Source organism: Cohnella phaseoli (assembly GCF_003386235.1).
GTDB lineage: Bacteria > Bacillota > Bacilli > Paenibacillales > Paenibacillaceae > Cohnella > Cohnella phaseoli.
Genome location: NZ_QRDZ01000006.1, coordinates 115,344 through 173,014 on the forward strand (window position 1 = coordinate 115,344; position 57,671 = coordinate 173,014).

Consider the following 57,671-nt stretch of genomic DNA (forward strand, 5'->3'; position numbering starts at 1 on the left):
CGTCCGGGCTGATGCTGCTTCACAAGCAATCGCTGGAATCCGCCTTGTTCTGGATGATCGGATCCGTCGCAGACAGGAAGCTGGAGCATCTGGCGGACGTTGTCCCCTACATGTTGGCAGGATTGGCTTTGGCAATGCTGCTGTCGGGATCGCTGAACGTCATGGCGCTCGGCGACGACAACGCCAAGAGCCTCGGCCAGAGGCTCTTGCTCTCCCGCGCGGCGGCGGCGGTCGCCGTCGTGCTGCTCGCGGGCAGCTCCGTCGCCATCGCCGGTCCGATCGCGTTCGTGGGTCTCGTAGTTCCGCACCTGTGCAGGGCGCTCGTCGGCAACGACCACCGCTGGCTGCTTCCCTATTGCGCGATAACGGGCGCCATTCTTCTGGTTGCGGCCGATCTGGCTTCGCGGTTCGTCCTGATGCCGAAGGAAGTTCCCGTAGGAGTCGCGACGGCGCTAATCGGCGTTCCGTTTCTGATCCGCGTCGCGAGAAGGAGGAAACATGAGTAGGCGGAATTCGCGCAGGCCGTTGTACCTGCTGCTGTCGTTAACCGTGTTGACGGTGTTCATTGCGCTAATTTGTTTGTCGATAGGAGGAGCGAACGTTCCGCTCAAGGAGGTCGTTCTGTCTTTGCTCGGAAGGAACGACCAAGGCAGCGATCTGATCGTCATGAAGCTGCGGATGCCCAGAATCTTGGCGGCGCTGCTGGTCGGAGCGGCTTTGGCCGTGTCCGGCGCGCTGCTGCAAGGCGTCGTTCGCAATCCGCTCGCTTCCCCCGATCTGATGGGAGTGACGGGAGGCGCTTCGGTTGCCGCCGTCGCCTTCATGACATTGTTCCAGGGATACAGCGTTCACTGGATTCCGGTCGTAGCGATCGGCGGAGCTTTCGTTGCGGCCGCGATCAACTACGTGCTGGCCTGGAGCAAGGGCGTGTCGCCGATGAGGCTTGTGCTGATCGGAATCGGCATCTCGACGGCCGCCGGCGCGCTCACGATGTTCCTGCTGATCAGCGGTCCGGCGTATCTCGCCGCTCAAGTGCTGAACTGGATGACGGGAAGCGTCTATGGAACCAATTGGACGTACATTCAGGCGTTGTGGCCTTGGGTCGCTCTATTCGTGCCGCTCGCGCTGCTTTACGCCAAGGAATTGAACGTGCAGTCGCTGGGAGACGCCGCAGCCATTGGACTGGGCAGCCGCCTTCAGCTTCATCGCATTATCGTTATCGGCATCAGCGTCGCGTTGGCGGGAGCGGCGGTCGGCGTAGCCGGCACGCTGTCCTTTATCGGACTGTTGGCGCCCCATATGGCTAGAAGGCTTGCCGGCCGCTCGCATGCGAGAATCATTCCGATCTCTGCGCTGCTCGGCGCCAACCTGCTGATGCTGTCCGATCTGGCGGGCAGAACGCTGTTTCAGCCTCTCGATATTCCCGCCGGCGTATTTACGGCAGGAATCGGAGCGCCGTTCTTCCTGTATTTGCTCATGCGAAGAGGGAAGGCGAGGACGTAAACCGGGCGGTTGTCCGGAACGCGACGATTGTCCGGCTGCCGTCAGGCGTGTACACTGAAAGTATATCGTTAATAAATAGCCGGAGGACGGATACTCGACCTATGGATGAACTATATACGTGTACGGGCGCATGGCGGACCGTGCTGCAAGCTGCGGACGGAGCGGACAGGCGCTGGATGGACGGCCACTGTCTGTTCGCCGTCCTTGGGGGCAAAGGTCGGCTTTCGATCGACGAGGAGCAATGGCTTTTGCATCCGGGGACGGTGGTCTTCTGCAACCCGAACCGGCTGGTAGATATGCAGGCGGCCGATCGGCGCCATCTCGAAGTCGCTTGCGTCCGCTTCAGGATCGTTCGCCGCAGCGAAGCGGCGGACGAAGCGGGCGTCTATCGGGAATGGACGAACGGCTGGCTGACGGACGGGGCGATAGAGACCGGAGCGTCCTATAGGGCGGCGGAGCTGATTCGGGACATCCTGGCCGCTTCCGCTTCGGCGGATGCCGGCGACGTTCAGCTTATGCGCAGGGACATCCTGCTGTACGAGCTGCTGCTGCAGCTTAGGGAGATCGGTTCGACGGCTATGAGCCAAGCTGCGGCTCCGGACCACCGGACGGCGATCCGTACGGTGATCTCGCATTTGCAGCAGCATTACCAGGAGGAGATCACGAGAGAAGCGATGGCGGCGTTGGCCGGCTTTCATCCGCGCGTCTTCTCCGGGCTGTTCAAGCAGGAGACCGGAATCGGCTTCGCCGACTATTTGGCCGACATCCGCATTCGCAAGGCGAAGGAGCAGCTATTGCTCACCCGCGACAATCTGGACGAGATCGCGCGCAATGTCGGCTACTCTAACGGGCTGTATTTAAGCCGCAAGTTCAAGCAGGCGACGGGGTTCTCGCCGAAGGCTTATTTGCGCGAGCCGAAGCGGGTCGTCATCTACGATTTGATCGGCAGCCTGCTGGCGCTCGGCGTAAAGCCTGTCGGAGCCTCTTACTTCTACGGGCTGGCGAAACATCCACTGCTGCGAGAGGAATTGCAGGGGATCGCGGACGTCGGCCGGACATCGGTACAACCGGTTATCGATCTGGAGCCCGAGTTGATCGTCGTTCCGCTGTGGCTAGGTTCGGAGCTGATCGGCAAGCTGCAGGCGATCGCGCCGACGATGATCGTTCCTTACGGAGATCCGGTCGATCGGATGCGTCGCTTGGCCGATGCGCTAGGCAAGCGCGAAGAAGCCGAAGCTTGCGTGTCCGGCTATATGGAACGGGCGAAGCAAATCCGGGAGGAAATCGTCGAGGCGATCGCCCCCGGCGAGACGGTCGGCCTCTACGAGCTTAGTTCCGACAGCGTCTGGGTATTCAGCGAGTTTCACGGCCGCGGAGGGTACAATCTGTATCGGGCGATGGGGCTTGAGCCCCCGGAGAGCGTTCGACGGCACGTTATGGGCAGAGGCATGATTACCGAGCTGCGGATCGAGCAGCTGCCGGAGTATGCGGCGGACCATATGTTCGTCTGTTATCCGTTTACGGCCGAGAGCGAACAATGGGTTACCCGGATGATGCAGCATCCGGTATGGAGCTCGCTCGATGCGTACCGTTGCAACCGCATCTACTTTATCGACCGGCAGCTTTTTCACTCCGCGGACGTGCTGTCGATGATCAAACAGCTTGAGCTGCAGAGGGAGCTGCTGTTGAAGCATAGGGGAGCAGGCGGAGGTCCCTGCGTTTTTGTGCATGAAAAGAATGACTTTAATCCATAGACGGGCGCGTCCTTCCTGATAAAATAAAACTGTCCGGTGATAATGAGAATCGATCTCAACTTAGTCGGGCAGGTTATATATTCGGGAGGAGTAACGAAGAATGGATTCGAAACGTGGGAACAGATTGTTGTACGTGCTGGTTGTCGCCGCGATGATGAGCATGCTGCTTGCAGGGTGCGGCGGCAATAATGATAAAGCGGGGAATGCAGCCGCGACTGAGCCGGCCGGTACGGAGCAAGCGACACCGTCTCAGGAACAGGAGGCGTCTCCTCAAGCTAGCGAGCCGCAGAAGGAAGAGCAGACGGAACGAACGCTGGTCGATCCGCTCGGACACGAGGTGGTCGTGCCGGCCAAGCCGCAGCGCGTGCTTGCTTCTTATCTGGAAGATTATTTGGTAGCGCTTGGCGTCGTTCCGGTGGCGCAATGGTCGGTCGGCGGCTCGCCGATGGGATATTTGCAAGGAGAACTGGCGAATATCCAGACGGTACCGCACGATCTTCCATTCGAAGCGGTAACCAGCCTGGAGCCGGATTTAATTCTGATCGGGGACGAATCGCTTATTGCGGACGGAAAATACGACACCTATTCGAAGATCGCTCCGACATACGCGCTTGGCCAAGAAGTGAATGCGGACTGGCGCAAGGCGCTGCAGAAGGTGGGCGAGGCGCTGGGCAAGGCCGACGAAGCGCAGGCAGCGTTGGACTCGTATGAGAAAGAGCTGCAGAGCGCACGCGATAAGATCGATGCGAAGTATGGCGACAAGCGTCCTTCCGCAACTGCCATCTGGCTGGTCTCGAAGACGTTCTGGATGGTCAGCGACAATCAGTCGAGCGGCGACGTGCTGTACCGGGATCTCGGACTTGCCGTTCCCGAGCTCGTCCAGCGCATCTCCAAAGGCGAGGGCGGCATCTGGAAATCGGTGTCGCTGGAAGCTTTGTCCGAATTGGACGCCGATCACATTTTCCTGGTCAACAGCGATACCGCAACCGGGTCGGAGGCGCTGAAGGACCCGGTCTGGCAGAGCGTCAAGGCGGTTAAAAACGGCAATGTCCACGAATATCCCGCAGACTCGAGCTGGCTGTACACGGGAATCATCGCCAATCGGCAGATCGTTGAGGACGTGCTGGAGAGTATTGCGCCATAACAATTGACTCTGTTCAGGAAAGCCTTTCGTTTCCGCACTTTGCGGATCGGAAGGCTTTCTTTGTGGCGTCCGATTAGATTCGGATGCTGTTTCGGAAATGTTTATTATTTGTTTATAGGCATTATTGTAGGATGGAGTCGAATAACGTCGATCACGAGAAAGAAGGGATACAGCGGTGAAAACAAAAACAAAGTTCAGCTACCGTCAGTGCTTACAGCAGTCCTTGCGTATTTTCTTGGCATTGCTATTGGTTCTGCCGGCAGCTTTTCCGCATACGGCGGAGGCTGCGCCTGCGAACAAGGTGCTGACGCCGGTATCCAGCAGTCTGAGCTGGATTTCCTCGTCCATTGCCGTCAGCGGCGATTCCATTTCCTTTGATGCAGGCTCCCATTTTCCGCAATTAACCAGCCTGCCCGTGGAAGTATCGGCAGCATCCGACCGTACGAGCGTAGCTTCCGCTGCGGCCGATAACGGACGGATTGATATTCGGGTGAACTCGGCCGGAAGCGCTCGAGTCGCTATCGTTGGGGAAGACGGCTTCGGCTTCCGCCTAACCGACTACATAGGCTTGAACGTAACGCTGCTGGGAGATACGAACGGAGACGGTGCGGTTACTTCGGTTGATGTACTGTATATCTATAAGGTCGTTAACGGACAAGTGACTCCTTCCGAAGAAGAGAAAAATCGTCTTGACGTGAATCGGGACGGGCAAATTACAAGCGCCGACGCTACGATCCTGATGAGCACCTATGTCGGGAAAACTCCCGCGACGGGAGGGGTTGCTTTCCTGGTCTCGCTGCAGGACAGCAACGACGCCCCGGTTGCAGATCAAGGCTCGATCTCGGGAACCGTTCAGTCGGGGATGACGTTAACAGGGACTTATCGATATGCCGACCCGGAGAACGATGCGGAAGGAACTTCGATGTACCAATGGTATCGCGGCTCTCAAGCGGACGGTTCGGACAAAGCTCCGGTTTCCGGCGCCAACGGCATAACGTACGCGGTGCAGGATGCCGATGTAGGCCAATATCTCTTTTTCCAAGTAACGCCGGTCGACAGCAAAGGCAAAGCGGGGGAGCCTTCTTCCGCAGCGACGAGCGGCACGGTTCCGGATACGGCTCCGCCGCTGTTGTCGTTTACCGAGCCGGCTCATCTCGCGGCGAACGCCAGTCGCAATGGCGGCCTGCGCGCGGAATTTAACGAGCCGGTAGCCGCAGTCGACGGAAAATGGCTGCATATCCGCAATGCCGCGACAGATGCCATCGTCGCATCTTATTCCGTTAAAGATGAAACGAAAGTTACGATAAGCGGCGTAACGGTCGCCATCGTCAATCCCGGCTTCGACGACGGCGCCTCCTACTATATCGAGATAGAGCCGGGCGCATTCCAAGACGCGGCGGGCAACGCATTCGCGGGATTTGCCGGAAGCTCCGTCTGGCGCTTTGCGACTGCCGACACGATCGGACCGATCGTCAGCTCGCTTTCTCCTTCAAATGGGGCGGCCGGTGTAGACAAATACACCGTTTTAAAGGCTGTCTTTAACGAGCCTGTCCAAGCGGGCTCCGGCAAGAAGCTCGAAATCCGGCGAGTGTCGGATAACGGCACGGTCGCTTCTTATTCTACTGACGATCCATCGAAGATTTTGATCAGCGGAAATGAGCTCCTCGTTGCCAATCCTGGCTTGGAGGAAGCAATCGGCTATTATCTCTTCATTGAAGATGGGGCAGTCGAGGATATCTCCGGCAATGCTTTCGCCGGTTTCGGAAGCTCGGACTGGGTATTCGTTACCGCGGATACGACGGCACCGACCGTCAGCGTGACGACGCCTTCAGACGGGGCGATCGGAGTCGCACTGGACGCGTCGCTTACGGTATCGTTCAGCGAGCCGATCGTCGCCGTCCCCGGACATTCAATTAAGCTTCGTAGGGCTTCGGACAACAGCGAAGCGTTCAGCTACGATGCGGCGGATACAACTAAAGTGACGATTGCCGGCAATACGATTGAATTGTTGAATCCCGGCCTTGCAAGCGAAACTTCCTATTACGTCGAGATGGAGCCGGGCGCATTCCAAGACGCTGCGGGCAACGCCTTTTCCGGGATGGCGGGCTCCGGCGCATGGAGTTTCACGACGCTGGACGCGACTGCGCCGACAACGGTCGGGTTCTCTCCTGCGCATCAATCGACGGTTGCGAGCAACGATGAAGAGCTGAAGATAACGTTTAACGAGCCAGTCGTTGCGGTGGACGGCAAAACCGTCGCGATTCACAACGTAACGGATGACGCCGATTTTGCCGCCTTTATATTGGGGACGGATATGGAAGTGTCCGTCAACGGCAGCGTCGTGACGATCGAGCATGCCGCGTTCGAGTCGTTGAAGGACTATACGGTCGTGATCGAGTCCGGCGCCTTCGAGGATCAAGCCGGCAACCCTTTCGCCGGCTTGTCCGCCGGAGTCTGGGAATTCGCTTCCTTCGATACTCGCGCGCTGACCGTAGTTCCGGATTCTCCTTTGTCGGAGGGGAATCTTGAAGGGGCGCTGCTCAATGTAACGCTTGTCGGCGATGAATTCGCGGATGACGATCTTACCGCTCACTTTCAGTTAAACGGCGCTCCGTCAGGACTTTCTATTATCGGGGCCGGCCGTATGAGCCCTACGGAAGCGTTTATCATGCTGGATTTCGATAAGACCGATTTCGACGCGGATGTAACCGATCTTACGATAACGGCCCTATCGTCCGCATTGGCAAAAGGTCGTCCGCTCACAAGCGGCAATCTGACGATTACCGCCATCGTGGAACCGAACGTTACCGCTACGATTCCGGCCGCCAATACCGATAATTTCGATAAAGCCGCCCCTCTGGCGATTGTGTTCGACAAGAACGTAACGGCGGTGACGGGGAAAAAAATGACGATTCATAAGAAAGCGGACGGCAGCATAGTCGAAACCATTATCGTCAGCGATACGGCGAAGGTGTCGATCGACGGAAGCACAGTAACCGTACAGCATACGACGTTTGCCGAGGGGACGGAATATTTCGTTCTCTTGGAGGCGGGGGCTTTTGCGGACGTCAACGGCTTCGGCAGCGAAGCGATCGTCGGCTCGTCCATATGGGACTTCCGAACGGCTGCGGCCGCCGTGCCGGAGATGTTCTTCTCGGAAATTGCCCGTGGGGGCGAATACGGTAAATTTGCTTTCGAGCTCTATTATTCACCCGATGCGGCGGGGCCAAACCCGGCTTCGGCCAATACCTACTCAATCTGGGTCTATCAGTACGACGTTGCTACCGCTTCTATTGTGACTAAGGAAATAAAGATTCCGTTACTGCTATTTAAAGCGGCACCGTATATCATCATCGACGGTGGCTTCTACGACTTTTTCGATATCACCGTCAATATTCCGGGCGTATTAGATCTTGGTTGGATCTACTTTGACGAACCTAACAAGCCTTTGAAGGCGCTCGTGCTCAAAAAAGGCAGCGAGGTGCTCGATGTCGTCGGCGATCCGAACGCGGCCGGACCGGTTCCGTTTTTGGCTTCCGGGGATAATTACATTCGAAAACCAGGTATAAAGGGCGGCTCGTCAACGTTTGATGTCAGCCAATGGAACGTCTTAACCAGCCAGAACGTATTCGGCGATTTCTCAAGACATATGCCGTAAAAGGCAACGTGATAAAAAGGTTTGCGACCATTAATGGAGGTAGAGTATGGAGAACCGAAAAGAGACGTCCCTGCTTGTCAGAGGCATGCGTGCGGCACTGGCATTGTTGTTCGTCGTTACAGGAGTACAGGTCGGCGTCTTAAAAGTGCAAGCGGAGCCCCGCCCGGCGGTTCAACTCGTCATCGGCAGCGCATCGGCGACGTCAGGACAAACCGTGGAGGTTCCCGTATCGGTTGTGCAGCCTGCGGGAAGCGCCGGTATCGCTTCCTATGGCATTCAGATTGATTTCGATCCGGCCTCGCTTGAAGTCATCGACGTCGAAATCGGCTACGGAAGTCGGAATGAGGCCGAATGTCCTTCGGCCGCCCAGGGTTGCTTCCAATCTCATTTCGATAACGCGAACGGCTGGATTCGAGCCATCTGGGTCGACACTTCCGGCGGCGACAGGCCGATTACCGCCGACCAGAGGTTGTTCGTGCTGAAGGTCAGGGCGAAGAGCGCTTCGACTGCAGGCGTCAAGCCGTTCACCGTGGACTCTTCCGACCCGGCGAAGCTATCCTTTACCGATGGGGATATGAATTCCTTGGCCGTAGAAATGGTATCCGGAAAAGTGACCGTATCGCGGCCGTCTTCTTCGTCGGGCTCCGCGCCGGGTGCAGGACCGAATTCGCAGACTCCGACGGGCAGCGAAGCGACAATTATAGTCAACGGCAAGGCGGAGAATGCGGGAACGGTCATATCCTCCGGACGCGGCGGACAGTCGGTTACGACGATCTCCGTCGACGAGAACAAGCTGGCCGCTAAGCTCGAATCGGAAGGCAGCGGCGCGGTCGTTACCGTCCCGGTCGGCACAGGGACGGACATCGTCGTTGGCGAGCTGAACGGACGGATGGTCAAGAGGATGGAGGACAAGCAGGCGGTGTTGGAAATCAAGACCGACCGCGCGACCTATACGCTTCCTGCCCTGCAGATGAATATCGGAGCGATCTCCGAGCAGATCGGCAAATCGGTCGCCCTGGAGGACATCAAGGTGCGAATCGAGATTGCGGCGGCTTCGGCGACGGTGGCGAAAGTCGTGGAAAACGCGGCGAACAAGGGCTCTTTCACATTGGTATCGCCTCCGCTGGAATTCAAGGTTCAAGCCGTTTACGGGAATCGGACGATCGAGGTAACGAAGTTTAACGCGTACGTCGAGAGAACGATCGCAATTCCGGGCGGCGTCGATCCGAGTAAGATTACGACAGGTGTCGTAGTCGATCAGGACGGCACGGTGCGCCATGTGCCGACGAAGGTCGTCGTCATCGACGGCAAGCATTACGCCAAGATTAACAGCTTGACGAACAGTACGTATTCGGTCGTCTGGCATCCGCTGGAGTTCGCCGACGTCGCGCAGCACTGGGCGAAGGACGCTGTGAACGATATGGGCTCGCGGATGGTCATCGGCGGCGTAGGCAACCGCCAATTCGATCCGGACAGAGACATTACGCGCGCAGAATTCGCGGCGATCGTCGTTCGCGGGCTGGGGTTGAAGCCGGAAGAGGGAGCGGCCTCCTTCTCTGACGTGAAGGCGTCGGATTGGTACAACGGCGCGGTGAAGACGGCTCATGCTTACGGTCTGGTCGGGGGTATGGGGGATGGCACGTTCCGGCCGAACGATAAGATTACGCGCGAGCAGGCGATGAAGATCGTCGCCGATGCAATGAAGCTGACAGCCCTAAAGAACGAACTGAATTCGATCCAGACTTCTGAGCAAGCGCTGCAGCCGTTCAAAGATCGTTCATCCGCGGCGAGCTGGGCGCGAAGCGGGATTGCCGACAGCGTACGGGCCGGCGTCGTGACGGGGCGCAATGCGACAACCCTTGCTCCGAAGGCGTATATCACAAGGGCAGAGACGGCGGCAATTGTGCAGCGGCTGCTGCAGAAATCAGGACTAATCTAAGCGGCGAGGAAGGAGTCTCCTGTTCCGATTCCGTGTTTTATATTCAAAAGTTGCCGCGGCTTGCAGGAATTTTGCCGCAGGCTGCGAATCGATAATGCGATACCTTATCTACAAGGAAGAAGGCGATCGCGTTGAGCAGGCAAGTTAACATTGGAGTTATCGGATTAGGCGGAATGGCGCGGTTTCATATCGAGCAGCTGGAGAAGGTCGAGGGCGTAAGGATCGTTGCCCTGTGCGATGTTAGCGAGGAAGCGCTGGCCGAAGTCGGCGCCAGGCTGAACGTGTCGGAGGAGCGGCGCTATCGCGAAGCCGGGGCGCTGATCGCCGATGCGGGGGTCGAAGGTGTCGTGGCGGTGACGCCGAACGATTCGCATGCGGCGATTTTGCTGGGCTGCATCGCGGCCGGCAAGCCGCTGTTCGCGGAGAAGCCGCTGACGCGGACGCTGGACGAAGCGCGCGAGGTGCTGGAGGCGTATCGGAGCAGTCCGATTCCGCTGCTGATCAATTTCTCGTATCGCAACGGACCGGCCTTCCAAGCTGCGCGAAAGTTCGTCGCCGAAGGCAAGCTTGGCCGCATCAATCATCTGTTCGTGCAATATTTGCAGGACTGGGGCTCGACAGTGAAGAATACGCCGTTCCTATGGCGCTTCGACGAGGCGGTAACAGGGACGGGCACGCTCGGAGACCTCGGCTCGCATATGATCGATGTTGCCGAATATTTGACCGGCGGCCGCATGGCCGAGCTTCAGGCGATGCTTACGACGATCGTGCCGGAGCGTGCGGATTTGAGGAGTGGCGAGCCCGTCCCCGTTCGCGTCGACGACTTCGCCTGCTTTAACGCGCGCTTCGCGGACGGAGCCGTCGGCGTGTTCCAGACGTCGCGCAACGCGCTCGGCTCGGGCAATCAGCACGAGGTTGCGCTATACGGGGAGAAGGGAACGCTGCGCGTTAGCACCCTGAACGACCGTGAGCTCGTCTGGACGTATCCGACGGAGGACGGCAGGGAGACGGTAACGGAGACGATCGACGTTGCCGGGAACGAGGGGCTGAATCCGTGGGCGGAGTTTGCGGCGAGAATCCGCGGCGATCGCCCGGCCAACCCGCTGTTTGCCGGGTTGGAGGACGGCTATCGCAACCAACTGCTGTTGGAGACGGTCGTGCGGGCGAACGCAGCCCGGGCCGCGGTTGCTGTCGAGGCAGAATAAGAGACTGGCTCCCTACAAAAGGTGTCGAGCATTCCGATTGCGATCGGAACGTTCGACACCTTTTTGCTATGCGCGCGATCGAAGCTTTGATGAAGTACGGAACGGAATCCCCCTTAAGCGTAATGTAAGCGGTTTCCGATGACCTTGGATTTCCCGCATACTGAACGGGCAACGACATCCAAATCACGTTGACGGGGGAGAACAATCGATGAAAAAAAGCTTATCGGCATTGCTGGCGTTCGCATTGATTATCGTTTTGGCCGCATGCGGCGGAGGCAACAACGGGGCGGCACCGAGCGGAAGCGCAAGCGAAAGCGCCAAGCCGAGCTCGCCGTCCGCAAGCGCCGCGAGTCCGGAAGCCAAAGTTACCATCGAGTACTGGCACACGTACTCGGATTCCGAGGAGAAGGTGCTCCTTGAGAAAATCAAGCCAAAGTTCGAGTCCGAGTACCCGAACATCGAGCTTAAGCTGACACGTATGCCGTACGAGGGGCTGAAGGATCAGGTCATTGCGGCGGTGGCGGGAGATGCGGCTCCGGATTTGATGCGGATGGACATCATCTGGGTGCCCGAGCTTGCCTCGAAGGGCGCATTGAAGAAGCTGAGCGACCTGCCCGGCTTCGACGATGTGAAGAGCAGCGTGTTCGACAGTCCGATGCAGACGAATATTTTCAAAGACGAATATTACGGCGTGCCGCTGAACACGAATACGAAAATTGCGATCTACAACGCGGCAACGTTAAAGGAAGCCGGTCTGGATCAGGCGCCCGCGACGATGGATGAGCTTGTGCAGGCGGCTCGCAATCTCCAGGAGCAAGGAAAGCAGGGCATCGGCATATCGAGCATCGGAGCCTGGGGCGTGCTGCCGTACTTCTGGAGTCTCGGGGGCAAGGTGACCAGCGACGACTATAAGCAGGTGGACGGCTACTTGAATAGCCCGGCAAGCGTCGAGGCGCTGGAGAAGATCGTGAGCTGGAACAACGAGGGGCTTGTCATTCCGGCGCTGCTCGGCGGGGAGCCGGGCTCGTGGGACGGCCTGAAATCGGGCCAATATATGATGATCGACGACGGGCCGTGGTTTTTCAGCATCATGCTTGGCGATGCGGAGAGCGCGTTTAACCCGCTCGAACAGACGGTAAGGGCGCAGATGCCGGCCGGACCCGGAGGCAGCATCTCGGTCGTCGGCGGCGAGAATCTCGTTACGTTCGCCAATTCCAAGCACCCGGAGGAAGCGTGGACGTTCATGAAGTGGATGCTTGGCAAGGAGCCGCAGCAAATTATGGTCGAGGCCGGCATGGTGCCGACGAATCGCGAGGCGGCGCAGGCGATCGATGCGAGCCAAAATCCGTATATCGCTCCGTTTATCGAGCAGCTTAACACGGCGCTGCCGCGCACGCCGATCCCGCAATGGGGCGAAATGGAAACGATCTTTAACCTGAGTCTGGAGAAGGCGATTCGCGGCGAGCAGACGGCGGCGGAGGCGCTGAACGACGCAGTGAAGCAGATTAACGCCATTTTGGGCGAATAGTTGCCGCTTCGTCCAACCGACGACGGCTGCGCAAGCGAACCGGGCTTAAACCGTTCGCGGCGCAGCCGTCGCTATCTCTTAGAAGGAGGCCATAGCCGTGTCGCAAGCGACGTTATCCCGCAAATCCCGGTTCCGAACCGGTCTGGCGCAATGGCTGAACGCGCTTCCGTTTATCGCGGTCGGCATCGTCGGCGTACTCGTCTTCGTCGTCTACCCGATGATCCAGAACGTCAAGGTGAGCTTTCAGGAGTTCAACATTTTGCCCGGCCAGGACAGCCCGTGGGTCGGGTGGGACAATTATCGGGCCGTGTTCGACGATCCGAACCGGAAGTTTATGATCGCGCTGAAGAATACGTTCCTCAACGTCGCGGTCACCGTGCCGATCAACTGGTTTCTGGCCGTTTTTTTCGCCGTCGTCATCAATACCCGATTCGTGAAAATGAAGGTCGCGTTCCGCACCTTATACTATTTGCCGATCGTAACGTCGTGGATCGTCGTCGCGCTGCTGTTCAAATATTTGTTCGCCGACGGCTCGGGCGGCTTCGTCAACTACGTGCTGCTGCACATCGGCATCCTGTCCGAGCCGATCGCCTGGAAGAGCCACTACTGGTCGGCGATGATCATGATCTGGCTGTTCCATATCTGGAAAACGGTCGGCTGGGGCGTCGTCATCTATTTGGCCGCCCTCCAAGGCATCCCGCGCGATCTGTACGAGGCTGCGGATATGGACGGGGCTTCGGCGACAGGAAAATTTTTATGCGTGACGCTGCCGATGCTGCGCCCGATTACGGTGTTCGTGCTGATCAACCTCGTTAACGGCGCATTCGGCTTTTTCCCGCAGGTGTACTTCATTACGGCCGGCGGGCCGATGAACCAGACGCAGGTCATTCCGAGCTTGATCTATATGGAGGCGTTTAAGCACTTCCACTTCGGGGAAGCGGCGGCGATGGGCGTTATGATGGGGCTGCTCGTATTCGCCGTGACGTATTACCAGATGACCAAGATCGGCAAGCAACGCTTGTTCTGACGACGATGGGAGGAATCGCGCCATGCGAACGCCATGGATGACGAAGCTCGCCGTATACGCCATACTCGTGGCCGGAGCGCTGCTGTTCGTCTTTCCGTTTATTTATATGATTCTCACTTCCTTCTTCACGGCGACGTTCTCGCTGCCGCGGCCGGAGGAGGTATTCAGCGTCACGCCCAACTTTATCAACTATCAGGTGGTCTGGGGCAAAAACCACTTCGCGCAGTATTTCGGCAACAGCATGCTGCTCACATCGGTCGCGATGCTTGGGGCGCTGCTCGTCAGCTCGTTGACGGCATACGGCTTTGCGCGGTTTTCTTTTCCCGGCAAGGAGGGCGTATTCCGCCTGTTCCTGCTCACGATGATGATCCCGTCCGTCATCAACATCATTCCGCAATTCATCATCATCAAAAATATGGGACTGGTGAACACCTACGCGGGTTTGTGGCTCATCTACATCGCAGCCGGGGTGGTGGGCAATATGTTTTTCCTGCGGGGGTTTTTCGAGAGCATTCCGCGGGAGCTGGAAGAGTCGGTGCTGATCGACGGTGGAGGAAGCTGGCGAATCTACTGGAACATCTATCTCCCCTTGTCGCTGCCTGCAATGGGAACGCTGGCGATCTTCGTATTTCAGGCGACATGGGAGGAATACTTCCTGGCGCTGACGATTATCAAAAGCGAGGCGCTGCGCACGCTGCCGATCGCGATTCTGATGTTCAACGACAAGTACGCCACGAATTACGGACAAATTTTCGCCGCATCGCTTATCGCGCTGCTCCCGGTTATTCTCATCTATGTCGCTTTCCAGAAGAAGTTCGTGCAATCGGGATTTAACGAAGGGGCGGTAAAAGGGTGAAAACTTGCGGACTTGCGAGCTTGACGGTCTGAGAGGCTGAGCTGCTGAGGTGCTAAGGTGCGAAGACGGACGGGGGACGGAATTCCGGAAAATGATACACCCTGCTGAAAGTGCTTTCAACGCGTCCTCCGGACGGTGTACAATAGTCGTACGGGGAGGGGAGGCGGATGAATCAGCTCGTTTGGGGCGCGGGTCAGCGGCTTCGCGGAAGCAGGCGGTTCGCAACGAAAATGATTTTGACCCTGCTCGTCGTCATCCTTATTCCGACGCTGACAAGCGTGCTGTTTTACAATGCCTCGTCGAAGCTCGTAAAGAAAAACGTGCGCGTCTCCTCGCTGCAGCTCGTCCGTCAGGCCGCGGACGCGCTGTCCGCGATTATGCTGGCGGGAACGGACGCCTCCAATATTTTGTACAGCGACGTCAAGCTGCAGCAAGCTGCGCGCAATACGAGACCGACTCCAGAAGAGGAAGAGGCCTACAAAACGTACGTGTCCAATCTGCTGAACAACTACGTGGGCTCCAACTCCTTCGTCAAAACGCTGTACGTGCTGAGGGAGGAAGGCACAAGCTGGGGCAGCGGCTCCTTTAAGCTGTCGAAAATTTACGTCCAATCGCTGCACGATCTGGAATGGGCGAAGCTGGCCCGAATGAAGGACGGGGAGCCGGCGTGGGGCAAGCTGGCTTACGATCCGTACAGCGGCATCGGGGACATCAACGATCTGGTGCTGCCCGTAATTCGCGTGATCAAGGATTTCGAGTCCCTTGCCGACATCGGCTACTTGCTGGTGAACTTGGACGGCAATAAAATATTGGATCGCATCGGACAAATCCGTCTCGGCAATAGCGGCGGATTTTTCGTCGTGGACGAGTCGGGCACGATCGTGATCGATCGTCGGCTGGATCGACTCGGACAGCCGCTGTCCGATCCCGAGCTGAGGGAATGGGCGGCCACCGGCAGCGCCGCCGAGTTCGAGCATGAGGAGGACGGCGTCCGCTTCTACCACATCAAGCAGCCGCTGGCCAACGGATGGAGCGTCGTCGGCTCGGTGCCGATTCACGAGATTACCGATCAACTGACGAGCATGCGCCGCATGATCTGGACGTCGGCGCTCGGCTTCGCGCTGCTTGCCGTGGCGATCGGTCTTATTCTGGCGCGTCAGGTGACGAAGCCGATCCAGCAGCTGACCTCGCAGATGAAGGTGGCGGAGGGAGGCGACTTCACGGCGCGCACGGAGGTCAGAACCAAGGACGAGATCGGGCTGCTGAGCCAGCAATTCAACAAGATGATTAGACGGATCAACGAGCTTGTCCGCGAGGTGCGCGAGGTGAACGAAAGCAAGCGCCAGGCGGAGCTTAAAGCGGTGATGCATCGGATCAATCCGCATTTTCTGTTCAATACGCTTAGTACGATCAAGTGGCTCGTCCGCTACAATCAGAGCGCCAAAGCGTACGACGCGCTGTCGTCTCTCGTGCTGTTGCTGGAGGCGAACATGGGCAAAAAGGGCAGCTTCGTCACGCTGGCGGAGGAGCTGGACATCGTCGCCAAATATTTGTCCATTCTGCAAATTCGGTACGATAAAGAATTTCGGCTGCATGCGGATATCGCTCAGGAGGCGGAGACGTTTCCGGTGCCGCGTATGCTCGTTCAGCCGATCGTGGAGAACGCCGTATTCCACGGGCTTGTGCCGCTTGGCGGTGGCGGCGATATCTGGATCGAAGCCCGGGCGACGGAGCAGGCGATCGCCATCGTGATCCGCGACAACGGCCGCGGGATTTCGCCGGACGACTTGCAAAAGCTGGACGATTCGCGGCAGGACGCGGAGCCTTCCGGAATGACGGGCATCGGGCTGACGCACGTTCGCGAATGGATTCGACTTTATTATCCGCCCGGCTCGGAAATGCGGATCGGAAACGACCCGGAGGGCGGCGCGATCGTACGCATGAAGCTGATCAAGCCGGTCGACGCGCAGGTCAAGCGGGAGGGGGAATAACGATGTATCGGGCAGCGATCGTAGACGACGAACCGGTCATCCGGTTCGGAATTAAAGCGTCGGTCGATTGGGGATCGGAGAACGTCGGACTCGTCGGCGACTTCGCCAATGGGGACGAAGCCTGGCAGTCGCTGGAGAGCGAGCCGGTCGACATTCTGATCACGGACATCAAAATGCCCGTGATGGACGGTCTCGAACTGACGAGACGGACGCTGGAGCGGCATCCGCGTACAAAGGTGATTCTCGTCAGCAGCTACAACGATTTCGAATATGTTCGCCAGGGCTTAAAGCTTGGCGTTGTCGATTATTTGCTGAAGCCGACATTGGAGCCGGAAGGGCTGCTGGAGCTTGTTCGCAAATGCTTGCGGCAGATCGAGGAGGAGCGTCGCCAGGAGGAAGACCGGCAGTTGGTCCGGAGGACGAAGCTGGTCTCGGATCGCAAGCGGCTCGAATCGGACGTCAAACGGGCGCTGGCCCACGACGACGAAGGACTGGAGGCGGATGCGGTTCCCGAATGGATGCGGCGCGGCTATGCGATCTGTACCGTGCTCATCGACGGGCTGAGGGAGACGGAGGAGCGTTTCGGCCAGCTGCATGGGGGCATTTTGCTGGAGGAAATGCAGGAGCTGTTCTATGAGACGGCAAAGGAAGGCGTCGCTTTCCTAATCGGCTCGAGGACGCTGGGGATGATCGTGCCCTCCGGAGAAGACGAGGGCTTGCCGATGCAGCTTGACGCCGTTGCCGAAGTCTGGGCGACCCGACTTGGGGTCAAGGTAACGATCGGCGTCGCGCTCGGAGAGGATGCGGGGGAACTGAGGGACGTGTTCCGGAGGAGCGGAGCGACGGCTGAACGTCGGTTTTTCGAGGGCGGCGGGCACTACGGCCCGCTTTCGTCCGAGCAGGCGGAGCGGCGGGCGTCCGATTATCCAAGTGTAGGCCAGCTGCTTCAGGAGCTGAAGACATGCGCGCATTCCCGCGACGCGGAAGCCGCCGACAAGCTGGTGCGCGCCTGGATCGGGCGGTGGGAGGCGCTGCGACCGAGCCCGGATGCGGTCCGCCGCGAGGCCTTCGAGATCGTAACGACGCTGTTCCTTAACGAGCAGGAGATGATCGTGCTGCTCGAAGGCTTCGAGGAGCTGAAGCGCAGCGAAACGCTTGACGAACTGACCGTGCTGTTGCAGGCGCAAATCCGGGGCTATCGGAAGTCGTTCGCCGCCGGTTCGCACACTTATAAGGGCAACAAACAGCTGATCGACAAAGCGATCTCTTACATCGCGCAGCATTACACGGGAGAGATTACATTGCAGCAGCTGGCCGATTACGTTCATATGAGCAAAAATTATTTTTGCTTGCAATTCAAGCATCATACAGGCTTCAATTTCATCGATTATTTGATTCGGCTGCGTATCGGCAAGGCGAAGGAGCTGCTTGCGGACCCGCGACTCAAAATATACGAGGTGGCGGAGAGGGCCGGCTTCAACGACGTCAAATATTTCAGCAAGCTGTTTAAGAAAACGACCGGCGCGTCGCCGGTCGAATACCGTGAGCGCCAGCTGCTGCGCTAACGAGGAGGGAGGACGGTGGAGAAACCTACAGGCGTAACGTTCAGGGGGCTTGGCTTTCGCTGGCTTGCCGCTCTATGGCTGACGCTCGCCGCCGTTCTGCTGCCGGGCTGCGGCGCTGAGAGCATTATCGACGGAGACGAGGTTGAACGGGTTATGCAGCCGGAAGCCAGAAACGTGATCACCGTCTGGCATACGTATAGCGAAGTAGAGATGAAAATTTTCGAAGAGGAAGTCATTCCGGCCTTCGAGGCGAAGTATCCCGATATTCGCATTGTGTCGGTTAAGCATCTGTACGAATATTTCAAGGGCTCGCTGATCGCCGAGACGACTTCGGGCGCTGGACCGGACGTCGTGCGCATGGATATCGCTTGGCTGCCGGAATTCGCCAGACTGGGGCTAATCGACCCGATCGAAGCGTACCCCGAGCTGCCGCGCGTGACGGAGCTGCTTCTAAAGTCGGCGCTTGAATCCGGCAAATATGAAGGACGCTACTACGGCTTGCCGCTCAACATCAATACGAAGGCGGCGATCTACAGCCGCGAGCTGCTGCGCAAGGCCGGACTGCAGAAGCCTCCGGAGACGATGGACGAACTGGTTGCGCTTAGCGAGCGCACCGGCTACCAGCTTGGCGTCAACGGCATTAATACTTGGGCGGTGCTGCCGTATTTCATTGGGCTTGGCGGGCAGCTCACGAATAAGGACTATACGAGGGCGAGCGGTTATTTGGATAGTCCGGCGAGTGTCCGGGCCGTGGATACGTTAAAGCGGCTGGTCGGGTCGAACCTCGTCAGCGCGGACGTGCTGTCCGGCAAAACGGAGCGCTGGCAGGCGGTGCTGAACGGCGAACTGCTTATGATGGACGAGGGGCCTTGGTATTACACGATACTGTCGAATGTGGAGGGCTACGATATCGAGAAGCTGCAGCGGGATACGCTGTTGGCTCCGTTTCCGCACAACCCGGGGGCGAAGGGCTCGATTATTGGCGGCGAAAATTTAGTGCTGATGAAAAATTCCCGCCACAAGCCGGCAGCCTGGACGTTCATGAGATGGATGGCGGGAGCGGAAGCGCAGCGGCTTATGTTCAAGGCCGGACTGCTGCCGACGAACGCCGAGGCTAGCGAATCGGAGGAAACGTATAGTCCGACAATTCGGCCCTATGTAGAAAGTCTGGACGCCTCGTTCCTCCGCCCGCCGGTGGCGAACTGGGCCAAAATCGACGCAGCGTTTAACGAAATGTTCGAACGGATGCTGCGCGGCCGCGTTCCCGTCGAGCTCGGCCTCGAGCAATTGGCGAAGCAGATTGACGCGTGGCTGCAGGAGTGAGTTAGAGGCCGGCTCGACGGTCTGGGAGACCGTAAGAAGAGGGCAAATGTCTGAACTATCGCGCGTATCGGCCGGATTATTCGCTTTTTTCAAAGAGACGGCAGTAAATTGAATCGGACATGTCGAAAATAGAGAGAACACGCAAGTACGACGAATGAGTAAGGAGGCCGCCATGGTTACTAACGATGAACTGCGCCAGTTGGCGCTGGAGCTGCCGGAAGCGGAAGAGCATCCCCATTGGGATAAGCCTTCATACCGGGTGAGAGGCAAAATTTTCGCCGTCGAGCAGCCGGATGGCGCGACTGCTTTGCTGAAGATGTCGTTGGAGGAGCGGGAAGCCCAGGTGACGCTCGCTCCCGATATTTTCAGCGTTCCGGAGAAGTACGCCACGCTTGCTTATGTCTTCGTAAGACTCGACCGGATCGATCGGGACGAGCTTCGCTCGCTGCTCGCCGCCGCATGGCGGGAGGTCGCCCCGAAAACGCTCGTCAAGCGCTACTCGAACGAACTTCTTCGCTAACTGCAACCTCCTCGCTCCTCACAGATTTATTTTTTCCGCCAATGTCCCTCCACACATCCACCACACTAGAGCTTCGTACAAGCTTCCGGTGATGGCCTATTTTTTTGATATCGCTTGCACTACAATAAGCAAAGAAGGAACGGCATGGACAGCAAGGGGGGACTTCGGTCATGCAGTGGAACGATTGGCGGCTGCGGACGAAGATGGCGGTAACGTTTACGAGCTTGTTTGTCGTGACCGCCGCCGTCTTGGGCGGCCTGACTTATTTTCATATGAAAAGGGACTATACGGAACGGACGCTCGATCTCGTAGACGCGTCGCTGGCGCAGATGACGATTACGCTGGACTTGTACGCCAAAGATATGGAGCGGCTTTCCCTTGCCATCTTCGGAGATCCGATCATTCAGCGCATTATGCGTCAGCCGACCTCGGATTACGGGGTCCAATACGACAATAACGAAATTACGCACAGGCTCGTCCAGTTAACGGCTCCCTGGCCGCATATCCAGGGCGTCTACTTGTTCGCCGAAGACGGAAGGCTGTTTAATCTGTCCAAGGGGGGAGCGCCGTCCAACGAATACTCGGTTAAGCAGGAGCCGTGGTTCGCGAAGCTGGGAGACGAGGTCGAGCCTTCGATGTTTTTCTGGCCGACGGGGCCGGAGACGATGGCGCTGAGAGATCCGCAGCTCGTCTTCTCGCTGATCCGTCCGATCAACGACTTTCAGTACTCGCTTCCCGGGCAGCGGCTCGGATATTTAAAGATCGATATGAGCGTGCTGGCGCTGAAGTCGATCCTGCTCGGCTCCGAGAGGGGCGACGATGCGCTGCCTCTGCGCTACATGCTGGTGGACGAAGGGAAAAACGTTCTGTACGATAGCGGAGACGAATGGACGGGGCGGACGATGCCGGACGAGCTGGCCGAGGCGGCGACGGTGCCGGAGGGAAGCGCGAACTGGGCCGGCACGCGATATCTGTTCTCAAGCAATCGTTCCGATTATAGCGGCTGGACGATCGTAGCGATTGCGCCGCATGCGGACGTCGTGAAGCAGTCGGACAAAATCCGCAGCCTGATCGTGGTCGCGATCGCGCTGGCGATCGCAGTCGTCGGAGCGGCGTCGTATGTGCTTGCCTCAGGCATCAGCCGTCCGCTTGCCGCTCTTGCGAAGAACATGAAGCGGGTGGAGACGGGCGACTTCAAGGTGCGGGCGAACGACCGCGGTTACCGGGACGAAGCCGGACGGTTGTCGAGAGGGTTTAACCTGATGCTCGAAAGCGTGGACCGGCTGATCCATCAGGTGTTTCTGCTGGAGTTGCGGGAGAAGGACGCCAAGCTGATGGCGCTTCAGGCCCAGATCAATCCCCATATGCTGTTCAATACGCTGAATATCATGAAGGCGCTCAGCCGCAAGCAAGGGGTACATGACGTGGCGGATATGGCGGAAAATTTGGCTGATTTGTTCCGCTACAGCATGAAGGGCTGGAACGAGCCGACAACCCTGGAAAAGGAATTGGAGAATGTGCGGCACTATGTCCGGATTCAGGAGATGCGGTATAAGGATCGGTTCAAATTCGAAGCGGACGTGCCGGATTCGCTGCTGCGGCTGCAGATGGCTAAGCTGTCTTTGCAGCCCCTGGTCGAGAATGCGATTTTTCATGGAATCGAGAAAAAAATCGAGGGCGGCTCGGTACGATTGGAAGCGCGCATGATCGCCGAATCCTCGGAGGCGAATGGGGTCTTGGATGTGGAGATTTCGGTCGCGGATACGGGGCCGGGTATGCCTGAGGAGCTTGTCGACCGCTTCAACAGGGCGTTCCGACAGGACGACAGCGTGGCGGAGCTGGAACAGGAGCTGGCGATGGAAGGAAAGTCGGGCATCGGATTAATGAACATTCATAAACGGATCCGGCTGTTGTTCGGATCGCCTTACGGCTTGCGGATCGAGAGCGCGCTGGGAGCCGGCGCCAAGATAACGATTAGGCTGCCGAACGAGGCGGAAACCGGTCGGGAGAAGGGGTAGCATCATGAACATCTTGGTTCTCGAAGACGAGCCGATCGCGCTGGAGGAACTGGAGCTGCTGTTAAAGGAGTTCGAGCCGGAGCACGCGGTATTCGCGGCGCCGAACGGGGTGGAAGGGCTGGCGTTGGCCGGGCGCTTTCGCCCCGACCTCGTCGTGACGGACATTCGCATGCCGGGGATGGACGGGCTGGATTTCATTCGCAGGCTTAAGCTCGACTATCCCGACGCGGAGGCGATCCTCGTCAGCGGGTATGACGATTTTGCCTACGCGCGCACCGGACTGCAGCTCGGCGTGAAGGATTTTCTCGTCAAGCCGGTGAAGAGGCAGGAGCTTATACATGCGGTAAGCGCGGTTCTGGAAAGCTTAAAGGAGAAAAGACGCCTCGACCGGGAAGAGGAGCGGTGGCGGCTTGTGCGCGCCTTGGAAGGGCGGACGTCGAACGAGCCGGAGGAGCTGGCCGGCCCGGTGCTGCTTGCGATCTCCTTGCTCGGCAATTGGAAGTCGGGGCATGTCTGGCAGCGGCAAGAGGAGGCGGTTCGCCCTGCGCTGGCCGAATGCGCCCCCGATTCGTACATTCTATATCCGGAGGCCAATCTCCAATGCCTGCTGTTTCCGTGCGGCAGCTCCCGCGAAGAACGGGCCGCACACGAGGCAATCGGGGCGCTGCACGAGGCATTCAAACGGACTAAGCTGCCCGTGCACACGACTGTATTCTTCAAGAAAGGGGGCGAGCGGCCGGAAGAGGCTTATCGTCGGGCGCTTGGACTTCTGGAGCGGCAGGTGCGATTGGAGACGAGCACGTTGTCCTCTTCGGGCGTCGACGGGGATCGAGCGATGGATATGACAAGTGTGTGGAATTCGATCCGGCTGTTGGAGGCGCATCTGGCCAAGCGGGATTTCAAGCAAATTAGGCCGTCCGTCGACAAAATCGTCACGCAGGCGAAACTGCTGCAGTTGCCGGCCAAAACCATCGCGCAAATGCTGGCCGATATGTTTACGGCGCTGCAATTTAAGCTTCATCCAGGGAGGAATGCGGCGATCGCCGAAGCCGAAGCGATAGCGGACATTACCGAGCAGGCTGTCGAATATGCCCAACTGGCCGATTGGCTGACGGAGCGGCTGATCGACTGGCTGGAGGAGCTTGGGGGCGGGGGCAAGGAGCCAAGAGAGCTTGTTCGCAAGCTCATGGGCGACATTCGGCGCTCCTATGATCGAATCGACTCGCTGCATAGCTTTGCCAAGGAGCATCATATTAGCATTAGCCATCTGTCCCGTCTGTTTAAGAAGGAGGCCGGAGTCAATTTCTCGGATTACTTGATCGGCGTTCGCATGGAGCAGGCGAAGGCGCTGCTGGCGTCCGAGGCGCTTAGCGTCATCGAGGTCAGCGGGCGGGTCGGCTACGAGGACAGCAAATATTTCAGCCAGCTTTTCAAGAAGCATACCGGCATGACGCCGTCCGAATATCAAAAATCGCGCAAAATTGTCCCCCCGAAATGAGCAAAACAACCGGAAGTCGTCCGCGCCCCCGTTCCCTATAATGAGACACAGGCAAGCAAAAACAAATGGGAGGTCATCAAGAGATGCGTAAACAGAAGAAGGCGGGCTTCGTCGCGCTGTGTCTGGCTCTGTCGCTGCTGGCGGGCTGCGGGGGCGGGGGGCAGAACGCCGCCGAAGCGGGAACGGGCGGCTCGGCTTCGCAGCCGAAGGAAGAGAACGTGACGCTAAAGCTGTACCTGGTCAACAACGCGAACATGAATTTGGAGGAGATCAACCGGAGGTTCGAGGAGAAATATCCGAACATCCGCATCGATTACGAGGGAGCGCCGGTCGATCAATTTGAAACCGTTATCAAGACGAAGCTTGCCTCCGGGGACGCTCCGGACATTTTCACCGTATTCGCCGGAACGAAGAAGGACCCGTTCGTCAACGCCGGATACTTAATGGATTTGAGCGGCGAGCCGTGGGTGCAGCGGCTGACTCCGGGGGCGCTTCGCTCGGCCAGCGCGGACGGCAAAGTATACGGACTTCCGCGCAGCCAGAACGTGATCGGCGTAATTTACAACAAGAAAATTTTCAAGGATCTTGGTCTCGCCATTCCGACCGATTGGCAGTCGTTCCTGGATGCCGCGCACAAGATCAAGGATTCCGGCGTGACGCCGATCGGCCTCGGACTGAAGGACCAGTTCGTCACCCAGTTGATTCCGTACGCGATGGCGGCGTCGGCGATTTATCGCGACAACCCCGATTTTGACGCGCAGATGGCGGAAGGCAAGGCGACATTCGCCGGCTCCGTCTGGGAGAAGATGATGGCGGACTACGTCGATCTGGAGAAGCAGGGCTTGACGAACAAAGGCGTTCTCGGAACGGCGAACGATCAGGTGCTGCAGCTGATGAGCTCGGGCAAGGTCGCGATGACGGTCAGTCTGAACGCGGTCGTGCCGGCGCTGAAGGCGGCGAATCCAGAGCTGGAGTGGGGGATGTTCCCGCTGCCGTACGTGGAGGCAGGCGAGCCGATCTGGGTATCGACCGGTCCGGCGCTGTTCGCCGGAGCGTATGCCAAGACGAAGCATCCCGACGCGGTCAAAAAGTATCTCGATTTCGTCGCTGAGCCGGAAAGCATGAAGACGATTCTCGATGCGACCCAATCTTTCTCCATCGTCGACGACGTGACGCCGAGCCTGGACGCGGCGTTGATGGAGATCGAGCCCAGCCTGAAGGTCGGAACGTATGCTTTCCTCGATCAGAACTGGCCCGCAGCCGTGCAGCCGCAAATGTTCGTCGGCATTCAAGGCGTGTTCGCCGGAGGAAGCATAAACGAAATGCTTGCGAAAATGGACGAGGCGTACAAGGAAGGCGGTAAATAAACGAGTTGATCGCGGGTGCGGATCCGAGAAGATCTGCACCCCGGTTAAATCAACGGTTCGTATAAGAATAAATCCTACTTTTAATATGCGAATGATAGGATAAAAGAGGGCGCTCTCGCCTTATTTCAAGGACGTTTAAAATGCGCAATCGCGAAAAACACAAGGAGGACACTATGAAACGGACTGGCATCGACGGAGTCTTCCTGCTGCCCGCATTTCTCGTTTTTACGATTTTTCTGGCTTATCCGGTACTCAGCAGCTTCTATTACAGCATGACGGATTGGAACGGGCTAAGCCCGACGATCGATTTTATCGGCTTGGACAATTTTCGCAAGCTGCTGCATGACAAGGACGTCTGGAAGGGGCTGCAAAACACACTGCTGATCGCGCTGTTCGTCACCGTGCTGCAGAACGTCATCGGCCTGCTGCTCGCCCTCGGCTTGCAAAAAACCGGCTTCGTCCAGCGTCTTCTGCGCGCGTGGTACCTGCTGCCGGCGCTGCTCAGCCCGCTTGCGATCGGATATATTTGGAGCTATATGTACAATCCGCAATTCGGGGTTATCAATACGATTTTGGAGTTTGTCGGTCTGTCGGACTGGACGCAGGATTGGTTGGGCGACCGCAGGCTGGCGATCTACAGCGTCATCGGCGCGAATTTGTGGCAGTGGGTGGCGTTCAGCATGATCATTTACGTCGCGGGGCTGCAATCGATTCCGCGCGACATGTACGAGGCGGCCGACATCGACGGCGCCGGAGCGTTCAGCAGGTTCAAAAACATTACGTTCCCGCTCGTCGCTCCCGCTTTTACAGTGAATATCGTCGTGACGATGATCGTGGGACTCAAGCTTTTCGACCTTATCTTTATTATGACCAACGGCGGTCCTGGCGGATCGACGGAAAATCTCGCGGTCATGCTGTACCGTCAGGCGTTTGCCCTGAATCGGATGGGTTACGCGAACGCGATCGCGCTGCTGATGTTCGCGATGATCCTCGTCTTCTCCCTCGTTCAGATCGCCCTGCTGCGCAGAAGAGAGGTGGAATACTGAGATGAATCTACGCCGATTGCTGATGCCGCTTACGCTCGCTTTTTGGGCCGCGATCGTATTTATTCCTTTTTATCTCGTCGTAACCATGTCGCTCAAATCGCCCACGGATTTGCAGTACGGTCCGCTGAAGTGGCCGGAGACGTTGAAGTTCTCCAACTATTTGACCGCCTGGCAGCAGGCGAATATGGGGCAAGCGTTCCTGAACAGCATTCTGATTACGGGCGTTTCCCTCGTTCTCATCGTCGTTTTCAGCTCGATGGCGGCCTATCCGCTGGCGCGGCGAACGGACAGATGGTCGGACGCTCTCTACGTTTATTTTCTGGCTGGCATTATGGTACCGTTCCAGCTCGCGATGATTCCGCTGTACAAGCTGCTTAACGGTTTAAATTTGATCGGAAAATATCCAGGGGCGATCGCGGTATATATCGCAACGGGAATCCCGTTTGCGGTGTTCCTGTACGTCTCGTTCTTCAAAACGGTCCCCCGGGAGCTGGAGGAGTCGGCGCAGATCGATGGCAGCGGTTCGTTTCGAACGTTCTGGCAAATTTTATTCCCGCTCGTCAAGCCGATTACGTCGACCGTGATTATTATTAAAAGCTTGTTTATTTGGAACGATTTCTTCATTCCGCTGTTGTTCCTGCAAAGCAAGGCGATGCGCAATATTCCGCTGTCGCTCTACTCGTTCACGAGCGAGTACACAAATAACTGGGTGCTCATTTTCGCCGCCGTTGTGATCGGGTCGCTTCCGCTGATCGGACTGTTCCTGGCGTTGCAGAAGCATTTTATCCAGGGGATCGCCAGCGGCGCAGTCAAAGGATAGGGGGAATCGGACATGACGGAAAAAGTTCGCGTCGGAGCTTTAAGATGCGAGTATATGGCGGAACCGCTGGGCCTCGGCATTGTCGCTCCGAGATTAAGCTGGGAGCTGCGCGCCGCAAGAAGGGGAGTGCGCCAGACCGCGTACCGGATTCGGGTGACGGACGGCGAGACGGTCGTATGGGATACGGGGAAGGTGGCGTCCGGCAGCTCTTCCGGCATAGCTTACGAAGGATCGGAGCTGCGCTCGAGACGCCGGTACGAGTGGCAGGTTATGGTGTGGGACGAACGCGGCGAATCGTCCGAATGGAGCGAGGCGGCGCGGTGGGAGATGGGCCTGCTGGACCCGGAGGACTGGTCGGCGAAGTGGATCGAGCCGGAGCAGACGACTGTACCCGAAGAGCCGCCGCTCGATTTCTACGACCGGACGAAGAAGCTGCCGCCGACCGATTACGGCCGACTGCTGCCCTGCCCGCTGCTGCGCAAACGGTTCGAGGCGAAGGGGAAGGCGAGACGAGCGCGTATTTATGCGACCGCCCACGGCATCTATGAGCTGGAGCTGAACGGCCGGAAGGTCGGCGATCAGGAGCTGGCTCCGGAGATGACATCCTACGACCGCTGCTTGCAGGTGCATGCTTATGATGTAACGGAGCTGGTGGCGGAAGGCGCGAACGCGCTCGGCGCGACGCTTGCGGATGGGTGGTATGCGGGACGCGTCGGCCTGATGGGCGACAACTGCCAATACGGCAATCGGCTGGCGCTGCTGCTTCAGCTGGAGATGGAATACGAGGACGGCTCGCGGCAGACGATCGTCTCGGACGACGGCTTCAGAAGCTCGTTCGGCCCCTACGTCTATTCCGATCTGTTCATCGGAGAGCGGTACGACGCCCGATTGGAGAAGCTGGGCTGGAGCACGGGCGATTACGAAGACCGGGAATGGAGCCCCGCCCGCGAGGTCGAACGGGATCGCGGCGTTCTGGTCGCGGCATACGGCGAACCGGTGCGGGCTGTCCTTACGATAGCAGCGGAACGCATCATCCGTACGCCGTTGGGCGAGACGGTAATCGATTTCGGCCAGGTCATCGCCGGAAGAGTTCGCATGCGCGTGCGGGGCGAGGCCGGTGCGGAGATCGTGCTGGAGCACAGCGAGGTGCTGGACGAGCAGGGCAATTATTTGAACAACATTCGCGGTAGGTTTAAGGACCAGAAGGATGTCTACGTGCTGCGAGGAGACGAGGCGGGCGAGACGTATGAGCCGAAGTTTACGTACCACGGGTTCCGCTACGTCAAAGTAACGGGGTATCCGCCGGGAGAGCTGCGGGTCGGTGACTTCGAGGCGGTCGTGCTGTCCTCCGACTTGCGCGCCACTGGGAACTTCAGTTGCTCGGACGAGCGGATCAACCGGCTGCAGGAAAATATCGTCTGGAGCCAGCGGGGCAATTTGCTGGCGATTCCGACAGACTGTCCGCAGCGGGAGCGGGCGGGATGGACCGGCGACATTCAGGTGTTCGCCCCGACGGCCTGTTTTAATATGGACGTAAACCCGTTCCTCTCCCGCTGGCTGCGCAACATGTCGGCGGAGCAGCGGGACGACGGGCAAATTCCGATCGTCGTGCCGTATATGAAAGGGTACGAGAACATTATTTTTCCGCCGATGGGGACGCATTCCTCCGCCGGCTGGGGCGACGCCTGCATTCTCGTGCCATGGGCGCTGTACGAGAGCTACGGAGACGTGAGAGTGCTGGCCGAGCATTACGACATGATGGTTCGCTGGGTCAATTATATCGAGAAATCCGCTGCCGAGGGCTCGGATGCAGAACCTTCTTCGGTCGCCGAGCGGCAAAAATATTTGTGGAATACCGGCTTTCACTTCGGCGACTGGCTGATTCCGAGCATGAGCGTCGGCAAGGACGGGCAGACGGTCGATATGATGCAAAGCGCCTTCGCCACGAAGGAGCTGGTCTCGACCTGCTTCTTCGCCTATTCCGCCGAGCTGCTCTCGCGGATTGCCCGACTGGTGGGCAAGGAGGAGGACGCCAACCGGTACGCGGAGCTTAACCGCAACGTTCGCAGTGCGTTCGCCGGGGAGTATTTGGACGAGGACGGCCGATTGAAGGCTCACTTCCAGGGCATATATGTGTTGGCGCTGCAAATGAGGATGGTTCCCGACGAGGCTCGGGGCAAGGTGCTGAACCAACTGGTCGGCTTGATCGAGGAAAACGGATATCGGCTCGATACCGGTTTCCTGTCGGTGCCCTATCTTCTGGATGTGCTGTGCGACAACGGACGCAGCGACATCGCTTACCGGCTGCTGTATCAGACGGACTGTCCGTCCTGGCTGTACGAGGTTGAGAAAGGCGCGACGACGATCTGGGAAGCGTGGCAGGCGATTATGCCAAGCGGCAAAGTGACGAACGTCTCGTACAATCATTACGCCTTCGGCTGCATAGGCGACTGGCTGTACCGGCGCATTGCCGGACTGGACAAGGGGGAGGACGGATACCGCCGGATTGTCGTCAAGCCGGCCTTCGACTGCGGTCTGACCAGGGCCGGTGCGCGTTACGAGTCCGTGCTCGGAACGATCGTGTCCGAGTGGCGGCTTGACGGCGCGACGGCGACGCAGATTGTGACGGTGCCGCCGAACGCGACGGCGGTCGTGCACCTGCCGGGAGCGAATCTGTCCGAAGCCCGCGAGGGAGGCAAGGCGCTTCTTACGACGGATGGGCTGATCTCCGCTCGCCAGACGGAGCAGGGAGTCGTCGCTGAGATCGGCAGCGGCAATTATATGTTTGAGTATACGCATTAAACAACGTAAGCCCGGCCATTTGGCCGGGCTTACGTCTAACGCTGCCTGTCGCAACGCCGCAAAATGTCGATCGCCTTAAACATCAGTCTCAGCCCTTTTCGATTGTAACGGAATTGATTCAAGCCACCGATGAGATAGGCGTCGGTCTCCGGATGATAGAACAGCCACGAGCCGGACGTTCCCATATTGCCCCAGGAGCTGTACTTGCCGGGCATAAGCAGGAACATCGGCTTAATGATCATCAAACCGTAGCCGTAATCGATGCCGGGAAAAAACCTCCCCCGTTCGCTTTTCATTTTAGCCAATGTCGTCTCCCCGACGATGCGATGTTCGACCAGCGCCTTCATCAGCTTAAGCTGATCAGCGGTTGTGGACACGACGCCGCCTCCCGCATACATGAAGCTCAAGCTTTCGAGCTCGGTCACATCGCGGTTGCGATTATATAACCGGGCGAGCGGAGGGGAGCCGTTCGACTGCTCGATGGGTTCGGAGTAGCGGGAAAACCAGGTTTGCTTCATATCCAACGGCTCGAAAAGATGTCGGCGCAGCAGCTCATGGTAAGGCTTGCCCGTTGCCTGCACCAGCGTCATGCCAAGCAGATGGTAGCCCGTATCCGAATAGTGGAAGCCCGTTCCCGGCGGAAAATGATTTTTCAACCTCGTTTTTGTCCACTCGACCATCTCCCTAGGCGTCCACCCGCGCTGCGCATTCCCGAAAATGAGCTCAAGCATCGATGCCTCGCCCTTCGGCTTATCCTCAAAAAAATCGTTCAAGCCCGACGAGTGGTTCAGCAAATGCTTGACTCGAATGGCGTTTCCGAAATCTTGTCCCTTGTACAGATGCAGGCCGCGCAGCAGCTCGGGATCGAGATAATCCGAGATCGGGTCGTCAAAGCCGAGCAGACCCTCTTCGACAAGCCGGGCGCAGAGGACCGCGGCGAACAGCTTGCTGACGCTGGCAATGTAATAGGGCTGGTCTTCATGGACGGGGGCAGCGAGGTCGGTGCCTTCCGCGAGCTTCAGATGAACGCCTAACCGTTCGGAATGTACCAAAAAATAAGCGTTGCGGATTAGCGGATCGCGATTCACCGTACGCTGGAACAGCGCTTCGATTCGCGATTGCGCTTCGATTGCATTCATCGCCGTTTCCCCTTTACTTTTGCGGATCGTTAGGTACAGCTTGTTTTCGCGCCAGTTCGGCGGCGATCAGATCTTCTCCCGTTTGCCGGAGCAGCTCGACGAGCGTCTCTTCGCTTACTCCCGGGAGCGAGCCATTGATGTCCATCACGGACAGCCCTAGCTGAAAAATGCGCATTTTGAATAAAATCCCCATCAATTCCTCCTCCGAGAACGGCGCAAGCTTCGGCGCGCCCTTCATCTGCGAGAGGAGGTCTGTAACGGGTGTTTGGACATCCTTCAGGCGGGGATGATTATTAACCGCGAGTTCCCGAAACAGCGCAGGATGCTCTCGTGCGAACTTCAGGCTGGCGATGCCGATGCTTAAAAAAGGGTCGGGGCTGTACGGCGTTCGCGCCATCTCCGCCGACAGGTCGAAGATTCGGACCAACACCGCGTCCTTCAGCTCCTCAACATCTTTGAAATTGACGTAGATCGGCGCGATCGAGCTGCCAAGCTCGTCGGCGATTTTGCGGATCGTAATCGCGTCCAGCCCTTCGCGGTCGGCGATGGCAAGCGCGGCGTCGACGATCGCTTCCTTGGTAAATTTAGCTTTTGGCGGCATAGCGAACTCCTTGCATATCTATTGATACATATCATTTGATATGTATCATGCCATAGCGAAACGGCATTGTAAAGAAGGAAAAGAGGCTGAGGCTGAAAAGACGGATGAGTTTATGGCATGCGAAGAGACTTCCGCGAGGGAAGTCCGGTGGATAATCGTACAAAGTTAGGGGGGGGGGACCGATCGGGCTTAAGCAGCGGGTGTTTGTAGGAGAAATCGTACAAAGTAGCTCGGATCGGGCTTAAACGGCGGGTGTTTGTAGGAGAAATCGTACAAAGTGACTCGGATCGGGCTTAAGCGGCGGGTGTTTGTAGGAGAAATCGTACAAAGTAGCTCGGATCGGGCTTAAGTGGCGGGCTGCGGAGGTTTGTAGGAGAAATCGTACAAAGTAGCTCGGATCGGGCTTAAGTGGCGGGCTGTGGAGGTTTGTAGGAGAAATCGTACAAAGTAGCTTGGATCGGGCTTAAACGGCGGGTGTTTGTAGGAGAAATCGTACAAAGTAGCTCGGATCGGGCTTAAGCGGCGGGCGTTTGTAGGAAAGATCGTACAAAGCGACCAAAATCAAAGGGATGTCACTAAAACGTATTCGATGATTATGCGGATAACTGCTGTTGATTTATCTGGAAAGTGTTAAGGGTCAATCATAGCCTGGAGACTGCCACATACGCTCCTGAAATTAACCTTGTCACCGGTTTATCCATTCAGTATTTTCGGGAGCGTATAGCAGCGGAAGGAGGTGCATACCCTTGCAACTTGTTCATCGACTATCTTTTACAGCAACTTGTAGTGCTTATGGGGCTGCGCCTTCTCGGCTGATGTTATTTGACCGAGGTTATTCGACTGAGCGGAGGGAGTCTACGGATTCGCCCTGAATCAGGGAGACGTAGATTCTTTCGGCTTCGACGGGCTGTCCGGCAATCATTTTGAGCAGCTGCTCGGAGGCGATTGCCCCCCATTTGCGCATCGAATAATCGATAGTGGCCAGGCGAGGCCTGGCGAACTGGGCCAATTCGATATTGTCGAACCCGATTAAATGAATGTGCTTCCCGATTTTCAGATCGGTGTGAGTCGTAAAATAGCGGTAAGCTCCGACAGCCATTTCGTCGTTCAAGCAAAATACGGCCGCGGGCCGATCGTAGTCTTCCGAGATCGCGCGGGCCGCGGCTTCGCCGGACGCTCTGCTGAAATTGCCCGGCAGCTCAACGACTCTGGCGTGCGGGGCCCGTTCAGCGACTTGGCGGACAGCGCGCAGGCGTTGTTTGGCGTCGTAGGAGCCAACGGGACCGGTTACCGCATAAATTTTGTCGTGTCCCTGCTCCAGCAAATATTCCATCGCCAGCGTCGCGCCGGCTTTATTGTCCAACAACACCTGGTTGACGTTCGGATGCGCCAGCTCGCGATCAAGCACGACCGTTTTGTGACCCTTGCCGGCGTATTGTAGCAGCTCTTTGTCGGAGAAAGTGACGTCAAGCACGATTGCGCCATCGATCATCCGCTCGGGAATGAGCCGTCGCGATTTCTCTCCGCTGCAGACGAGCAGATCGTATCCTTTGCCGCTCAAATATTCCTTAACTCCTTGCAGCAAGTCGCCGTAAAAATTGCCGCTGAAATCGGTCAGGAAGATACCGATTAAGTTGGACTGACGCTTTTTGAGCAGACGGGCGGCGGCGTGGGGAACGTAATGAAGCTCTTCGGCGATTTGCAATATTTTGGCGGCAGTCTCCTTTGTGACCTTGTCGCTGCCATTGAGGGCGTACGAGACGGTCGAGATGGAGACGCCGGCTTGTTTCGCGATGTCCTTGATGCTGGCCAAAAAGATTCTCTCCTTCGAATTCGGGTGAAACGTTTCGATTTTAACTATACCGGATATGGAAACCGTATTCAATAGTGTGATTTGAACGTTTGACAGCAGTGAGGAGCGGTTTTATAATCGAATTGAAACTGAAATCGAAACGTTTCGATTACATCTGAGAGGTTGCGAAAACATGGCGGATTGGAACGATAAACAGCCCGATTTACAGCAAATTTTGCGGGAAATGACGTTGGACGAGAAAATCGCGCAGCTGATCCAGCTTGCGGTGCCTTTCTACGAAGGGGCAAAGGACGGTGGGTTGATTACGGGACCGATGGCGTCGCTCGGAATTGACGAGACGACTGTCCATAATTCCGGCTCGGTGCTCGGCATGGCCGGAGCGCAAGAGGTCATCAACGTGCAGCAAACGCATTTGGAGAAAAACCGCCACGGCATTCCGCTGCTGATGATGGCGGATATTGTCCATGGGTTTAAGACGATTTTTCCGGTTCCGTTGGCGATCGGATGTTCGTGGGATATGGAGCTGGCGGAGCGAAGCGCGGAGATCGCGGCGAAGGAGGCGTCCGTATCGGGCGTTCACGTTACCTATGCTCCGATGGTCGATCTCGTGCGGGATCCGAGATGGGGCCGGGTGATGGAGTCGATGGGCGAAGACCCTTATTTGAATTCGGAATTCGCTCGGGCGTTCGTGCGCGGCTTCCAGGGAGAAGATCTGTCCGCCGATACGGACAGGGTTGCGGCCTGCGTCAAGCATTTCGCGGCGTACGGAGCAGCCGAGGCCGGACGCGATTACAACACGGTCGATCTGTCGGACCGGCAGATGCGCGAGTTTTATTTGCCGGCGTATAAGGCTGCGCTGGACGAGGGCTGCGAGATGGTCATGACCTCGTTCAACACGGTCGACGGCGTTCCGGCAACGGGCAACGCGAAGCTGATGCGCAAGCTGCTGCGGGAAGAGTGGGGCTTCGACGGCATACTTATTTCGGATTGGGGCGCGGTGAAGGAGCTGATTGCTCACGGAATCGCTGCGGACGAGCGGGAAGCGGCGTTGAAAGCGATGAAAGCGGGAGTGGACATCGAGATGATGACCTCCTGCTACGTAAAGCATCTGTCCGAGCTCATTGAGAGCAAGGAGATCGACGAGGCGCTGATCGACGAAGCGGTGCTGCGGATTTTGACGCTGAAGAAAAAGCTGGGCTTGTTCGACAATCCGTACAGGGCGGCCGATCCGCAGCGAGAGAGCGAGATCGTGTTCTGCGACGAGCATCGTCGCGCTGCACGGGAGTTAGCGGTGAAATCGTGTGTGTTGTTGAAGAATGAGGGCGTGCTGCCGCTGGACAAAAAACAAAAGATCGCCCTGATCGGTCCATTCGCGACCAGCGAGGACGTGCTCGGACCGTGGTCGTGGACGGGCTCGAAGGATGATGCGATCAAGCTTGCCGACGGCATGAGGAGCAAGCTGGCCGGCTCGGCTGAACTGCTGGTGGCGGAAGGCTGCGGCATCGAAACGGCCGAGGCGCAGCAGTGGCAGGCGGCTTTGGCTGCGGCTCAGGAAGCCGATATGGTCGTACTGGCGCTTGGCGAGCATTCGGACATGAGCGGGGAAGCGGGCTGCCGGGCCGATATCCGCCTGCCGCAAGTACAGCTGGAGCTCGTTCGCAGCATCCGGTCGCTTGGCAAGCCGACCGTCGTCGTGCTGTTCAATGGGCGTCCGCTGGATCTGCATGGCGTGTATGACGAGGCAGACGCGATTTTGGAGGCGTGGTTCCCGGGGTCTGAAGCGGGCGACGCAGTGGCGGACCTGCTGTTCGGGGATGCCAATCCGTCGGGGCGCCTGACGATGTCGTTCCCTTACAGCGTCGGCCAAGTGCCGGTGTATTACAACGCCTACAACACGGGCCGTCCGCAGGGCGCGCCGGACGCGCAGGTCCGGTACGTGTCGCAGTATTTGGATATTCCGAATGAGCCCCTGCTGCCTTTCGGCTTCGGGCTAAGCTATGCGGACTTCGAGTACAGCGACGCGCGGCTGTCGTCCGACGAGATGACTTCCAGCAGCACGTTAAGCGTCTCAGTCAAGGTGGCGAACAAAGGCGCGGTAGCCGGGGTAGAAACGGTGCAGTTGTACGTTCGCGATTTATCCGGCGAGGTTGTTCGTCCGGTGAAGGAGCTAAAGGCGTTCCGCAAAGTCTCGCTTCAACCCGGAGAAAGTTGCGTAGTCGAGTTTACGCTGGAAGAGCCGCAGCTTCGCTACTACCATTCCGATCTTACGCACAGCAGCGACGCCGGCGCATTCATCGCCTACGTGGGACCGAACAGCCAAACAAACACCGCTCTACCTTTCCGGCTCATTAAGTAATCTGACGAGAAGTCTGCGAGACCGTAAGAGCAAGTTGAGGATAAGGCCGATAATGGCAAACAGAGGAGATAGGGCTGTTCCATATGCAGTATGGGGCAGCCCCTCTTTCGCGGCGATTTTGTGCATTCGTTGAAGGCAAAAGACGCAAAAAGCGCCCCCTAAGAGGCGCTTAACTTTGCAACGCAGATGCAGTCATCGGGTGTTTGCTTGCGACTATTCCTTAACCGCGCCAATGACGACGCCCTTAACGAAGAAACGCTGCAGGAACGGGTAGACGAGCAGGATCGGGAGCGCGCCGATGAAGATTTGCGCCGCTTTGATCGTCCGCTGCGCTTTGTTGACGACGACCGAGACGTCGAAGCCGGTCATGTCCTCGGCGACGATAATGGTTTGCATGAAGCTGGCGAGCGGAAGCTTTTCGGCCGTTTTCATGTAAATCAAGCCGTCGAAGTAGGCGTTCCAGTGGCCAACCATCGTGAACAGGGCGATCGTGGCGATGGAAGGCAGCGAGATCGGCAGGTATACGGAGAAAAATGTCCGCAGATGGCCCGCTCCGTCAATGAATGCCGCTTCCTCCAGCTCCTTAGGCACGTTGCGGAAGAAGTTCAGCATCAGAATAAGGTTGTAGACCGCGACCAACCCTGGAAGAACGAGCGCCATCAGATTGTTCATCAGGCCGAGCTTCAGGATCAAGATGTAGCTTGGAATCAAGCCCCCGCTGAACAGCATCGTGACGACGAAGTACCACATGTAGATGGTGCGTCCTCGGAACATGCGGTTGTCCTTCGACAGCGCATAGGCGGCGGTGGCGTTGACGACTAACGCAAGCGCCGTTCCCAGCAGCGTTCTCTGTACCGAGACGTTGAGGGAGGTTAAGAAGTTTTTGTTCTCGAACGTCCTTGCGTAAGCATCAAACGAGAAGTCGACGGGCCAGAGCGAGACGAGACCGGCGTTGGCCGGGGCCGAGGAACTGAGCGACACCATCAGCAAATGATACATCGGAAGCAAGCAAAGAATAGAGATTACGCCGAGCAGCACGTAGTTGAAGACGCTGAATATGCGATAAGGTACTGTTTTATGGTACATGCGATGTCATCATCCTTCCTAGAAAATTCGATATCCGGCAAGCTTGTAGGCCAATCGGTACGAGATCGCGATCAGGATCAGGCTGATCACCGATTTGAACAGGCTGACGGCCGTCGCGAAGCTGAATTGGCCGCTCAGCAAGCCTTCCCGATATACGAACGTGTCGATGATATCGCCTTGCTGGTAAATCATCGGGCTGTACAGGTTAAACACTTGGTCGAAGTTGGCGTTCAGCACGTTGCCCAGCGCCAGCGTCGCGACGACGATCAGGATCGGAATGAGCGACGGAATCGTTACATACATCGTTTGCTTAAAGCGACCTGCGCCGTCCACTTCGGCTGCCTCGTACAGAGAAGGATTGATGCCGGCAAGGGCGGCCAGGAAGATGATCGTGTTAAAGCCGAATTCCTTCCACACGTCGCTGACGACAATCGTTACCCGGAACCACGTGCCGTCTCCGAGGAAGAAGATCGGTTTGTTCAGGCCGAATACGTTCATCAGAAACTGGTTGACGATCCCGGTCTGGGACAGCAGGTCGATCAGAATTCCGGAGAGAATAACCCACGACAGAAAATGGGGCAAGTACACGAGCGTCTGGATCGCCCGCTTGTAGCCCATATTCCGCACCTCGTTGAGCAGCAGCGCGAAAGTAAACGGAATGATCAGATTCAGGATCACTTTGGAGCAGGCGAATAGGAGCGTGTTGCCGATAATTTTGACGAAATAATCGTTCTCGAACATGTAATTGAAATGCTTCAGGCCGACCCACGGGGAGCCGGTAAAGCCGAGCGCCGCTTTATAGTCCTGAAAGGCGATAATAATACCGGACATCGGCAAGTAAGCAAATACGAATACGAGCACAACGGCCGGAAGCACCATCAGGTGCAGCGTCCACGGAATTCGATAGCCTTTTCTTTTCCGCGTTCCGGGGGCTTTAGTCAGTTTCGCATTCGGCAAAGTCGTATCGTTCATAGCTCTCTCCCGTTCCATGAAATTCCCATTATCGTTCAGGCCAAGGCCTGCTATATCATAGTAACAACGTGTGTGAGCATCGAACTATAGGACATTGTTAGGATCGATAGGGTTTTGTTAGGGTCATGAGCTGGGGGGACCGGATATGAAGCTAGGCAAGAGCATGAATTACGTCACGAAAAAATCAAGCCTGTTTGCGAAAATGAACGGACTGATCGCGCTGCTGTTCATCCCGATCTTGGCGCTGTACACGTACTCGAACCAGGTGGCGACCGATGTCGTCGACAAGGAGCTGAAGGCGTCTAATATTCGGCAGCTGTCCTTCCTGTCCGGCCAGATCGATTCTCGAATCAACCAGACGATGGACTTCGTCGTCACGTTCTCGCGCGACCCGAACGTGCGGAAGTTCAACGGCCTCAACATCTGGGACGATCGCTACGACAAGATGCAAACCCGCTACATCATCCAGGAGAAAATGGCGCTGCAATCCGGGATTATGAACATTTGGCCGGTGAGGTTTACCGTGTACTCGCAGTTAAACAAAGAAGCGATCTCCAACGCGACCGAGGATCAGCAGCCGGCTTACGACGAGGAATACCTGAGGCGCAACGTTACCGGCAGATGGTCCTACGGAGACGGAACCGAGCCCGCTCCCGGCCAGCAGCCGGCCTTTCATTGGTTTTTCACCGATTCGTTCGGCCAGCAGAACGTGCTGAGAGGAAGCAACCTGGTTGTGGAAGCCAGATTCAAGCACGACAACATTCAGAACATGCTCGATTCGTACAAGGAAGGCGGCCGCGGCGATCCGATTTTCTACCATCGCGGCGACCGGCCGATTACGAATCGGACGGCGTCCGCGCAGCTTACGGACGAACTGGTCCGATATCTCGACGGTACGGAACTTAAGGAGACGATGCAGGAGGTCGTCAAGCTGCAAGGCAAGAGCTATCTGATCAGCGCCGTACTGTCGCCGCAGTTGGGCTGGCATCTGGTGGACGTCGTGCCGGTCGATCAGATTCTCGGCCCGATTTCGTACAGCCGCAATATGTTCTATCTGACGATGGTGCTGCTGTCCGTCGTCGGCATCTCGGCTTCCGTGTTGATCTATCGCAACGTACAGCGCCCGATCCGCAAGCTGATCCGCGGTCTTCAGAGCGTGCAGCGGGGAGACTTCTCGGTGCGCATCGACGCGAATGCGAACAACGAGTTTGCGTTTCTGTTCTACCGGTTCAACGATATGTCGCGGCAAATTCAAAGTCTGATCGAGAACGTGCTAAACGAGAAGCTGCGGGCGCGAGAGGCGACTTTAAAGCAACTGCAAGCGCAGATCAACCCGCATTTTCTGTACAACTGCATCGGCTACATGATTAATATGGCCCAAATGAAAGACGAGGAAGCGGTCGTCTCCATGGGGCACAATCTGAGCGCTTATTACCGCTACATTACGCGTATGGAACGGCCGACGGCGTCTCTGGCCGACGAAATGCGGCTGATCGTCAACTATTTGGACATCCAGAAGCTGCGCAACGGCCGAATTCACTATGCGATCGACATTCCCGAGGAGATGCAGAGGCAGCAAGTTCCGCGCCTGCTGCTTCAGCCGATCGTTGAGAACGCCGTTATCCACGGCGTCGGCAAATCCTATTCTTCGGGAGAAATCCGCATTGCCGGAGAAATGCACGACAGCTTCTGCCGGATCTACGTGGATGACGATGGACCGGGCTTAAACGAGGAACAGCTCGAGGCGCTGAACCGCAAAATGAAGGAGCCGCTTCAGGACGACATGGGCTACGGCTTCTGGAATACGAGCCAGAGACTTGTGACGCAGTTCGGGGAGAAATCGGGACTCCGTTTCTCCGCCTCCGAGCTGGGCGGACTGCGGACGGAGATCGTCTGGGAAACGGCGGCGCCCGTCCAGGCGACAGAACAGAGAGCGACATCTAAACAAGAGGGAGACCGTACAGATGCAGATGATTATCGTTGACGACGAAGCCCATTGGGTGGACAACTTATCGACGACCAAGCCGTGGCACGAGCTCGGCATTGAACAGGTTCATAGGGCGTATTCCGCGCAGGAGGCGCTGCGCATTATCGAGACGTATCCGATCGATCTCGTCATTTCCGACATTCTGATGCCCGAGATGACGGGGATTGAGCTGATCGAGAAAATTCGCGAGCGCGACAAGCGGATCAAGTGCATCATCCTGTCGGGCCACTCCGACTTCGAATACGCGCAGGAGGCGCTGCGCAACCAGGCGGTGGATTATCTGCTGAAGCCGCCGACCGACGCCGAGCTGATGGAGGCGGCGCGCTCCGCAATCGCTCAACTCAAGGCGGAATGGGAAAATGTCAGCTCCCGCGAACGAACCGAAAACACGCTTCGGGAAAATTTGCCGCTGCTGAGGGGACAACTGCTGCTGAACGCGCTTCACGGGGAGCGCTTGTCCGAGGAGGAATGGGCGCGCAAGCTGGAAAGCTACGGCTTGCCGTTCCGCCGCGGAGAGAGCGCACTGCTGCTCGTTCGTCTGGAGGACGAGTTCGGACAGCGGTGGAGCAACGGACAGCAGCTGTTGGAATATGCGATCCTGAACATCGCCGACGAAATATTCGGCGAATATGCGAACGTCTGGGGCGTTAAGGAAGAACACGGCTATCTTGCCTTTCTGCTGCAATTCCGCGATACGGCCGAAGTCGGCGCGGATCTGCTGCTGGAGAAGCTGTCGATGCAGCTTCAGGCGAAAGTGAAGCAATTTCTGAAAGGCTCGCTCTCGATCGTGACGACCGAGACGTTCGTGTTCCCCGACAAGGCGGCGGAACGTTACCGCCATGCGCTCGCTTATTTTCGGCAGATCGTCGGCGACGAGCGGGAATTCGTCATGCGGGCCGGCGATCTGGAGCGCAGCGTCTCGCAGGAATCGCTGGACGTGCTGCATGCGCCTCCGGGCCTCGGCAATCTGCTGGAGGCCGGTCGCTGGGACGCGGCCGAGCGGAAGCTGCTCGACATCTGTGCGGAGCTGGACGAGAAGGGCTCCGAATCGTGGGAGCATTGCCTTGAAGCAGGCTATGTCGTCGCCTCCTCGTTCGCGCATTACGCTCATCGCAACGGCCAATCGCTGGCGTCGCTGATCGGGGAAGACATAGAGCCGCTGCAGAACGGAGAGGCCTTCGCCTCGATCGGCAAGCTGCGCAATTGGTCGCTTGGCGCATTGGGCAAGCTGAAGGAAAGCGTGTCGAGCGAAGTGAAGGACATTCGCTCCGTATACGTGAAGAAAATCCAGGAGTTCGTCGAGAGGAATTTGCATCTGGACGTCTCTCTGCGGGCGCTGGCGGACCACGTCAACCTGCATCCGACGCATCTGTCGAAGCTCTATAAAATCGAGACAGGGGAAGGCGTCAGCGATTATGTATTCCGCCTAAGGATGGAGACGGCCTGCCATATGCTGAAGACGACCGAGAAGAAGATTTACGAGATCAGCTCGGAGATCGGCTATCTCGATCCGGCTTATTTTATCAAGGTGTTCAAGCGCCAGTACGGGGTCACGCCGCAGGATTACCGGGACGGCAAAGCAACAACATGACAGAGTCCTATCGAAACTAACAAAATCCTATAGATGACCTTCATGCCCCGTTGGTAAAGTTACTCATGTGATCATCTTACAATGCAGGGGGATAAGCAAACATGAGTCAATTCAGAAAGCTATGGCTGCCTCTCGTAGGCGCGACGTTGGTCGTCTCGGCTTGCAGCAACAATGCGGACAACGGCGGCAACGCTGCCGCAACCGGTTCGGCAAGCCCTAGCGCCAGCGCCTCGACGTCGGCATCGCCGTCCGAGTCGAAGTCGGAAGCGGATCTCGCGTTTGAAAAAGGCAAATACGATCCGCCGATCGAGATCAGCACGGTCATTATGCCCAAGGAGTATACGAAAGGCGAAACGAAGGAAAATAACGTCCACGACCGCTGGATGCTCGAAACGCTCGGTCTCAAGTACAAGGATACCTGGTATCCGGCCGGCAGCGATCAGTACAAACAGCAGCTTCAGCTTGCGCTTACTTCCGGCGAGAAGCTGCCGGATTTCGTCATGGTGCCTACGGACGCCGTACTGACGAACCAACTGATCGATTCCGGACAATTCATGCCGATCGACGAACTGTTCGACAAGTATGCGAACGCTACCTGGAAAGGCCATGCCGAAGCGCATCCCGAGCTGTGGTATCCGTTCACGAAGGACGGCAAGAAATGGAACCTGCCGATTATGGAGTACACGGACAACGACGATACGCTTCTCTGGCTCCGCGAAGACTGGATGGAGAAGCTGAAACTGGAAGCTCCGAAGACGATCGCCGATCTTGAGAACATCATGGACAAATTCAAGAACGAGAATCCGGACGGTTTGGCTGCCAAGAACGTCTATCCACTGGCCATCTCCTTGAAAAACAACACGAATACATGGATGGGCGGACTGGATTGGCTGTTCGGAGCTTACGGCTCGGTTCAGGAGCAGTGGAATAAGGACGCAAACGGCAATCTCGAATACGGCTCCGTCAATCCTGGAGCGAAGCAGGCGCTTGCCAAGCTGCAAGAATGGATGGACAAAGGCTATATTCATCCGGACTCGGCGCTATGGGACGAAGGCAAATCGGCCGAAATCTGGACGAAGGGCAACGCAGGCGTACTGCCGGGCGCGAACTGGGTTCCGGACTGGCCGGCTCCCGATCTGCTCAAGAACGTTGCGGGCTCGAAATACAAAGCCTATCCGATCCCGGCAGGTCCGGACGGCCTGATCGGAACGAAATGGCAAAACTCCGGCGTCAACAGCAGCTTCATGATCAACAAGGATGCCAAACACCCGGAAGCGATCATTTTGTACTATAACTACTTGCTTGACAACCTGGCTAACCCGCAAGTCGGAAGCCCGTACGAATACGGCTTCGCCCAAGGCTACGACTGGGATATCGTCGACGGTAAGCCGACGAACGACAAGGACAAGATCAAGGACTTCTTCGACAAGTTCCCTTATATTACGGGGCCGGCGCGCATTCCGGATCTGTACATGAAATCCCTCGTGAAGCTCGCGGACGGCGGCACGGCGGAAACGCCTTACGAGAAGCAGCTCGCCACGTTCCGCAAACCGGAAAACTGGTACGCCGCGAAGGTCGTCATGTCGCAAATCGATATTCGCAAGCAGAACTACTTCACCGGCGCGGCTACGCCGACGATGATCTCGAAATGGAACCTGCTCCGTCAATCCGAGCTGGAGACGTTCAACAAAATCATCTACGGCAAGCTTCCGGTAGACGCGTTCGACGATTTCGTCGCAAGCTGGAAAGCGAACGGCGGCGATCAAGTGACGCAGGAAGTCAACGATTGGTTCAAATCCGTATCGCAAAAGTAAGTTTCTAGCAGCATCGGAAAGCTCATCTTCTCGCTGGACAGCGCGGAGATGGGCTTTTTTCGGTAGGCGAGGCCGGAAATGGACAATAATTTTTTTAATTTACAAACCGACGGTCTGTTTATATAATGAGAGAAAAGAAAGGGGTGAGACCGTGAAGCAAGAGGAACGTAAACAGATGACGATCGGCCGCCTGTTGGATGCAACGAAGGAGCTTATTCTGGAGAAGGGCTGCGCTTCCATTACGATGAACGACATTATGGACAGATCGAAGCTGTCCAAGGGAGCGATTTTCCACCATGTCAGAAGCAAGGACGAAATCTTCGCCTGGGTGCTGCAGGAAAGGCTGGAGGAGACGAACAAGCGGTTTACGGCGGAGGCGGAGCGCGAAGTCAAGACGTTCGAAGGGCCGCTGGGTAAAATCGCCGAGGGCTTCGCCGCCCTGGAGGACGGGGGGGACGTGACGAACAAGGTACTCGTCTACTTGCTGGGCAAGGACGGGGATCTCGCCGTCGGGGAGGCTCTGGAGCGCTATTACGAGCAGACGGCGCGGTTTTCTAAGCAGTGGATTCAATCCGGGCAGAAACACGGCGTTATTCCGGAGACGGTGGATGCAGGCAAAATGGGCGACTTGTTCGTGCTAATCTCCCTTGGGCTGAGCGTGCGTTCGTCCATACCGGGCGTGTCCGCCGACTTTACTGCGCCTGATTTTACCTCAGTGATTCGCAAGCTGTTGCAGCCCCAGACGCGTTAAGAGGAGGGAATAATTGATGAATCTATGGTTAACGCTTCACCTTGTCGGCGTCGTTCTGTTCGTAGGAAATATCGTTACGGCTGCGTTCTGGAAAGTACGAGCGGACATCGGCAGGAATCCGGTCGTCGTTCGCGACGCTGCGAGGAGCGTTATGCTGGCCGATTTTGTTTTTACGCTGCCCGGGATCGCGCTGATTACGGTATCCGGTATCGCTATGGCGCACAAATCCGGCATTCCGATGAACGAAAGCAATTGGCTGACGATATCGCTAGCCGTCTTCGGAGCGACCGGTCTGATCTGGGGCGCGGTGCTGATTCCGCTGCAGCGGGCGATGATCCGCCATAGCGAAGCATCCGTTGCTGGCGGAAGCTTATCCGCCGAATATCGGCGCGTATCGCGGCTGTGGGCCGTCTTCGGCACAGCCGCGACCTTGCTGCCGATCGTCGTGCTGGCGCTTATGATCGCCAAGCCGTTCTAGGCTTCGGTCATTCCCAGCTTCCTCGCCTGCTCCAGCCATGAGGCCCGCTGCGCGTCCGTGGAGTCTTTGATCGGGGTGAGCTCGGTAATGCGCACCGGCTTAATGCCGCAAAACTGCAAAATGTTGCGTTTCATGACGCCGTGGCCGGCCTGTTTGTAGATGAACCGGTTGTACCAGGACGGGGTGTCCATGGTGACGATTAGGCGTGCTGTTTTGCCCAGTAGCAGCTTATCCCATAGCGGGGAATTATCTCTGTACTTAAAGGCGAATCCAGGCAGAAAAACACGGTCGATGAAGCCCTTCAGAATGGCGGGCATGGCGCCCCACCAGGTCGGATAGACGAAGACGAGGTGATCGGCCCAGCGAATCGCTTCCTGGGCTTCGACAAGCGCGGGCTCCAGCTCGGTTCTTCGGCGGTAGCCGTATTTCAAATGCGGATCGAACGAGGTTGCGCTCAGATCGATCAAGCGCACTTCGGCCCGGGAGCCGATAGCTCCTTCCGCATAAGCGCGGGACAAAGCGGAACAGAAGCTGTCGGGGTTCGGGTGGCCGGAAATGACGAGAATTTTTTTGCTCATAGCATTGACCTCCATATCGGGAAGAGGAACCGGCTTGGGGTTCCTTTTCCCTGTTTTCGTATGTTAGGATATCGGGTAAGCACTGTATTCAGCATAAGGCGAGTCGCGGAAAACGCCTATGATGCGACGCGCAGAATTGCTGCTGAATTGCGCAAAGGAGGTTGGCGGGTGAACGATCAAGGAATGGCTGTATCGATGGTGTATCCCATAGTAAAGACGCTCGTGCGCAAGGGCTATGATCCGGAGAGGTTCGGCGAGTTCGCGGCGTTCGATCTGGCTCTGCTGCGAGACCCGGAAGCGAGAATTTCCGCGCTGGAGCTTGAGCGGCTCATGAATGCCGCCGCGGCTTATACGGAGGACCGTTATTTCGGTCTGAGTCAAGGGCAAATGACCGATTCGGCCGATATGGGCATTCTTGGTTACGTGATGATGCATTCGGAGACGATTGCGGGCTCTCTGGACGCGTACCGGCGCTTCAACGTCATCCTGTGCAGCGGCTTTAATATTGCGCTGGAGGAGGAGGATCAGGACGTCGTACTCCGCCTCTATACCCAGAATCCGGCTGCTCGCATGTCCCGGCATTGTATGGAGGATATGGCCGGCTCGCTGTACCTGCTCATGCGCAGGTTCGCTAATAGGCCCGTTTCCCTGCGCGAGCTGCGATTTTCCCACGATGCTCCCGGGGATGTCGCGCCTTATGTGGACTTTTTCGGGATCGAACCGCAATTCGGCTGCGCGGAAACGTGTTTACGCATCGACAGGGCGGTGCTGGACTACCCGATTTTATATTCCGACGCCCGTTTGCGGTCGTCGTTCGAAGCAATCGCCGTTGAGACGATGGAAAGATTGACCCGGGGCAAAACGATGTCGGACAGCGTCTTCCAATGGCTGATGCAGCGTCTGCCCATCTCCTTTCCCACGCTGAGGCAGACGGCCCTGCATTTCGGGATGAGCGCAAGAACGCTGCAGGCGAAGCTTCAGGAGGAGGGCGCCTCCTTTAACGGACTGGGCGCAAGCGCTCGAATGGAACTGGCCAAGAGCTATTTGAGCCGCTCAGAGCATTCGGTGTCGGAGATTGCTTACCTGCTGCACTATTCGGAGCCTAGCGCTTTTCAGAACGCTTTCAAGAAGTGGGAGGGGGTTACTCCCGTCCAATTCCGGTCTGGAGCAAAGGAAGGGACGAAATTCACAATTGTGAGTTGACAACGCTCTGCCGGAGTTCTATAATAGCCATTAAATTCAGAACGCAAATGTTGCGATTAGAAATAGTAAGAATGACATGACCTTTCAGAGAGCCGTTGGCTGGTGCGAAACGGCAGCGTCGTCCATTCCGAACTCGTCTATGAACAGCTTGCCCGACAACGTAGGGCAGGACGGAATTCCACCGTTACAGGGATAGATGGTGATGGCCATCGAACAAGATTGTTTTCCGCGCGCGGAAAACGAATTAGAGTGGTACCGCGAGTTCAACCTCGTCTCTATAGCAGAGACGGGGTTTTTTTGTTGGTCGGATTCCGGGTCCGTCCAACCTCGCTTGATATAGATCATGAATACCGATTACGGGAGGAACGAACATGAGCAGAAAAATTATTGTACTCGATACGACTTTGCGCGACGGAGAACAGGTGCCGGGAGCCAAATTGAACGTATATCAGAAGCTGGAAATCGCCAAGCAGCTCAAACGGCTGAACGTCGACATCATCGAGGCCGGGTTCCCGGCATCTTCCGAGGGAGACTTCCGCGCCGTGCAGGAAATCGTGCGCAGCGTAGGCGACACCGTATCGATTACGGCGCTTGCCCGCGCGGTGAAGAAGGACATCGACGCCGTGCATGAGAGCATCAAGCTGGCGCAAAATCCGCTTATCCATATCGTGCTGGGCACATCGAACATTCACGTGGAGAAGAAGTTCAACCGTTCGAAGGACGCTGTGCTGGAGATGGGCGTTGAAGCGGTGAAATACGCGAAGACGCTGCTGCCGAACGTGCAGTATTCGACGGAGGACGCTTCCCGTTCCGATTTCGAGTATTTGTGGTCGACGATTGAAGCGGTCGTCAAGGCGGGGGCGACGATGATCAATGTTCCCGATACGGTCGGCTTCGCGGTTCCCGAAGAATACGGCGAATTGATCCGCAAGCTGAACGAACGGCTGAAAAATTTGGACGATCGCGTCATTTTGAGCGTTCACTGCCACAATGACCTGGGTATGGCGACGGCGAATACGCTGAGCGCGGTCCGCAACGGCGCCGATAAAGTCGAGGTAACGATTAACGGGCTGGGCGAACGGGCGGGCAACACCTCCCTGGAGGAAGTCGTCATGGCGCTTAAAGTCCGGGAGAGCTTCTACGGCGGTTACACGGACATTCGCACGCAGGAGTTGCTCAAGTCTTCTCGCTTGGTCAGCCATCTGACGGGACTGGACGTTCAGGTCAACAAGGCGATCACCGGCGAGAACGCGTTCGCGCATTCCTCGGGCATTCACCAGGACGGCTTGCTCAAGGATAAGAACGTCTACGAGATCATGTCTCCGGAAGACGTCGGCGCGGACAGCATGGAGATGATTTTGACGGCGCGCTCCGGACGGCACGCTTTCCGGAATGCAGTGGAGAAAATGGGCTTCGAGACGGGAGAGGGCGAGGTGTTCGAGGCGCTGTTCGCGAAGTTTCTGGCGCTGGCCGACGCGAAGAAGGAAGTGTACGATCACGACGTCTTCTACCTGGTGGCGGACCAGAACGATATCGGCAGCGGCGAAACGCAGCTGTATGCCCTCGATTCGTTCCAGGTCGTCAGCAACGACACGTTCCCGACCGCTTCGGTTCAGTTGAAAAAGGGAGCTGAGATTATCAAAGGCAGCGCGGTCGGCGACGGCCCGATCGATGCGCTGTACGGCGTCATCAAGTCGTTGGTCGGCTTGGACGTCGAGCTGAACGACTACAAGATCAGCAGCCTGTCCAGAGGCAAAGAGGCGATCGGCCGGGTGAACCTTCGCGTCTCCTGCGGAGGCAAGACGTATACGGGACGGGCGATGGATACCGATATTGTAAAGGCAAGCGCGAACGCGTTCCTGAACGCCATCAACGCCATCCTGCTGGACAACGTCAAAGACGAACCAAGTTGAGCCGGAGAAGAGTCGAGGAATCGGTCCAATGTGAGGGAAGGAAAAAGGTTGCCGGCATTCACGCATCAAGGAAGCGGCACATAACATAGGGAATCAGCCCATGTAGGGAGGAGCTTCCTAGTGAATCCGATCTTGATGTCACCGAACTTGAATCTCGCGGCCGATTCCAATACGACGGTCAATTACGTTTTGAATGACTGCAACTATGTAACGCAAGTGTTCGGCGCGCAGCTTCCCGCCATATCGACCGGTTTGTTCAACGTTCATATGAGCCAAGGAATCGTCATTCAGCCGCATTGGCATACGAATGCCGACGAGCTTGTCTTCGTCATTGCCGGAGAGGCGACCGTGTCGGTCTTTAACCCGTTTACGCAGAGGCTAATGACTTATCTGTTGAAGCCGGGGCAGGTATGCCAGCTGCCGAAGGGATGGTTCCACTGGATTGTGGCGATGACGGACAACACGCATCTGTTGACGATCTTCGATCAGCCGACGCCCGACGTCGTCTTCGGCTCGGATTTTATTCGCGCGATTCCGCCGGAAGTGATTCAGCGCGCCTATTGTATTCCGGCGGCGGAATATGCGCGTGTGATTTCGCCGCTGCAATCGTCCGTCATTTTCGGGCCTCCGCCCGAATGCGGGCAAATGCGGATGAGCGGGTAGAGATGAGCCTCGGCCTCCGTCTCGCAACGGGGCCCGAGATTACAAAAAAACCATCCGGCGAACACAAGACGCCCCGACTTCGGTTGGGCGTCTTTTCTATTGAAATTAGGTATAATAGGAGGACATATAAATGGATCCAAACATTGCGCGGAATAGATCGATGAAATGGAGAAAGGGAATGGTTTTGCCGCGAGTTTTGGCTTTGTGCTACATTCATATATAGGTTTTATCGTGTAAAGCAGCTCAAAACAACCTGTCTGAAGCCGGTAAAACCATCCCTTTCGGAATGCAATAGGTCTCATGCTCATTGGTCCAATTTATATAGGTCACAAAAGCAGACAAGGGGAAGCCATGAACTTTAATATTGAAAAGCTGTTCGATCAGTACGGTTACGAGGTGCTATTCCTTGGATTGCTGCTTGAATTTATCGCCCTGCCGTTTCCGGGGGAGACGACGATGCTGTACGCCGGCTATTTGTCGTACACGGGCGTTTTGGACGGATTCAAGGCGTTCTTATGGGCTTTCGCGGGAACGACGATCGGCATGACAATTACTTATTTTATCGGACTAAAGGCGGGAATGCCGTTCGTCGAGCGCTACGGCAAATGGGTGCTGCTCACTCCCGCCAAACTGGATAAAACAAAAAAATGGTTTAACCGTTACGGCAATTGGCTCGTGTTTATCGGTTACTTCATACCGGGCGTCAGACACGTGACCGGCTATTTCGCCGGCATTATCGGCTCTCCGTTTCGGACGTTCGCGGCGTATGCCTACGGCGGGGCTTTATTCTGGTGCGCTTTGTTCGTCGGAATGGGCCATGTTTTCGGTCCGCAGTGGGAGGGCGTGCTGCATGCGATTGAGCATCATTCGTGGAAGCTGGCGATCGGAGTTGCCGTTACCGCGATTGCTGTCTGGAGCGTGCGAAAGGCCATGGCTGCCAGCCGGAGGAAGAAGCAGGCGGCCGATCAACCTTAAGGAACGCTGCCCGGCCGAAGCTTTTGCTTGATTTTCTCATATTCATTCCGCCCGATTAGTGATATAATTCCCTTCATGTTTTAATGGAAGGAACGGGGCGAATACATCATGAGAAGCGGACTGTTTAACGCAATATTTGCTTATATTATCTGGGGACTGCTCCCTCTATATTGGAAGGAATTCGCGGCAATGCCGGCCGGGGAGATTCTGTCGCACAGAATCATCTGGTCGTTCGTTTTTGTCGCCGGATTAATCTCGCTGCAGAGGCGTTGGCGGGAGCTGTCCGTGCTGTTCAAAAATCGCGCGACGCTGCTGCCGCTTATCGCAAGCAGCCTGCTGATTTCGGTAAACTGGCTTGTTTTCATCTGGGCCGTCAATAACGGTCACGTCGTTGAGACAAGCCTGGGGTACTATTTGACGCCGCTCATTAACGTGGCGCTGGCGATCGGATTTCTGCGAGAGAAGCCGTCGGGGGGGCAGTGGCTGGCCATTGCGCTAGCGGGAGCCGGCGTCGTTCTCGTTACAATCGATTATGGCAGCGTGCCTTGGGTGTCGTTGACGCTGTCGATCAGCTTTGGTCTCTACGGCCTCTTCAAGAAAAAGGTAAAGGTCGATTCTTCGGTCGGGCTGATGACAGAAACTGCGATCATCGTACCTGCGGCGTTAATCTATTGGAGCTATCTCGGCGTTTCGGATTCGGCAACCGCTTGGACGCTGCCGGGAGGATCGCTCGCGCTGCTGCTGTTCTCCGGAGCGGTTACGGCGCTGCCGCTGCTGCTGTTCGCCAATGCGGCGAAAAAGCTGCCGCTATCGCTGCTCGGCTTCATTCAGTATATCGGACCTACGCTGACGCTAATTCTGAGCGTAACCGTATTCGAAGAGACGGTCAGCCACGTAACGATGATCAGCTTTAGTTTGATTTGGGCGGCGCTGATCGTGTACGCGGCGGCATCCATACGCGAAGCCCGGATCCATGCGTCGACGCTTAATGCCCGTGGAGGAGCCTCGAATTGAAGACAAACGCCCTAAGAACAAATTACTGGATGCTTCTGCTCGTCGTATTCGGAGGATTTCTCATTTTCGGATTTTCCGAGAATGTGAAAGGTCCGGCCATTCCGCGTATGCAAGCCGATTTCAGTCTAAATGAAACGCAACTGGGAATGCTTCTGGCATTCAACTCGCTCGGCTATCTGGTCGCTTGTTCTTTTACCGGAGCGCTGGCGGGTAAAATCGGCATCAAATGGACAGGAATCCTCTCGTTCGGCTCTATGGCCGTCTCCGGCGTGTTTATGTATGTGGCGGCCAATTACGTGCAGCTGTCGGCGTCTTATTTTCTCATGTACATCGGCAACGGGATGCTGGAAATCGGCCTGGCGATTATGGCGGCTCGCATTTTTACGAAAAACACCGGAGCGATGATGAACCTCGCCCATTTCTTCTACGGTCTCAGCTCCGCGATCGCCCCGATTATCGCCGCATCGATGATGGGCTGGCAGCCGCTCGGCGGAGAGCTGGGCTGGCGGGGAATGTACCTGATTATGCTGTCGCTGTCTCTGCTGCCGATTATTCCGTCTCTGATGGCGAAGTTTCCGCAGGACGGCGAGGAGCACGGCGATCGCGTCACGATGAAGAGTATCGGAAAGGACCGGGCCGCATGGCTGATCGTGCTCGTCCTGTCGCTGGGAGTCGTCTCCGAGCTGGCCGTCGGCGGTTGGTTGGTCAACTATTTGGAGAAGGCGTACGACTGGTCGACCGGAGCCGCTTCCCGGATGCTGTCGATCTTCTTCGTCTTCTTCATGGCGGCACGACTGCTGCTCGGACCGATCACGGATAAAATCGGCTATACGCTGTCGATCATCCTTATGGCGGCTTTCTCCGGCATATGCAGCCTTGCGGCTATACTGGCCGGCGAACCGGGGGCGATTCTGTTTGCGGTTGCGGGCATTGGCATCGCGCCGATCTATCCTACGGTGATGGCGATTCTGGCCAAACGGTATCCGCGCGGAACCGAGACGGCGATTACGTTCACCGTCACGCTGATGGGGATCGCCTGCGTCATCGGCAATCTGCTGATCGGCGTCATTATCGACGGCTCCCAGAAGCTGTTCGGTGCAGGCAAAGAGGCCAAGGAAAGTCTGACGCTCGGCCTTCAGTTCGGTTACGGCTTTATCGCGCTGCTGGCGCTGCTCTGCTCTATAAGCTGCATTTATTTGTATGTCTATTTGCGCAGAAGGAACGAGCTGGTCTAGTCGAACCTGCAAAAACACAATCATGAATGGGAATAGCCTCATATACTATCGGAAGTTTGTCATGCCGCTAACAGATAGATAGGAGGGTATTCCCATTTGCGTAAAAATCGCTTTTTTCGTAAAGCCCGGCTTGGACGCTTTCCTGCAGCCGATTATCGACCATCTTTCTCGGAAGTACGAAACCCGGAAATTCGTCGTTCGCCGCGCTGACGATATCGGGCAAGCCATGGAATGGGCGGACGTCTGCTGGTTCGAATGGTGCGACGATCTGATCGTGCGCGGCAGCCGCCTGCCGATTGCATCTTACCGGCGCATCGTGTGCAGGCTGCACAGCTACGAAGCGTTCACCGCCTACATTCATCAGGTGAATTGGAAAGCGGTCGATTGGCTGATTTTCGACGGAAAACCGATTCAGGAGTATGTACTGAAACAGCTGCCAGCCTTATCAGAGGATCGCACCGTCGTCATTCCGAACGGGGTTATGCTGGAGAAATATCCGCTAGTGCAGCGTTCCAAAGGCTTCAACATCGCATACGCCGGATATATCAATTACAAAAAAGGTCCCATGCTTCTTCTGCATGCGTTCAAAGCGGTTCACGACCGTGACCCCAGGTATAAGCTGCATATTGCGGGCAAGTATCAGGATACGCGTTATCGGCTGTATTTCGATCAAATGCTCGAAGAGCTGGGATTGACGGACAGCGTCCGATTCGACGGTTGGCAGTCCGATCTGAACGCTTATCTGCAAGACAAGCATTACATCATTTCGAGCAGTCTGCTGGAGAGCCAGCATATGTCGGTTATGGAAGCGATGTCTGCGGGAATTAAGCCGCTTGTCCACAATTTTTACGGAGCGAAAAAAATATACGACGAGAAATGGGTATGGAGTACGATCGGAGAGCTGGTCGATAGAGTCGTCGAGGACGAGTACAATTCCGAAGAATATCGCGCTTTCGTGGAAAATCGTTATTCGTTCGCGGATAACGCGCGCAAGATCGAAGAGCTGTTGCATTCGCTGCTTCTGCCTGCTGTCGATTCGTCCAGTCCCGTCGCCGAGATCGCGCCTAAGATTACGATCGGCATGATTAACTGCAACTATGGTCGGTTTCTGGACGAATGCCTGCAATCGGTCATTAGCCAGACCTATCCGAACAAGGAAATTCTTATCGTCGATGACGGATCGACAGACGATTCCCTGGCCAAAATCGCAAGCTATCGCGCGATCGACCCATCAATTCGGTTAATCGCTCATCCGAAGAACGTCGGGCTGCCGGACGTCGCCATTCAGGAGATTTTTCAAGAAGCTGCCGGCGAATACGCTTTGATTGTGAGCGCGGACGACTATCTTCCGCACGACCGGGTGCTTGAACAATATATGGACTGCTTCCGCGGCCGCGACGATCTGGAATACGCATATGGAAACCTTAGACTCGTCGACGAACAGGGCAAATCGATCGGGGAGTGGGCGTATCGCGGTTACACTGCGGAGGAGGCGGTTCGCGCTATTTTCCACAGGATGGGTTCCGGCGTCATTCCGATGGTGGGCCTTTATAAATTGTCTTATTACCGAGATCGGCAGGCCGCATGGGTAGTCAATCCTAAAAAGCCGCTTGCCGGCGACGTCTTAAATAGTCTCGTCAATCTGAAGGCAGGGTGGAAAACCCATTGGATGAATAAGCCCGTTCTCTGCTATCGCAAGCATAGAAGCAGCATATCCAACAAGATCGAAAAACGCATCCAATCCCTTGTCATCGTTCTGGAGTATCTCATCGAGAGTTTTCCCGAAGAGGTCTATCTTCCGCGCGCGGATTGGGACAAATTCCAGCCGGAACAGCGTACGGCCTTGAAATGCTTCGAGATCGGACAGATGTACGGCAAAATGACCCGCAGCTACTGCAGTAACGGATGGATCAGATCCTATTCCGCCGAACGGAAGCGGGAGTGCCTTGGACCGTTAACCGAGCGAATGAGGCACTATTTCGATCTAAGCCTTGCAAGCGACGATGCCCACAGATCCCGGATCGAGGCCATATGCGTCGATGTCGACGACGATTTAATGAAGAAATGAGTTCATATAAACGATCCACCCGAGTCGATGGAGAAGTCGGGTTCAAAATGACACCATGACTCTTAGATCGGTACTCGGGTGGAGAGTCCGGAGGAGAGGCTTGTGAGTTAGCTACCTGGGACCTGCGGACATCGATTCCGTATCGAAAGACGAGAGCGGCACACGGACGGGAACGCCCAGACGCGACGACTCGTAGACGGCGAAGGCAACCTCCAAAGATCGGCGGGCTTCCGCGGCCGATACGGCCGATTGTCTATCTTCAGCCGCTCCCTGAAGCGCAGCGATAAACTGTCCATACATTTCTGCATGCTCGTTGACCGCTGTGAGAGGAAAGGAAGGGACGGGAAATTCGTCGGAGTGCCAGCGTTGGACCTCCGTCAGATTGACTCCGCCAATGCGAATCGTTCCCCGATCGCCGACGAGCGTCAGCGACTGCTCCAGGTTGTTCGGCTTGCAGAGCGTCGTCGCCTCAATGCTGCCGACCGCGCCACCGGCAAACCGGATCGTTGCTGCAGCCGTTTCTTCCGTCTCTTTGGCGGATGCTCCCCTTCCGATCAATCCGTATACCGAATCCGGACGTTCGTCCATCAGCCAAAGAAGCAGGTCGATGAGATGAACGCCTTGATTCAGCAGCATGCCCCCATCCATCTTCCATGTTCCTCTCCATTCGGATGAGGCGTAATAGTCCCGAGAACGATTCAGAAGGATCGAAACGGAACCCATTCGCAGTTTTCCCAGCGCTCCTTGGCCAATCCAACTCTTGGCAAGTCGCAAAAGCGGGCGATAGCGAAGCTGATGACAGACTTGCACGCGCAGCCCGCATGCCGAGGCCAGCTCGGCAATGGCGTCGGCGTCCTTCAGGGACAGGGCGATCGGCTTTTCCAGAAGCACGTGTTTTCCGGCTCGCAGCGATTCCGTTGCCCACCTGGCGTGCATAAAGGAGGGGGCGGCAATGACGACGGCATCTATTCGGGAATCTTGCACAAGGCGACTCGGATCCGTATAGACGGCGACGGACGATTCCGATATGGAGCGGGCTAGGGCATATTTCCGGGCGAGAGCAGCCATTCTTTCCGGAACGGGATCGGCCAGCGCGACTAGTTCGGCATCCCCGCTGGCAATGATGGATTCCGCGTGTTTGGTTGCGATGCTTCCGCAGCCGATCAGACCGAAACGAATCATTTCGCTCCCCCTTTCTCCGCGAAGTCTTGAAGAACGGCAATGACAAGCTCCTGCTCCCGATCCGTCAGCAAAGGACCCATCGGCAATGCCAGAACTTCCTCGGATAGCTTCTCCGCCAACGGGAAATCTCCGACGGAATAGCCAAGGGAAGCATAGACGCGCTGGAGATGCAGAGGGCGGGGATAGTAGACGCCGGTCTGAATGTTTCTTGCCAGCAGGGCTTCGCGAATGTCGTCTCGTCGCGGGCTCGTAATGCAATAAAGGTTGTAGGCATGGAAACGTCCGTCCTCCGTTGCCGGAACCTCCAACAACGATGTAAGCGAACGAAGCCCCTCGTCGTACGATTGAGCTAAAGCGCGTCTCCTCTTAATCCACGCTTCAACATGACCCGTTGTCACAAGCAGAATGGCGGCATGAATTTCATCCAGTCGGCTGTTGTAACCGAGCGTATCATGGTAATACCGTTTGGAGCTCCCGTGCTGCCGCAGCATTCTGAGTCGTTTCGCAAGTTCGGCGTCCGACGTGACGACAATTCCTCCGTCCCCCATCGTTCCTAGATTTTTACTAGGAAAAAAAGAGAAGCAACCCGCTTTCCCGATCGTGCCGACGGGTTTCCCACGATAATTTGCGCCAAAAGCTTGACAGGCATCTTCGATGACTAGCAGTCCTCGTCGTTCCGCGATGGACTGAATTTTGCCCAGATCGGCAGGCTGTCCAAACAGATGCACAGGGAGTATCGCTTTCGTCTGAGGCGTGATGGCCGCTTCGACCCGTTCCGGATCGAGGCTCCAGAACGAATCGATATCGACGAATACCGGAACGGCTCCCACTCTGGAGATCGCCTCTGCGGTGGCGAAGAAAGAGTAGGGAGTCGTGATTACCTCGTCCCCCGTTCCGACTCCAAGCGCATCGAGCGTAAGCACGAGCGCGTCCGTGCCGTTGGCCACCGCGACGGAGTGGTTAGCGCCGGTCATTTGAGAAATCCGTTTTTCCAGTTTCTCTACTTTCGGGCCTAAAATATAACTTCCTTGTTCGATCGTATCGGTGATTTCGCGGAGAATTTCATCTTTAAGCAAGCGGAATTGCCGGGCTACCGGCATTAATTCGATCAATTGCCCACCCTCCTTGCTCCTAGTTGATTGTACAAGGTATGCATCACGGATTCCGCCCGCTTCCGCTCCCACACTAGCAACCGGTTTTGGACTTGCATAAATCATGTAAGTGACGCTCCCACAGAAAACAGATCGCTGAACGCCAACGGAGAAGGAGGAACGACATGATGATAGATCCTTCCGCGTCTTTGGGAAGCAATGTTTTCGTCGGTCGCCATGCGGTAATCGAATCCGGCGTGACGATCGGCGACAACGTTACAATCGGTTACGGCGCGATCATTCGAGCCGGCACGACGATAGAAAACGGAGTGAGCGTCGGAGATCTGACGGTACTCGGCAAGAAACCGACAGGCAACAAGAAAAAGGCGGTAAAACCGCCGTCAAACCTCCCGCCTCTAGTTATCGGAGAAGGCGCGTCGATCGGGTGCAATTGCGTCATTTATCTCGGAGTATCGCTTGGCGCGGATGTACTTGTCGGGGATTTGGCCAGCATTCGCGAATTTGTGTCGATCGGCGAAAGCACCATTGTCGGCAGGAGTGCGGTCGTTGAGCCGCATACGGTGATCGGCAGGTTCGTCACGATCCAAACGTCTTGCTACATTACAAGTAATATGCTGATCGAAGACGATGTCTTCATCGGTCCGTGCTGTTCGACTTCCAACGACAAATATATGGGAAGCGGAAGAGAAGCTCATCAGGGACCGATCATCCGGCGGGGAGCCAAAATCGGCAACAATGCGACGCTTCTTCCCGGAATCCGCATTGGAGAGAGAGCCGTCGTCGGAGCCGGGGCGGTAATTACGCGGGATGTCCCGCCGGATTCCACGTATGTTGGCAATCCGGGCAGACCCTTGACGAGATAGGAAGGTGAAAGAATGACCCAAGCGCAGAGCGGTCCCGGCGTGATTCCTGACCCGGGACGCATTCAAATCGTCGGACTTGGCTATGTGGGCTTGCCGCTAGCCGTATTATTCGCGGAACAAGGCTTTTTCGTAACGGGGGTGGATGTGGATAAGAAGAAGATCGAACTTCTGGAGAAAGGAAGAAGTTATGTAAAAGATTTGGCGGATGAAGAACTGGGAGCCGCGTTGGCGTCGGGAAGATTTTGTCCGACCGCCCGATACGACGATTCCGCTCAAGCGGAAACGATTATTCTATGCGTTCCGACGCCGTTGTCGGATCGGTTGACTCCGGATATGAGCTATCTTCATGCCGCCGTATACGAAATTGGCACACGGCTTCGTCCGGGACAGCTCGTCGTTTTGGAAAGCTCGACTTATCCCGGTACGACCTCGGAAGAAATGGTGCCTATTCTGGAGCGGGAAAGCGGTCTTAAAGCAGGGCTCGATTTCAACGTCGGATACTCACCCGAGCGGATCGACCCGGGAAACACAAAGTATAAGGTGAGGGATATCCCGAAGGTTGTCAGCGGTCTGACGCCGACTTGTCTACGAAGAACGGAAGCGTTGTACGCTCGAACTTTCGGGCAAACCGTGAAGGTATCTTCTCCCGAGGTTGCGGAGATGACGAAGCTGCTGGAGAACACTTACCGGCTTATTAATATCTCGTTCATGAA

General features: G+C 56.7%; 43 protein-coding genes and 1 other annotated feature (2 of these 44 cut by a window edge). Of the genes, 35 read left to right on the forward strand and 8 right to left on the reverse strand.

The window, feature by feature from the left end; translation table 11 throughout:
• The 20 genes from DFP98_RS09745 to DFP98_RS09840 all read left to right on the forward strand — a co-directional run.
• Nucleotides 1–506: the end of a FecCD family ABC transporter permease gene (locus DFP98_RS09745; protein WP_425455524.1), read on the forward strand. The gene continues 550 nt to the left of window position 1, outside the view; the window shows 506 of its 1,056 coding nt (coding positions 551–1,056); its start codon lies off the left edge, out of view; it ends in the stop codon at nt 504–506.
• Entirely contained in the window at nt 499–1,503 is a 1,005-nt protein-coding gene (locus DFP98_RS09750; RefSeq protein WP_116060395.1) for a FecCD family ABC transporter permease, read from the forward strand. Before DFP98_RS09745 ends, DFP98_RS09750 begins: the two co-directional genes overlap by 8 nt.
• A 101-nt stretch (nt 1,504–1,604) precedes the next feature.
• Complete coding sequence (locus DFP98_RS09755) at nt 1,605–3,257, forward strand: helix-turn-helix domain-containing protein (RefSeq protein ID WP_116060396.1); 1,653 nt, start codon at nt 1,605–1,607, stop codon at nt 3,255–3,257.
• 100 nt (nt 3,258–3,357) lie between these two features.
• Nucleotides 3,358–4,401 (forward strand): ABC transporter substrate-binding protein, encoded by a 1,044-nt coding sequence (locus DFP98_RS09760; protein ID WP_116060397.1) that lies wholly within the window; start codon nt 3,358–3,360, stop codon nt 4,399–4,401.
• Nucleotides 4,402–4,576: 175 nt separating this feature from the next.
• Nucleotides 4,577–8,059, forward strand: coding sequence for an Ig-like domain-containing protein (locus tag DFP98_RS09765; RefSeq protein ID WP_116060398.1), 3,483 nt, complete (start codon nt 4,577–4,579; stop codon nt 8,057–8,059).
• 46 nt (nt 8,060–8,105) lie between these two features.
• Entirely contained in the window at nt 8,106–9,998 is a 1,893-nt protein-coding gene (locus DFP98_RS09770; protein ID WP_116060399.1) for an S-layer homology domain-containing protein, read from the forward strand.
• 131 nt (nt 9,999–10,129) lie between these two features.
• Nucleotides 10,130–11,203, forward strand: a complete 1,074-nt coding sequence (locus DFP98_RS09775; protein ID WP_116060400.1) for a Gfo/Idh/MocA family protein — start codon at nt 10,130–10,132, stop codon at nt 11,201–11,203.
• A 208-nt stretch (nt 11,204–11,411) separates the two neighbouring features.
• A complete protein-coding gene (locus DFP98_RS09780) occupies nt 11,412–12,731 on the forward strand; it encodes an extracellular solute-binding protein (protein WP_116060401.1) in 1,320 nt (439 codons plus the stop codon).
• A gap of 97 nt (nt 12,732–12,828) precedes the next feature.
• On the forward strand, nt 12,829–13,758 hold the full coding sequence (locus DFP98_RS09785; RefSeq protein ID WP_116060402.1) for a carbohydrate ABC transporter permease: 930 nt from the start codon (nt 12,829–12,831) through the stop codon (nt 13,756–13,758).
• A 22-nt stretch (nt 13,759–13,780) separates the two neighbouring features.
• Nucleotides 13,781–14,614, forward strand: a complete 834-nt coding sequence (locus DFP98_RS09790) for a carbohydrate ABC transporter permease (RefSeq protein WP_246016475.1) — start codon at nt 13,781–13,783, stop codon at nt 14,612–14,614.
• Between the two features lie 167 nt (nt 14,615–14,781).
• Nucleotides 14,782–16,605: a cache domain-containing sensor histidine kinase gene (locus DFP98_RS09795; RefSeq protein ID WP_116060403.1), complete on the forward strand. Its 1,824-nt coding sequence runs from the start codon at nt 14,782–14,784 to the stop codon at nt 16,603–16,605.
• 2 nt (nt 16,606–16,607) lie between these two features.
• Nucleotides 16,608–18,170: a response regulator transcription factor gene (locus tag DFP98_RS09800; RefSeq protein WP_181917591.1), complete on the forward strand. Its 1,563-nt coding sequence runs from the start codon at nt 16,608–16,610 to the stop codon at nt 18,168–18,170.
• Nucleotides 18,171–18,185: 15 nt separating this feature from the next.
• Nucleotides 18,186–19,493: an extracellular solute-binding protein gene (locus tag DFP98_RS09805; RefSeq protein ID WP_116060405.1), complete on the forward strand. Its 1,308-nt coding sequence runs from the start codon at nt 18,186–18,188 to the stop codon at nt 19,491–19,493.
• Nucleotides 19,494–19,665: 172 nt separating this feature from the next.
• The gene (locus DFP98_RS09810) at nt 19,666–20,013 is read left to right on the forward strand and encodes an MmcQ/YjbR family DNA-binding protein (protein ID WP_116060406.1); all 348 of its coding nucleotides are present in this window, start codon (nt 19,666–19,668) and stop codon (nt 20,011–20,013) included.
• Between the two features lie 170 nt (nt 20,014–20,183).
• Nucleotides 20,184–22,031 carry a sensor histidine kinase gene (locus DFP98_RS09815; RefSeq protein ID WP_116060407.1) on the forward strand — a complete coding sequence of 616 codons (1,848 nt, stop codon included), beginning with the start codon at nt 20,184–20,186 and terminating at the stop codon, nt 22,029–22,031.
• Between the two features lie 4 nt (nt 22,032–22,035).
• Nucleotides 22,036–23,529 carry a response regulator gene (locus DFP98_RS09820; RefSeq protein WP_116060408.1) on the forward strand — a complete coding sequence of 498 codons (1,494 nt, stop codon included), beginning with the start codon at nt 22,036–22,038 and terminating at the stop codon, nt 23,527–23,529.
• Between the two features lie 83 nt (nt 23,530–23,612).
• Nucleotides 23,613–24,896 (forward strand): ABC transporter substrate-binding protein, encoded by a 1,284-nt coding sequence (locus DFP98_RS09825; protein ID WP_181917592.1) that lies wholly within the window; start codon nt 23,613–23,615, stop codon nt 24,894–24,896.
• Nucleotides 24,897–25,069: 173 nt separating this feature from the next.
• Nucleotides 25,070–25,942: a carbohydrate ABC transporter permease gene (locus tag DFP98_RS09830; protein WP_181917593.1), complete on the forward strand. Its 873-nt coding sequence runs from the start codon at nt 25,070–25,072 to the stop codon at nt 25,940–25,942.
• 1 nt (nt 25,943) lies between these two features.
• Nucleotides 25,944–26,762 carry a carbohydrate ABC transporter permease gene (locus DFP98_RS09835; protein WP_116060411.1) on the forward strand — a complete coding sequence of 273 codons (819 nt, stop codon included), beginning with the start codon at nt 25,944–25,946 and terminating at the stop codon, nt 26,760–26,762.
• A 12-nt stretch (nt 26,763–26,774) separates the two neighbouring features.
• Nucleotides 26,775–29,564, forward strand: a complete 2,790-nt coding sequence (locus DFP98_RS09840; RefSeq protein ID WP_116060412.1) for an alpha-L-rhamnosidase — start codon at nt 26,775–26,777, stop codon at nt 29,562–29,564.
• A 35-nt stretch (nt 29,565–29,599) separates the two neighbouring features.
• Here DFP98_RS09840 and DFP98_RS09845 read toward each other — a convergent pair whose 3' ends face one another.
• The 3 genes from DFP98_RS09845 to DFP98_RS09855 all read right to left on the reverse strand — a co-directional run bounded on the left by DFP98_RS09845 (nt 29,600) and on the right by DFP98_RS09855 (nt 33,117).
• Nucleotides 29,600–30,703: a serine hydrolase domain-containing protein gene (locus DFP98_RS09845; protein ID WP_116060413.1), complete on the reverse strand. Its 1,104-nt coding sequence runs from the start codon at nt 30,701–30,703 to the stop codon at nt 29,600–29,602.
• Between the two features lie 13 nt (nt 30,704–30,716).
• Entirely contained in the window at nt 30,717–31,304 is a 588-nt protein-coding gene (locus tag DFP98_RS09850) for a TetR/AcrR family transcriptional regulator (protein WP_116060414.1), read from the reverse strand.
• A gap of 832 nt (nt 31,305–32,136) precedes the next feature.
• The gene (locus DFP98_RS09855; protein ID WP_116060415.1) at nt 32,137–33,117 is read right to left on the reverse strand and encodes a LacI family DNA-binding transcriptional regulator; all 981 of its coding nucleotides are present in this window, start codon (nt 33,115–33,117) and stop codon (nt 32,137–32,139) included.
• Between the two features lie 172 nt (nt 33,118–33,289).
• Here DFP98_RS09855 and bglX point away from each other — a divergent pair, with 172 nt between their 5' ends.
• Nucleotides 33,290–35,473: a beta-glucosidase BglX gene (bglX, locus tag DFP98_RS09860; RefSeq protein ID WP_116060416.1), complete on the forward strand. Its 2,184-nt coding sequence runs from the start codon at nt 33,290–33,292 to the stop codon at nt 35,471–35,473.
• 213 nt (nt 35,474–35,686) lie between these two features.
• On the opposite strand, the gene DFP98_RS09865 is transcribed toward bglX, so the two are convergent.
• Both DFP98_RS09865 and DFP98_RS09870 read right to left on the reverse strand, forming a co-directional pair.
• Nucleotides 35,687–36,559, reverse strand: a complete 873-nt coding sequence (locus DFP98_RS09865; protein ID WP_116060417.1) for a carbohydrate ABC transporter permease — start codon at nt 36,557–36,559, stop codon at nt 35,687–35,689.
• Between the two features lie 18 nt (nt 36,560–36,577).
• Nucleotides 36,578–37,531, reverse strand: coding sequence for an ABC transporter permease (locus tag DFP98_RS09870; protein ID WP_116060418.1), 954 nt, complete (start codon nt 37,529–37,531; stop codon nt 36,578–36,580).
• A 145-nt stretch (nt 37,532–37,676) separates the two neighbouring features.
• On the opposite strand from DFP98_RS09870, the gene DFP98_RS09875 reads away from it, so the two are divergent.
• From DFP98_RS09875 to DFP98_RS09895, 5 genes are all read left to right on the forward strand, one after another.
• Nucleotides 37,677–39,515 (forward strand): sensor histidine kinase, encoded by a 1,839-nt coding sequence (locus tag DFP98_RS09875; RefSeq protein WP_246016476.1) that lies wholly within the window; start codon nt 37,677–37,679, stop codon nt 39,513–39,515.
• Entirely contained in the window at nt 39,496–41,109 is a 1,614-nt protein-coding gene (locus DFP98_RS09880; RefSeq protein WP_116060419.1) for a response regulator transcription factor, read from the forward strand. Before DFP98_RS09875 ends, DFP98_RS09880 begins: the two co-directional genes overlap by 20 nt.
• Before the next feature lie 101 nt (nt 41,110–41,210).
• A complete protein-coding gene (locus DFP98_RS09885; protein WP_116060420.1) occupies nt 41,211–42,923 on the forward strand; it encodes a type 2 periplasmic-binding domain-containing protein in 1,713 nt (570 codons plus the stop codon).
• A gap of 151 nt (nt 42,924–43,074) precedes the next feature.
• Complete coding sequence (locus tag DFP98_RS09890) at nt 43,075–43,674, forward strand: TetR/AcrR family transcriptional regulator (protein WP_116060421.1); 600 nt, start codon at nt 43,075–43,077, stop codon at nt 43,672–43,674.
• A 16-nt stretch (nt 43,675–43,690) separates the two neighbouring features.
• The gene (locus DFP98_RS09895) at nt 43,691–44,152 is read left to right on the forward strand and encodes a DUF2269 family protein (protein ID WP_116060422.1); all 462 of its coding nucleotides are present in this window, start codon (nt 43,691–43,693) and stop codon (nt 44,150–44,152) included.
• Here the strand turns inward: DFP98_RS09895 and DFP98_RS09900 are convergent.
• On the reverse strand, nt 44,149–44,730 hold the full coding sequence (locus tag DFP98_RS09900; protein WP_116060423.1) for an NAD(P)H-dependent oxidoreductase: 582 nt from the start codon (nt 44,728–44,730) through the stop codon (nt 44,149–44,151). The genes DFP98_RS09895 and DFP98_RS09900 overlap by 4 nt on opposite strands.
• Nucleotides 44,731–44,898: 168 nt before the next feature.
• Here DFP98_RS09900 and DFP98_RS09905 point away from each other — a divergent pair, with 168 nt between their 5' ends.
• The 7 genes from DFP98_RS09905 (at nt 44,899) to DFP98_RS09935 (ending at nt 53,801) form a co-directional block, all read left to right on the forward strand.
• Entirely contained in the window at nt 44,899–45,933 is a 1,035-nt protein-coding gene (locus tag DFP98_RS09905; RefSeq protein ID WP_116060424.1) for an AraC family transcriptional regulator, read from the forward strand.
• Between the two features lie 43 nt (nt 45,934–45,976).
• Nucleotides 45,977–46,213: a binding site (T-box leader), on the forward strand.
• A gap of 91 nt (nt 46,214–46,304) precedes the next feature.
• A complete protein-coding gene (locus DFP98_RS09910; RefSeq protein WP_116060425.1) occupies nt 46,305–47,846 on the forward strand; it encodes a 2-isopropylmalate synthase in 1,542 nt (513 codons plus the stop codon).
• A 120-nt stretch (nt 47,847–47,966) separates the two neighbouring features.
• Nucleotides 47,967–48,509 carry a cupin domain-containing protein gene (locus DFP98_RS09915; RefSeq protein WP_246016477.1) on the forward strand — a complete coding sequence of 181 codons (543 nt, stop codon included), beginning with the start codon at nt 47,967–47,969 and terminating at the stop codon, nt 48,507–48,509.
• Nucleotides 48,510–48,860: 351 nt separating this feature from the next.
• On the forward strand, nt 48,861–49,484 hold the full coding sequence (locus tag DFP98_RS09920; protein WP_116060426.1) for a DedA family protein: 624 nt from the start codon (nt 48,861–48,863) through the stop codon (nt 49,482–49,484).
• Nucleotides 49,485–49,592: 108 nt separating this feature from the next.
• A complete protein-coding gene (gene rarD / locus DFP98_RS09925; protein WP_116060427.1) occupies nt 49,593–50,498 on the forward strand; it encodes an EamA family transporter RarD in 906 nt (301 codons plus the stop codon).
• A gap of 29 nt (nt 50,499–50,527) precedes the next feature.
• A complete protein-coding gene (locus DFP98_RS09930) occupies nt 50,528–51,733 on the forward strand; it encodes an MFS transporter (RefSeq protein ID WP_116060529.1) in 1,206 nt (401 codons plus the stop codon).
• A 130-nt stretch (nt 51,734–51,863) separates the two neighbouring features.
• On the forward strand, nt 51,864–53,801 hold the full coding sequence (locus DFP98_RS09935; protein ID WP_116060428.1) for a glycosyltransferase: 1,938 nt from the start codon (nt 51,864–51,866) through the stop codon (nt 53,799–53,801).
• Between the two features lie 111 nt (nt 53,802–53,912).
• Here DFP98_RS09935 and DFP98_RS09940 read toward each other — a convergent pair whose 3' ends face one another.
• Both DFP98_RS09940 and DFP98_RS09945 read right to left on the reverse strand, forming a co-directional pair.
• Nucleotides 53,913–54,983 carry a Gfo/Idh/MocA family protein gene (locus DFP98_RS09940; RefSeq protein WP_116060429.1) on the reverse strand — a complete coding sequence of 357 codons (1,071 nt, stop codon included), beginning with the start codon at nt 54,981–54,983 and terminating at the stop codon, nt 53,913–53,915.
• Nucleotides 54,980–56,095: a DegT/DnrJ/EryC1/StrS family aminotransferase gene (locus tag DFP98_RS09945; protein ID WP_116060430.1), complete on the reverse strand. Its 1,116-nt coding sequence runs from the start codon at nt 56,093–56,095 to the stop codon at nt 54,980–54,982. The genes DFP98_RS09940 and DFP98_RS09945 overlap by 4 nt, the downstream gene beginning before the upstream one ends.
• 167 nt (nt 56,096–56,262) lie before the next feature.
• Between DFP98_RS09945 and DFP98_RS09950 the strand changes: the two genes are divergently transcribed.
• Complete coding sequence (locus DFP98_RS09950) at nt 56,263–56,958, forward strand: acyltransferase (RefSeq protein ID WP_116060530.1); 696 nt, start codon at nt 56,263–56,265, stop codon at nt 56,956–56,958.
• Nucleotides 56,959–56,970: 12 nt separating this feature from the next.
• On the forward strand, nt 56,971–57,671 hold the 5' portion of the coding sequence (locus tag DFP98_RS09955; protein WP_116060431.1) for a nucleotide sugar dehydrogenase. The gene runs 634 nt beyond the window's last position; only the first 701 of its 1,335 coding nucleotides appear in the window; it begins with the start codon at nt 56,971–56,973; the stop codon falls past the right edge of the window.

Bases quoted from the DNA above. Each gene is read 5' to 3' on its own strand.
- DFP98_RS09750 (WP_116060395.1), top strand. From the start codon at position 499: ATGAGTAGGCGGAATTCGCGCAGGCCGTTGTACCTGCTGCTGTCGTTA.
- DFP98_RS09755 (WP_116060396.1), top strand. From the start codon at position 1,605: ATGGATGAACTATATACGTGTACGGGCGCATGGCGGACCGTGCTGCAA.
- DFP98_RS09760 (WP_116060397.1), top strand. From the start codon at position 3,358: ATGGATTCGAAACGTGGGAACAGATTGTTGTACGTGCTGGTTGTCGCC.
- DFP98_RS09770 (WP_116060399.1), top strand. From the start codon at position 8,106: ATGGAGAACCGAAAAGAGACGTCCCTGCTTGTCAGAGGCATGCGTGCG.
- DFP98_RS09780 (WP_116060401.1), top strand. From the start codon at position 11,412: ATGAAAAAAAGCTTATCGGCATTGCTGGCGTTCGCATTGATTATCGTT.
- DFP98_RS09790 (WP_246016475.1), top strand. From the start codon at position 13,781: ATGCGAACGCCATGGATGACGAAGCTCGCCGTATACGCCATACTCGTG.
- DFP98_RS09795 (WP_116060403.1), top strand. From the start codon at position 14,782: ATGAATCAGCTCGTTTGGGGCGCGGGTCAGCGGCTTCGCGGAAGCAGG.
- DFP98_RS09800 (WP_181917591.1), top strand. From the start codon at position 16,608: ATGTATCGGGCAGCGATCGTAGACGACGAACCGGTCATCCGGTTCGGA.
- DFP98_RS09810 (WP_116060406.1), top strand. From the start codon at position 19,666: ATGGTTACTAACGATGAACTGCGCCAGTTGGCGCTGGAGCTGCCGGAA.
- DFP98_RS09815 (WP_116060407.1), top strand. From the start codon at position 20,184: ATGCAGTGGAACGATTGGCGGCTGCGGACGAAGATGGCGGTAACGTTT.
- DFP98_RS09820 (WP_116060408.1), top strand. From the start codon at position 22,036: ATGAACATCTTGGTTCTCGAAGACGAGCCGATCGCGCTGGAGGAACTG.
- DFP98_RS09825 (WP_181917592.1), top strand. From the start codon at position 23,613: ATGCGTAAACAGAAGAAGGCGGGCTTCGTCGCGCTGTGTCTGGCTCTG.
- DFP98_RS09830 (WP_181917593.1), top strand. From the start codon at position 25,070: ATGAAACGGACTGGCATCGACGGAGTCTTCCTGCTGCCCGCATTTCTC.
- DFP98_RS09835 (WP_116060411.1), top strand. From the start codon at position 25,944: ATGAATCTACGCCGATTGCTGATGCCGCTTACGCTCGCTTTTTGGGCC.
- DFP98_RS09840 (WP_116060412.1), top strand. From the start codon at position 26,775: ATGACGGAAAAAGTTCGCGTCGGAGCTTTAAGATGCGAGTATATGGCG.
- DFP98_RS09845 (WP_116060413.1), bottom strand. From the start codon at position 30,703: ATGAATGCAATCGAAGCGCAATCGCGAATCGAAGCGCTGTTCCAGCGT.
- DFP98_RS09850 (WP_116060414.1), bottom strand. From the start codon at position 31,304: ATGCCGCCAAAAGCTAAATTTACCAAGGAAGCGATCGTCGACGCCGCG.
- bglX (WP_116060416.1), top strand. From the start codon at position 33,290: ATGGCGGATTGGAACGATAAACAGCCCGATTTACAGCAAATTTTGCGG.
- DFP98_RS09865 (WP_116060417.1), bottom strand. From the start codon at position 36,559: ATGTACCATAAAACAGTACCTTATCGCATATTCAGCGTCTTCAACTAC.
- DFP98_RS09870 (WP_116060418.1), bottom strand. From the start codon at position 37,531: ATGAACGATACGACTTTGCCGAATGCGAAACTGACTAAAGCCCCCGGA.
- DFP98_RS09875 (WP_246016476.1), top strand. From the start codon at position 37,677: ATGAAGCTAGGCAAGAGCATGAATTACGTCACGAAAAAATCAAGCCTG.
- DFP98_RS09880 (WP_116060419.1), top strand. From the start codon at position 39,496: ATGCAGATGATTATCGTTGACGACGAAGCCCATTGGGTGGACAACTTA.
- DFP98_RS09885 (WP_116060420.1), top strand. From the start codon at position 41,211: ATGAGTCAATTCAGAAAGCTATGGCTGCCTCTCGTAGGCGCGACGTTG.
- DFP98_RS09895 (WP_116060422.1), top strand. From the start codon at position 43,691: ATGAATCTATGGTTAACGCTTCACCTTGTCGGCGTCGTTCTGTTCGTA.
- DFP98_RS09900 (WP_116060423.1), bottom strand. From the start codon at position 44,730: ATGAGCAAAAAAATTCTCGTCATTTCCGGCCACCCGAACCCCGACAGC.
- DFP98_RS09910 (WP_116060425.1), top strand. From the start codon at position 46,305: ATGAGCAGAAAAATTATTGTACTCGATACGACTTTGCGCGACGGAGAA.
- DFP98_RS09920 (WP_116060426.1), top strand. From the start codon at position 48,861: ATGAACTTTAATATTGAAAAGCTGTTCGATCAGTACGGTTACGAGGTG.
- rarD (WP_116060427.1), top strand. From the start codon at position 49,593: ATGAGAAGCGGACTGTTTAACGCAATATTTGCTTATATTATCTGGGGA.
- DFP98_RS09930 (WP_116060529.1), top strand. From the start codon at position 50,528: ATGCTTCTGCTCGTCGTATTCGGAGGATTTCTCATTTTCGGATTTTCC.
- DFP98_RS09940 (WP_116060429.1), bottom strand. From the start codon at position 54,983: ATGATTCGTTTCGGTCTGATCGGCTGCGGAAGCATCGCAACCAAACAC.
- DFP98_RS09950 (WP_116060530.1), top strand. From the start codon at position 56,263: ATGATAGATCCTTCCGCGTCTTTGGGAAGCAATGTTTTCGTCGGTCGC.